Source organism: Oscillospiraceae bacterium, from assembly GCA_025758045.1.
Taxonomy (GTDB): Bacteria; Bacillota; Clostridia; order Oscillospirales; family Ruminococcaceae; genus Gemmiger.
Genome location: CP107208.1, coordinates 2,530,875 through 2,588,545 on the forward strand (window position 1 = coordinate 2,530,875; position 57,671 = coordinate 2,588,545).

Consider the following 57,671-nt stretch of genomic DNA (forward strand, 5'->3'; position numbering starts at 1 on the left):
GACATATTCTGCCCCTGCGCGATCAAGCAGGCCGAATTTTCCGCTGCGGCTCACGGGGGTATAGCCGTTCAGCAGCGGTGCGGCACGCCGGAAAAGGAAGGAGCCATCCCCAGAAGTGTTGGTATAATACACACTATCGTAACAAACCGGCGTCACTTCCTCGCCCATCGTGCCCAGGTACACCCACTTGCCTTCCCGCTCTGCGGGGGCAAGCGTGGCATCAAAAAAGTAGTCGGCAAGAGTGTAGTGGTAGATGTTTGCCGCACTGCCATTGCGGCGGCGGTAAATGTATTGTCCATCACTGATAATACTGACGTGGTCGTCGCCCTCGTCTTCCGTTACGCCAGTCTGGACCGGCACATAGCCGTCCACCCGGCCGCTGTACAGCAGCATGTCTTCGTCTGTCGGCGCGGCCAATTCTCCCGGGCCCATTGAGCCGCTGTATATATATACTTTGTAATCCGTCAGGTAGACAAACTCCAGATAGGTGCCGCCATCGTGGGCCGCGCAGAGCATGCCGTCGCCGCTTTCCCGCAGCAAAACGTTGATCCGCTTTTCTTCGGCTAGCATCTCATCCCAAGGTAAATTATCCTGATAACCGTGCCAGCGGCGGCCTTCAATAAAACATTCAACCAACGGCTGCGGTGCGCGGCAGGGCAGTACCTCGGTACCATCGCTGCGCATCAGGCCCCACAGGCCGTCTTTGCACATCGTGTAATAGTCGGTCTCCGGGTACGGTTGAAAGGCACGCTCGTAGCCAATGAGCCGAATATCATCATAATCCAGCACATCCGCATCCGTCGACACAAGCCCCTGCGGCGGAGCAGTAGTCGGCGCAGGGGTGGCGGCACTTTCGGATGTCTCCGCCGTGGCGGCGGTTTCGGGGGTAGCCGCAGGCTGACCATCCGTAACAGGCGCACTGGACCGTACTTGCCCAGCAGCGCACCCTGTCAGCAACAGCGCTATGACAGCACAAACCATCCGTTTCATCGCTTTCACTCCCTGCTTTCTTTTATTTATAAGGAAACGTCTTTTCCTTATTGCGTTACTTCTTCCAGGTATTCCATGCTTACCCAGCCATACCACCCGGCATATTTGCTCAGCATCCAGGTGTTATCCTCGTTATGGCCCAAGTCCTGCAGGCAGGTATGCGCGGGCACCAACTGCCATTTATTGTAGTTGGTCCCCGGACCTACGCGCATGTTCAGCCCCACATCCGAGGTGACGCGCCAGTAATGGTCGGTGGCTTTCAGCTCTTTCGGGTAGGTCCAGATGTTCATCTTCGTGTCTGTCCAATCCTCAGGCACACCGGGGATGCGTTGACTCTGCCATTCGCCGTTCTGCTTCAGCCACAGCACATGCCCGTTCCAGGCGGCATACTCATACTCGCAGGGAATGTATTCCTTCCCAGTGGAATCCAGCACGCCCCACTTGCCATCTCGGCAGACAGCCGCGTAGCCGTTCAGCAGCGGCGAAGCATACCGCAGTGCATAGTTATTCGCGTAGTCCATACCATAAACCGGCTCGTACACGGTATCTGTTACCAGCTCTCCCTGCAAATTGATATAGCCCCACTTGCCGTTCAGCTTCACGGGGGCTAGGTTCTGGTCATAGAAGCACCCGGCATCCTCGTAGACGGTATCGTTCAGCAGTTCACCGTCTGCATTGGCAAGCACATAACCGCCGGCCTCGGCTATTTCATAATAATAATAATAATTGGTGTCGCCGTTGCCGTCCATCCATTCGCAGCGTTGGCAGGGGAGATACTCGCCGTATATTTTATCTGTGTCGGTCAATGGCTCGTCATCGCCCATCATGCCGGCACTTTTACAGACTTTGCCGCTGTCAATATCATAGGTCCAGGCCAAAAGCAGACCGTCATGCTCGCCGCTGCAAAGCGTCCCGGCATTGGCTGCGGCCAGCGTATCGTTATAGGTCTTCCAATCCTCGCTGCTGGCGCTTACGACGTAATGCCATTTCAAAGTGCTGCTTGCACAACGTCTTACGGGATTATCCGCCCGGCAGGGCAGCAGCACGGAACCGTCGCTTTCCATCAGGCCCCACTTGCCGTCCCGGCACATGGTATAATATCCGTCCGAAACCAGATCATCCTCGGCCAGCATGACAGGCGGGTAGGTGTCGCGCATCGGCAGCATGATTGCGGTATAGCTGGTGCTCTCTGCCGTGGGTGTTTCCGTTGCTTCAGTTTCGGATGCAGCAGGTGCTTTGGTCGCTTCCGGTGCAGGCATCACCGCCGCTTCTGGCGTCTGCGTGACCGCAGGTGTACTTACTATATCCGTAGGATCTGCCTGCTTTGTTACACATCCTGCCAAAATCAGCATCATAGCTGCACAAAGTATCCGTTTCATCGCTTTTCCTCCTTGCCATGTCTTTTTTTATATTAGTATAGCATAAAAGCCGTATCCTGCCCATACAGGATACGGCTTTCGACACGAATTTTACATGGATTGCAAAGTTATTACAAGAGGGTGGGCTTATTCGTACATCCTTCGCCCGGCAAATATACACAAGGGGCGCTTGGCCTTGCTCATCTCCATCAACTGTACGGCCGCGGCCAGGGTCGCGCCGCCGCTGGTGCAGGCAGGGATGCCGTCGCACAGCAGCACTTCCTTCGAGGCCCGCTCCGCATCGGCGGTGGTCACGGTCAGCACCGTATCCACCACATAGGGGTTGTAGTTTTCCGGCACAAAGCCGGGGCCAATGCCCGCAATGCCGTGCTGGCCGATGAACCCGCCCGAAATGGCGGCGCACTCGGCAGGTTCCACCGCCACAATGCGGATCATGCTGTTCCACGCCTTGATGTACTCGGCCACGCCGGTCACGGTGCCGCCGCTGCCCACACCGATGACGATGGCGTCAATGCTGTCCCCGGCGGCCTTCAAGATCTGCGGCCCGGTCACCCGGCGGTGATACTCCGGGTTGTCATCGTTGGCAAAGTAGTGGGTAAAGTAGCCGTGGTAGCGCTCGGCTGTCTCCTGGGCGATGCGATCCATCACCCGGCGGCCGCCGCTGCTACACACCACGATTTTCGCGCCCAGTTCCTGCAGCCGCTGGCGGCGGGCAATAGGCAGGTTGCTGGGCACTACCAAAATGCAGGGGTGCCCCGTGGTGGCACAGCTTACCGCCAGCGCCGCGCCAAAGCTGCCGGAACTGGCTTCCACCACCGGCATACCGGGCTGCAAAGCACCGCGCTCGGTAGCAAAGGCCAGCATCGTCTCAGCCAGGCCATCTTTGGAGGTCCCGGTAGCGCCGCCAAAGTCCAGATACGCCAAAATGCTGGATGTCAGCCCGTGGCGGCCGGAGTATCCGTCCAGCCGCACAACAGGGGAACGGTATACATCCTGATAATAACTGCGCAGGATCGGCATGAACAAAATACTCCTTTCGACAAAGTGAATTTAATTATAGCATACTTCCTGCCATTTTGCATCCTTTCGGGCATAAATATTTTTATACAAAGAAGTTGCCTGAATCGGCAAAAATCTATCGCAAAATTACCTGAATGTGTAAAAAAAGCCGCAAAACCTCTTGACTTCCGCGTTCCCAACTGTTATAATTCATAGGCTGATGTAAAGAAAAACGCTTTACACAGTGCAAGCACAGCAAAGGAGGGCACAGGTCATGGCGGGAAAACCGCAGAAAAACCTGGCGTATTCGGTGCTGCTGGACTTCTACGGCCCGGCCCTTACCGAAAAGCAGCGTGCCATCCTTACCGAATATTATGACGAGGATCTTTCCCTTGCAGAGATTGCCGAGAATTTCGGCATTACCCGCCAGGGTGTGCGGGACGCCATCAAGCATGGCGAAGCCGCCCTGGATGAGCTGGAAGCGCAGCTGGGTAACGCCCGCCGCCACGCACAGATGCAGGAAGACCTCGCCCGGCTGCACCAGCTGGTCATGGAGATCCGGTGTTGCAATTCGGGGCTGTTCAACCCGGTACCGCGCATCCGCACGGATACCGACGAAATGCTGAAGATCATAGAGCGTCTCGACGCGCAGGAGGAACCAGATGGCGTTTGAGTCTTTAACAGATCGCCTGAATGGCGTATTCAAAAAACTGCGCGGCAAAGGCAAACTCACCGAGGCGGACATCAAAGCTGCCATGCGCGAAGTCCGCATGGCGCTGCTGGAAGCCGATGTCAACTACAAAGTTGCCAAAGACTTCTGCGCTCAGGTCTCTGAGCGTGCCATGGGGCAGGAGGTCATGGAAAGCCTGACCCCCGCCCAGCAGGTCGTCAAGATCGTCAACGAGGAACTGACCAAGTTGATGGGCGGCGATGAGCCCCAGTATCTGCGCATCAAAAACAAAGGCCAGACCGTGCTGATGATGTGCGGCCTGCAAGGTAACGGTAAAACCACCCACGCCGCCAAGCTGGGCCGGTACTACCGCAGCCAGGGCCGCCGCCCGTTGCTGGTCGCCTGTGACGTCTACCGTCCCGCCGCTATCGAGCAGTTGAAGATCGTTGGTGAGCAGGTCAACGTGCCCGTCTTTTCGATGGGCACCGAGAAGCCCGAGCTCATCGCCGAAAAGGCCATGGCTTATGCCAGGGACCACGGCAATGACATCGTGATCCTTGATACCGCAGGCCGTCTGCAGATTGACGATGCCCTGATGGACGAGCTGGTCCGCATCAAGCAGCATGTCGAAGTCGACGAAACGCTGCTGGTTGTGGATGCCATGTCCGGCCAGGAGGCCGTCAATGTGGCCAAGACCTTCAACGAGAAGATCGGCATCACCGGTGTCATCCTGACCAAGACCGACGGCGACACCCGCGGCGGCGCAGCGCTTTCCGTCCTGGCCGTCACCGGCAAGCCCATCTACTTCCAGGGCACCGGCGAAAAGCTGGAGGACCTCGAGCCGTTCTATCCGTCCCGCATGTCCAGCCGAATCCTGGGCATGGGCGATGTGCTCTCCCTAATCGAAAAGGCACAGAGCGTTCAGTCTGACAAGGAAGCTGAGGACGCTGCCAAGCGCCTGATGGAAAACAAGTTCGACATGAACGACCTGCTGGCCCAGTTCAAACAGATCAAAAAGATGGGCGGAGCTTCGGCTCTGCTGGCCATGATGCCCGGCGGCAATCAGATCGACGCTGATGCTCTGGACGAAAAGGCCCTGCCCCACATCGAGGCCATCATCTACTCGATGACCCCCGAAGAACGCGCCAAACCTTCCATCATCAACCCCAAGCGCAAGCGCCGCATCGCCGCAGGCTGCGGCCTGACGGTCGAGGATGTCAACAAGCTGCTGAAGCAGTACGACATGATGCAGAAGATGATGAAAAAGGTCAAGCGCAATCCCAAAGGTTTCATGCGCGGCCTGGGCAACCTTGGCGGCATGGGCGGCTTTAAAGGCTTCGGCCGGTAAAGCCCACTATAAATCCGGTATGACCCGCTCGGCTTTACGGCCCACGGGATGTACAATATAAACAGTAGCCCCGCAAGGGCCGTAAAACAATTTTTGGAGGAATATTACTATGGTTAAGATTCGTCTGCGCCGCATGGGCGCCAAGAAGGCTCCTTTCTACCGCGTTGTTGTCGCTGACAGCCGTTTTGCTCGTGACGGCCGTTTCATCGAGGAGATCGGCTACTACGATCCCACCAAGAACCCCAGCGTTGTCAGCATCGACGCCGATAAGGCCAAGCAGTGGCTGTCCAACGGCGCTCAGCCCACCGATACCGTTCGTGAGCTGCTGAAGAAAGCTTCCGTTCTGTAATCTGTTCGCCTTGTTATAAGGGAGGGAACGCCACATGCAGGAACTCTTATTAGCCGTTGCCCGCGGCCTTGTCGAAGGCAAGGAGGCTGTGCAGGTGACCGTTGACCCCGTGCGTGATGACGGCACTACCGTCTATCACCTCAAAGTGGCTGAGTCCGATATGGGCCGCGTCATCGGCAAGCAGGGACGTATCGCAAAGGCAATCCGCGTTGTTATGCGTGCCGCTGCTGTCCGCCAGGGCGAAAAAGTCATCGTTGAGATTGACTAAAACCTTTAAAGCACTTTGCCGTCTGGTAAAGTGCTTTTTTATTCTAGTAAGGAGGATCATTCCATGCAAAGCTATCTTCCCGCCTGCAAGATCGTATCCACCCACGGCGTGCGTGGCGAAATGAAAGCCCTGCCGCTGTGTGACGGCGCAGAATTCCTGGCCAAGTTCAAGCGACTGTACGCTACCGCCGACGGCACAGGGGAGTGCCGCGTCCTCGGCGTGCGCACCCAGGGCAATGTCATCCTGCTGCGCCTGGCTGATGTAACCGATATGGACGCTGCACGCGCTCAGGTGGGCCGCACCTACTACTTTGCCAAGGCCGACGCCCGTCTGCCCAAGGGCCGTTATTTTATCGATGACCTGTTGGGCTGTGAGGTCAGGGATGCCGACACCGGCGCTGTCTACGGCATCCTGACCGAGGTGGACCACCCCGCCGCCCAGGACATCTACACCGTCACCGATGCTGCAGGCGAGAAGCACATGCTGCCCGCCGTGCCAGAGTTTGTCAAGACCATCGACATCGACGCCCGCACGATCCTGGTCACCCCCATCGACGGCATGTTCAACGATGCTGTCAACGGTGACAAGGAGTAAGGCATGCGTATCGATATTGTGACCCTCTTCCCGGAGCTGTGCGACGGTTTCCTCTCGGCCAGCATCCTGGGCCGTGCCCGGGCCAAGAACCTGTTCGAAGCCCACTGTCATCAGATTCGTGACTACACCAAAAACAAGCAGAAGCAGACCGACGACTATCCCTACGGCGGCGGCTGCGGCATGGTACTGTATGCCCAGCCCATCGCCGACTGCCTGCGCGCCGTGCAGGACCAGTGCGCCGCCCAAGGCCGCACCAAGCCGCATGTTGTCTTTCTGACCGCTGCCGGCCAGCAGTACAATGAGGAGACCGCCAAGCGGCTGGCCTCCTACGATTCGCTGGCGCTGGTCTGCGGCCATTACGAGGGCATCGACCAGCGCGTCATTGATGCCTTCGGCGACGAGGAGATTTCTATCGGCGACTACGTGCTGACCGGCGGCGAACTGGCCAGCCTGGTGGTGGCCGACAGCGTCCTGCGCCTGCAGCCCGGCGTTTTGGCCGAGGAAAAAGGCTACCAGGACGAAAGTTACTGGGACGGCCTGCTGGAATATCCCCAGTTTACCCGCCCCGAAGTGTGGGAGGGCCGCGCCGTGCCGCCTGTGCTGCTGACCGGTGACCACAAGAAGATCGACGCCTGGCGCGGCGACCAGAGCCGTCAGCGCACCCGGGAGCGCCGCCCTGACCTGTACGACCGGTGGTGCGAGACTCACCCCCTCACCGAACCGCCCAAGTGGAAGCGCGGCGAGAACATGCGCCTGGTCAAGACCGAGGAGCAGATGGCCCGTGCCGCTGAACTGATGGCCGAGGGCCGTCGTACCGTCTGTGCCCCTGTCTGCACAGAGGAACAGCTGGCTGCCATGACGCCGGAGCACTGGCGCCCCGACCTGGACGCAGAGCGAAAAAACGGCTGGGCCTTCTACCTTCACTACAATAAGGTAGGGGAGACCGATGCCATGGTAGGCGTCTGCCATAAAACCGGCATGATCGGCCATCTGTTTGTCACCGAGTCCGCCCGCGGGCAGGGCATCGGTGCCAAAGTGCTGGATTTTGCCCGCAAAAAACTGCAGGAACACGAGCACCCCACGTTAGGCGTGCTCAGCACCAACACCCGCGCCATCAGCCTATACAAGCGCATGGGATGGCGGCTGAATGGCGTGCTGACCGTCCATGACCCCGCCCAGGGCGCCCCTTTTGCCGTGTATTGCGAGGAACTGCGCATGCGTTTTCACGGTTAAGATTGCGGTTTTAGTATCAATCGACAACAATGTTGAAAACAAACTAGTAAACTTGCACAAACGGCAGTGCCGAGATTTGGCGGAATTACAGAATCCTGCCGATTTTGTAAAAATACACTGTACAAAATCGACCAAATAGGATAAAATAGAGACAATCAAGGCGGCGTATTATGCGCAATAGACCGCCTGGAAGTAGCCCACGGTATAAATACAAGGGCATATTATTTTCAAAAGTAGGAGAGAATAACTATGTACGTCAAAGAAGTTACCGTTGAGAATCAGGTTGGTCTGCACGCCCGTCCGGCTACCTTCTTCATCCAGAAGGCGAACGAGTACAAGTCCTCCATTTGGGTCGAGAAAGAGGAGCGCCGCGTCAACGCTAAGTCCCTGCTGGGTGTCTTGAGCCTGGGCATCGTTGGCGGCACCACCATCCGCATCATTGCCGATGGCGCCGATGAGCAGGCTGCTGTTGATGGCCTGGTCAAGCTGGTCAGCTCCGGCTTTGCTGAGTGATCCATTCTCAAAAAATTAGCGGTGGGGCGACCCGCCGCTTTTTTTGTAATTTCTTATAAGCATTCCCACGAAAGAGGCGTCCATGACAAAAGCTGAACTCTACAAAAAAGCCTGTATGCTGCCGCTGCTGCCCGGGGTGTATATCATCCGGGATAAAACCGATACCATCATCTACATCGGCAAGGCCAAGCGGCTCAAGATCCGCGTGTCGCAGTATTTCCGCGAGGGTGTGCCCCACGATGCCAAAGTCACCCAGATGATCAACCATGCTTTCACCTTTGATGTGATTGTCTGCCAGTCAGAGTTTGAGGCCCTCGTCCTCGAGGCCAGCCAGATCAAGGCCCACACGCCCAAGTACAACATCCTGCTCAAGGATGACAAAGGCTACAGCTATGTCAAGATCACCCGCGGCCCCTGGCCCCGTGTTTCGGCGGTTTTGCAGAAAGATGACGACGATGCCGACTACATCGGCCCGTTCACATCCTCCTTCGCCGTGCGGGAGATGGTGGAGATGGCGCAGGATTGCTTTTTGCTGCCCCGCTGCAGCAAGGAGTTCCCGCGTGACTTCGGCAAAGGCCGCCCCTGCTTAAATGCCCACATCGGCAAGTGCATGGCCGTTTGCAGCGGAAAGATTACTTGCGAGGCCTACAACGATGCCGTGCAGGGTGCGTTGCGAATGGTCCGCTACGGCAAAAAGGATATCGTCAAGCAGCTGCGGGAGAAGATGGAAGCCGCCTCCGATCGTTTGGACTTCGAGACCGCCGCCCTGCTGCGCGACCAGATCCAGGCCATTGAACGCGTGGCCGCCGGCCAGAAAGTCGTGATGGATGCTGACACCGAGATGGATATCATCGCCCTGGCGGGCACCACGCGGGCCGTCTGCGCCGCTGTGCTGCGCTACCGCGACGGCCGACTGACCGACAAGCGGGAGTTCATGTTCCACGACACCACCAACATTGATGCCGTGCGGGAGGAATTCCTGCCCCAGTATTATCTGAACGGCGAGACTGTCCCTAAAACGATTGCTGTCGACGCTCTGCCGCCGGATGCCGAGGCGCTGAACGAAGCGCTGGCCCAGGCCCGCGGCACCAAGGTGGAGCTGTACGTGCCCCAGCGCGGCGATGTAGCCAAACTGGTGACAATGGCCTACACGAACGCGGTAGAGCGCCTGGGCCGCGAGAGCGGCCGCTACACCCGCGAGCAAAAGCTGCTGGAAGAAGCCGCCCAGGTGCTGGGCCTGAAAGCCCCGCCGCGGGTCATCGAAAGCTACGATATTTCCAACTGGGGCGATGGCTCCAGCGTCTGCGGCATGGTCGTATTTATGGACGGCAAGCCCCACCGCTCCGGCTACCGCCGCTTTAAGATGAAGACCGTTGCAGGCACCGACGACTACGCATCGCTGGCCGAGACGCTTTCCCGCCGCGCCGCCGAATACGAAGCGGCCCGCCGCGGCGAAAAGCCGGACGGCCCCCAAAATCAGTTTGCCACCCTGCCGGACTTGCTGCTGATCGATGGCGGTAAGGGACAGGTGGGCGCGGTCAAACAGGCTTTGCGCGGCACCGCGCTGGAGCATGTGCCCACCTTTGGCATGGTCAAGGACGACCACCACCGCACCCGTGCCATCGTGGACGACGAGGGCGGCGAAATTGCCATCAACCGCAACCGCAACATCTTTACCTTCGTCACCAACATTCAGGACGAGACCCACCGCTACGCTAACGACTACCGTAAGCGCGCGATGAAGAAAAAGTCCTACGCTGCCACCCTCACGGCCATTCCCGGCGTGGGCGAAAAGACCAGCGCCGCGCTGCTGGCCCACTTCAAGACCGTGGCCGCCGTCAAGGCCGCCAGCATCTCCGATTTGGAGGAAGTCAAGGGCATCAGCCACGCCAAGGCGGAAATGCTGTACAACGCCCTGCGTAATGGTGTATAATGATTTTATCTCGGGCGGTGCTGCCGTCCAATAAACAGTAACAGAACGGAAATTTGCTTTATGCTGATTTTGGCTATTCTATTCACGCTGGTGCTGGCCGCCGCCTTTGCGGTGGTGCCCGCCCGCCTTGGCCGCCGAAAGCCCACCCGTGCCGATGGATGCTGCGCCTTGCTGCCCGCCGTACTTGTCTGGCTTTGGGCCGCCTGCATCTGGTCCAAGCCGGGGCTGACCATCGGGTTTGACGCCTTCCGCTGCCTTGGCATCACGGCCATGGTGCTGTGGGCTTGCGGCCTTGCGGCGGGGTTCCGCCATGCCTCGGTGCGCAAATGGACCGCGGCGGCACTGCTGCTGGCAGCGTCTCTCGGGGCCGAGGTATTTATCGGTAACCTCAACTTCTGGGCCACCCACAGCTATGAGCCTGTCGACCTGCGGGCCTACCTGCAGGAGGCCGAGGACGACCATAACGCCCTGACGCTGGACGACGAGCATACCACCTTAACGTTCACCGGCCTGGACCGGGAGCTGTACAATCTGCAGCTTTCGGGACTGGAATATGTCTACAATGGCCCCCATTCGGAAGTGCAGAACCCGCTGTTTATCCTCAACGTCGCCGCCACGGACGAAGCCACATCAGCCTCCCGCCAGAGCTGGAACTGGGAAGTTGCCGCCAACGCCCCCCGCAGCCAGGTGCGCAGCCTGGACCTTTCCGGCAAGGCGTCCACCCTCACGCTGACGGCCTACCCCTATAACGGCGAGTACCGCCAGTACCCAATCAGCTACACCTTGCAGACCATCTACGCCAACGTGCCCCGCGCCTTTGATTTTTCGCTGGTGCGCTGGGCAGCAGTTTTGGCGCTGCTGTCCGCCGTCTATGCACTGCGCCCGGTTTCTGCTGCCTGGCGGGATGCCTACCTTACGCACCGCAAAAAGTACCGCCCCGTTGTCCTGCTGGTAGCGGTCATATTGGGTGCGGCGGCGTTCTTTGCGCCGTTTGCCGACCGCTTCAACGCCGGTGTCTCCACCAGCTTTTACAACACGGCCGATTGGGACGGCGGCAGCCGCATCAACTTCACCTTACATATCGACGATTGGGCCAGCGATGCCGCCGCCCAGTACGGTGCCCTGGCCCACAGCCTGCTGAACGGCCGCCTGGACCTGGAGCAAAACCCGCCCGCCGCCATGCAGGAGATGGCCAACCCCTACGACACTGCTGCCCGCCAGCAGGCTGCGCCGGACGCCCTGTGGGATGTTGCCTACTATCAGGGCCGTTACTACGTCTATTTTGGCGTCATCCCGTGCCTGCTGTTCCAGCTGCCCTTTGAGGCATTGACCGGCGTGCGGGATCTGCCGCCCAGCCTGCCGATGATCTTGCTTAGCTGGCTGTTCCTGCTGGCGGCGTTCGGCTGCATCAAACAGGCCGCCCGCCGCTGGTTCCCGGACATGAGCGCTGCTGTCTACCTGCTGCTCTGCGCAGGCATCGGCACCGGCAGCCAAATTTACTATTTGCTGCTGCGCCCCTCTATCTATGAGTACGCTATCCTGTCCGGCGCTGCCTTCGTCATGCTGGCGCTGTGGCAATGGCTGCTGGCCGCCAACCAGCCCGCCGAAAAGCACGGCTGCATCCTCTTTCATCTCGCGTTGGGCAGCTTGTGCATGGCCTTCGTGGCTGGCTGTCGCCCTCAGATGGTGCTGTTTGCTGCCCTCTGCCTGCCCATCTTCTGGCAGCGCTACCTGCGGGAAAAGCGCCTGTTCGCCAAGCAGGGCATCACCGAGGCCGTTGCCTTTGTGCTGCCCGTAGTGCTGGTCGCCATCGGACTGATGTGGTACAACGCCGCCCGGTTCGGTTCGCCTTTTGATTTTGGTGCTAACTACAATCTGACCAGCAACGATATGACCCGCCGCGGCTTCTCGGTGGGCCGCACTGCCCCCGCCGTGCTTACTTTCCTCTTCGGCATCCCCGGCGTGCAGGCGGTGTTCCCGTACCTGACCGCCACCAAAATGCAGACCAACTATATGGGCCTGACCATCACCGAGCTGTTCTACGGCGGCGCCTTTGCCTGCCTGCCTCTGCTGTGGGGGCTGGCCAGCCTGCCGCTTGCCCGCCGCCGTCTGGCTGCCAAGCGTGATCTGCGCACTTTTGTAGTTGTGGTACTGGCTGCCATGTTGGTGCTGGCCGTGCTGGATTGCCAGATGGCCGGTATGCTCTACCGTTATCAATCCGATTGGCTTGGTCCGCTGCTGTTGGCCGCCGCGCTGGCCTGGGCATTGGCCGAGCAGGTACTGCAAGCCCACGCCGCTCAGTCCGGCATCGATGTATTGCAGCGTGCATTCTGCACCATCCTGCCGCTGGCTGTGCTGGCCGGTGCCTGCTACAGTTTCTGCGTCTACTTCACTGCCGAGCCCGGCCTGATTGGCCAGAACCCTGCCCTCTACCAAAACGTCAGCCGCCTAGTCCAGTTCTGGCTGTAACCCCCGAAATAAAAAAGAAAGAAAAGAGAAGGAGCCATTCTATGGCAGAAAAGAACCTCTACACCGTTATCGTAGCCGATGACGAGGACGAGCTGCGGGAAGCCGTCTGCACAATGATCCCCTGGGAAGCCCTCGGTTTCCACCTGGTGGGCAGTGCCAGCAACGGCCTGGACGCCCTCGAACTTGTCGAACAGCTGGAACCCGACCTGCTGCTCACCGACATCCGCATGCCCTTCATCACCGGCATTGAGCTGGCCCGCCAGGTCCGCGAGATCCGCCCCGCCATGCACATTGCCTTTTTAAGCGGCTACGATGATTTCGAGTACGCCAAGCAGGCCATCCAGTACAACATCATCAGCTACATGCTCAAACCTCTCACCATGGACGGCCTGGCCGCCGAGCTGAAATCCATCCATGAGCGCATCGACCACCAGTATGCTAGCCTGCGCCGCAGCGGCATCGTGCAGGAGGACCGCTCGTCCTTCCTGATCCCGCTGGTGCTGGAACACTGCGATAATACCTCCGACGCCGTCGAAGCCGCCCTGCGCACCTCGGCTGCCGCCTGCGGCCTGCTGCGCGGCACCGATGACCGCAGCCAGCTGGTGGTGTTGACCGCCCAACCTGACGACAATAGCGAGAACGCTGCCGGTTTCGTCCGGATGGTGGACCAGCTGGCCAACAAATATCTGCGCCACTATGCGTTTTTCTGCAACGACCATGTGGTGGCTGTGCTGTTCGGAAACCCTTCGGATTTCGACGAGTACCTGCACATTCTGGCCGACGAGATCTGCCAGCTGACCGAGCGTGCCCTGGGCAGCATTGCGTCGTCGGTGTCAGCCGCGCCGCTGCCCGCTTCTGCGAGCTGAACGCCGGATACCGCCAGTCCATGGAGGCCCTGGCCGCCGCAAAAGAGACCGAGGGCGGCGTCAGTTTCACCCCCGATGTGCGCAAGGGCGGCAGCCTGTGTGAGCGCGCACTGGAGATCATCGAGCAGCATTACTCTGACGAGGACCTCTCGCTGGCATCCTTAAGCGCCATGCTGGACGTCAGCCCCAACCACCTGAGCGCCTGCATCAAGAAAACGGCAGGGGAGACCTTCATCAACATTCTGGTGCGCCGCCGCATGGAGACCGCCCAGCAATTGCTGCTGACCACCGACCTGCAGATTCAGGAGATCGCCCGCCGCTGCGGCTACAGCGACCAGCACTATTTCAGTTATTGCTTTAAAAAGTACAGCGGCACCTCGCCGGGTGCCCTGCGCCGCAGCCATACCGCAGGAGCCCAGGCATGAAGCCCCGCCACGCACCGCGCACCGCCCCGCTGATAGCCTCCCTGGTGGTGGCCATCGCAGCAGTTACGCTGATTTTATCTACCGCCACATTTTTGCGCAGCTACCGTCAGGCTATCGTGGAGGGGGCCCGCACCAGCAGTTCTCAGGCGGTCAGCCAGGTGGTGGGGTCTGTCGGCAATTATGTCGATAATATCGATGAGATCATGGATCTTGTCATGGACTCCATGAACCAATCGCCGGAGGAGCGCAATGCTTTGCTGGATGCACTGCAGACCACCCGCAGCGAGGTGATTGCTATAACCACCTATGATGCCGACGGCGTTTTGCAGGACTGCTGGGCCAAGGACCACACCCCACGCCAGAACATCCTGCGCAACAGTTCCTTCGACCTGGTTACGGCTAAGCGCCGCGGCCGCGGTTACGTCAGCATCCCCCATGTCGAGACTATTTTCGAGGGCTACTACCCCTGGGTCGTCAGCGTCGTGCACCGCATGCCGGAGAATTCGCCACGGCAATGGATTTCGATGGACATCCGCTTCTCGGCCCTGGCCGCCACCATCAATAACGTGGGCATCGGCCAGCACGGCTACTGCTATTTGATGGACGAACGCGGCAACATGGTCTACCACCCCCAGCAACAGCTGCTCTACGCAGGGCTGAAAAAGGAGGAGGCCGGACGGCTGGCATGTCTGGGTGACGGCACCTATGTGGAGGATACCGTCATCTACACCACGCAGAAAGTCCCCAACAGCACATGGCGCGTGGTCGGTGTCAGCTACATTGACGAGACCGTCAACGAAAGCTTCTGGCAGATGACCCGTGTCGTCCTCCTCGCCTCCGCGCTGATTTTGGTGGCCGCCTTCGTGGTCGCCTATGTGCTGTCCCGCAGCCTCAGCCGCCCCCTGCAGCAACTGGAAAATGCCATGGAAGCCTTCGAGCAGAACGCCGACGGCTTTGTGTTCAATGCTATCACCGGCACCCGCGAGGTCGAGGAGCTGTCCGATTCGTTCCACCACATGGTGGGCCGCATCCAGCGGTTGATGACCGCCGTGCGCGAGGAGGAAGTCGCCCTGCGCAAAACCGAGCTGAAAGCCCTGCAGGCGCAGATCAACCCGCATTTTCTCTACAACACGCTGGACTCCATCGCCTGGATGTGTGAGCGCGGCAAAAACGCTGACGCCGTCCAGATGGTGCATGCTCTGGCGCGGCTGTTCCGCATCAGCATCAGCCGCGGACACGAGCTGATCCCAATTGAGAAAGAGTTGCAGCACGCCGAGGCCTACCTGCAAATTCAAAAATACCGCTACAAAAACCAGTTTACCTACCATTTCACAGTGGATGAAAGCTGCACGCAGTACCTCTGCAACAAGATCACCCTGCAGCCCATCATCGAAAACGCCATCGTTCATGGTCTGGACCTGATGGTCGAGGACGGCCACATTGAGATCTCCGTCTGCCCTGACGGCGGCGATGTGCTGCTGAAAGTCAGCGATGACGGCATCGGCATGGCACCGGAGCAGGTAGCCGCACTGCTGCAAAACGAACCCAGCGACCGCACCGGCATCGGCATCAAAAACGTCAACGACCGTCTGCGCATCTATTTTGGCCCCGGCTACGGGCTTTCCATCGACAGTGTGCCCGACGAGGGTACCACCGTCACCATCCGCATGCCGCAGGTCCCAGCCGACCGGGAGGGCGATTATGATAAAACACGTTAAAACGCTTGCCGCCTGTCTGTCGGCCTTGCTTCTGGCAGGCTGTGCGGCTTCGCCCACCCCCGCGCCCACCACGACCCGCTACCATGTCGCCATGATTGCCAAATCCACCAGCACCGAGTTCTGGAGTGCGGTCTTTGCCGGGGCCGAGGCCGCCGCCACTGAGTACAACATGGATCTGACCATCACCGGCTCCGAGAGTGAGGAGGACTATTCCTCCCAGAACGACCTGATTGAAAAGGCCGTCGAGGAGGGTGCCCAGGCCATCATCTTCTCGGCGTCAGACTACCAGAAGAATGCCGCCGCCATCGATGCCGCCGCCGACAAAGGCGTGTGCATCGTCGTGGTGGATTCGGCGGTCAACTCCAGCAATGTTTCTGCCTATGTCGGTGCCGATAACTACGGTGCCGGGCAGATGGCCGCCAAGTCAGCGCTGGAAAACGTCGAAGGTCCGCTGCACGTCGGCCTGGTCAACTACAATGTCAACAGTCCCAACGCGCAGGAACGCGAAAAAGGCGTCGTTGATACCCTTGCAGACAGCGGCCGTGCCGAGGTTGCCGCCACCGTCTACAGCGTGGCCACCCCGGAAAATGCCCGCGCCGAGACGCTGACCATGCTGGCCCGCCACCCTGAGATCAACGTGCTGATTTCATTTAACGAAGCCGTCAGTGTCGGTGCCGCGCAGGCTGTCTCTGACCTTGGCCGTGCCGAGGACCTCTGGATGGTTGCATTCGACTCCAACATCAAAACGGTCGATGCCCTGCACACCGGCGCGGTAGATGCCATGGTCGTGCAGAACACCTACGACATGGGCTATTTCAGCGTCGAGAGTGCCTACAAGCTGTTGGCCGGGCAGGGGAACGATGTTGCCCGCGAGACCCAAACCACCACCCGCATCATTGACCGCAGTAACATTTTCGCCCTCGACGGCCAAAAAGCCGTTTTCCCGTTTGAATAACCGTATAAATTCATCCTATCCCGCAGGTTTCTGCGGGATATTTTTTCTTCAATTTTATTACAGCAATAACTTTTTCGTCACTTTTGCTGTGCATTCTGCACAAAACATATTGTCCGTAAATGTAGAAACCGTCCAATAGGGTGAAAAAATTACATCTTTATCGGTGAAATTTCTCCTTGTTTTTTCATCTTCTATCAGGTAACATAATAACTGTCAACAGGGTCTGCCTCCTCTACAGGCAACCCACAAAAATCCACTGCAAAAAGAAGGAGAAAACAATTATGAAAAAGTTACTCGCACTCGCTGTTGCAGGCACTATGGCCGTTTCTCTGGCCGCTTGCGGTTCTTCCGCGTCCAGCGCTCCCGCTTCTTCCGAAGCTACCTCTGAGGCTGCTACCTCCGCTGCCGAGAGCGCAGCTGAGAGCGTTACCGAGACCACTCAGGGCGGCAAGGTTGGCGTCTGCATCTACAAGTTCGATGATGCTTTCATGACCACCTACCGTAATGCTCTGCAGGAAATCCTCGAGGGCAAGGGCTACGAGGTCACCATCGTTGACGGCAACAACGACCAGGCTAAGCAGAACGAGCAGATCAACACCTTCATCACGCAGGGTGTCGATGCACTGATCATCAACCCCGTTATGACTTCTGCTGCTGACCAGATCATCTCCACCGTTAAGGATGCCGATGTTCCCACCGTCCTGATCAACCGTGAGCCCACCGCCGATCAGATGTCCGCTTACGACAAGCTGGTCTACGTTGGCTGCGACGCCGCTCAGTCCGGCACCTTCCAGGGCGAGCTGATCCTCGACACCGAGAACAAGGGCGACATCAACGGCGACGGCAAGGTTTCCTACATCATGATCCAGGGTGACCCCGAGAACATCGACGCCCAGCTGCGTACTGAGTACTCCGTCAAGGCTCTGACCGATGCCGGTGTCGAAGTTGAACAGCTCGACCTGCAGCGCGGTGACTGGGACCGTAACAAGGGCCAGGAAATCTGCCAGAACGACCTCGCTAAGTACGGCGACCAGATCGAGGTTGTCTTCTGCAACAACGACGACATGGCTATCGGCGCTCTGCAGGCTATTCAGGCTGCCGGCCGTACCGTCAACAAGGACATCTACCTCGTTGGTGTCGACGCTCTGGACGCTGCCAAGAACGAAGTTGCTAACGGCAACATGACCGGCACTGTTCTGAACGATGCTAAGGGCCAGGCTACCCAGGCTGTTGAGTGCATGGAAGAGTTGCTGGGCGGCAAGACCTACGCTGCTGGTGAGCAGAGTGTCTACGTTGACTACGTCAAGGTCACTCCTGACAACGTTAAGGACTTCCAGTAATCAGCTTACTTAAAACCGAAATCCGGGGTGCGTGTGCACAGGCGCACGCACTCCTTTTTTATCAGAAAATGGTTACAAAAGATTTAAAGGTTAAAGGGGGCCAGCGAATTGTCAGAGTACCGCTTGGAGATGTGTGATGTCGTCAAGACGTTCCCCGGCGTCAAGGCACTGAATCACGCACAGCTGAAATTGAAACCCGGCACCGTCCATGCACTGATGGGCGAGAACGGCGCGGGCAAGTCCACCTTGATGAAGTGTATGTTCGGTATCTACCACATGGACGAAGGCAAGGTTATTTATGAGGGGCAGGAGGTTCAGATCAAGGGACCTCTGGATGCACTGAATCGCGGCATTGCGATGGTGCACCAGGAATTGCAGCCCATCCCGGAGCGTTCCATCGGCGAGAATATCTACGTCGGGCGCTACCCAACCAAGAAATACGGACCCGTCACCGTCATCGACCACGACAAGATGTATGAGGATGCGGCCAAGGTCCTGAAGGAAGTCCATCTGAATTATGATCCGCACGCAAAGCTCGGAACCTTGAGTGTTTCCCAGATGCAGCTGGTTGAGATCGCCAAGGCGGTCTCCGCAGACTGCAAGGTACTGATCCTCGACGAGCCGACCTCCTCGCTGACGGCGGCCGAGGTCGAGGCGTTGTTCACCATCGTGGACGAGCTGCGCGCCAAGGGCGTTTCCATCGTCTACATCAGCCACAAGATGGACGAAATTCTTCGCATCAGCGATGAAGTCACCATCATGCGTGACGGCCAGTACATCGGTACTTGGGAGGCCAAGGAACTGACCACCGATATGATCATCACCAAGATGGTCGGACGTGAGCTGTCGAACCTCTACCCGCCGCGCTCGAATACGCCCGGTGAGGTCGTGTTTGAGGTCAAGGACTTCACGTCCATCAACCCCAAGAGCTTCCGTCACGTCAACTTCAACGTCCGCAAGGGCGAGATCCTCGGCGTTGCGGGTCTGGTCGGTGCCCAGCGCACCGAGCTGATGGAGGGTCTGTTCGGTCTGCGCTGCCACACGTCGGGCACCATCACCTATAAGGGCAAGGAACTGACCATCAACCAGCCGCAGGACGCCATCAAAAACGGTATCGCCATGCTGACAGAGGACCGCCGCGCCACCGGTATTCTGGGTGTGCTTTCCATTGCGGATAACGTCTCCATTGCATCGCTGAACAAGTATCTGATCGGCGGCATCATGCTGGACGACAACAAAATCGAAAAGCTCGTGCAAGATAATGTCGCCAAGCTGTCTATCAAGACGCCGTCCTCCAAAACGCAGATTCAATCGCTGTCCGGCGGTAACCAGCAGAAGGTGCTGATTGCCCGCTGGCTGGCCAACGACCCCGATGTTTTCATCATGGACGAGCCGACCCGCGGCATCGACGTCGGTGCAAAGTATGAAATTTACTGCATCATCGCCGAGATGGCCAAACAGGGCAAGAGCATCATCATGATCTCCTCGGAAATGAGCGAGCTGATCGGCATGTCTGACCGCATCATGGTCATGTGCGATGGCCGCTGCACCGGCTTTATCGATGGTGATAAGGCAAATCAGGAGAACATCATGACGCTGGCTACCCAGTTTGAATAAGGAGGAGATCCGAAAATGGAGAAAAAATTCGATGTAAAAAAGTTCCTTTCCAATAACGCCATCATCATCCTGATCGCTCTGCTGGCGTTGTTTGTAGGTTCTACTACCCAGAACTTCTTTACCGTTACCAACGGCAAAAACCTGCTGCTGAACGTTGCCCCGCGTTTCATCATCGCCTGCGGCGTTTCCGGCTGCTTGATCACCAAGGGCACGGACCTGTCCGCAGGCCGCCAGGTCGGCCTGGCCGCCTGCTTCTCCGCCATGCTGCTGCAGAGTGTTGACTACTCTGCCCGCATGCTGCCCTGGCTGCCCGATATTCCGTGGCCCGTGGCCCTGCTAATCGTCATAGCGATCATGGCCTGCTTTGGTGCCATCAACGGCTGCATTATCGCATTCCTGAAGGTTCCTCCTTTCATCGCTACGCTGGGCATGCAGACCATCGTTTACGGCCTGTGCTCCGTCATCACCAACAACCAGCCCATGGGCGGTTACAAGCAGAGCTACCTGACGGTTGCCAGCGGCACGCTGGGCCCCATCCCGTTCCTGGCCATCTTTGCACTGATCGTCGGCATCTTCTTCTGGTTCCTGTACAATAAGACCCGTCACGGCAAGTACATGTACGCCATCGGCGGCAACGAGAATGCTGCCCAGGTCGCCGGTGTTAACGTCACTGCTTCTCTGATCCGTATCTACATCCTGGCATCCTGCATGTATGCTCTCGGTGGTTTCCTCGTCGGCGCAAAGGCCGGCGGCGCTTCCACCAACACCGGCAACGGCTATGAGCTGGAAGCTATCGCAGCCTGCACCATCGGCGGCGTTTCCACCAACGGCGGCGTCGGCAAGGTCTCCGGCGTTCTGGTCGGTGTTTTGGTCTTTGAAGTCCTGAAGATCTGCCTGCAGTTCCTGGGCGTCGACCCCGCTTACACCTACATTGCACAGGGCCTTGTCATCGTCATCGCCGTTGCCCTTGACCTGCGCAAGTACCTGGCCAAGAAGTAATCCGCTATGGCAGACGAAATCAAAAACGAGACCCCGCAGACTGCCCCTGAAGGGACTGAACAGAAATCGGATCGTCCCGACCGCAGCCAGCTGAACGCCTTTGAGAATTTCTATGAGAACTTCTCCAAAGTTCCGCTGAAATACATTGATGCGTTCATCGTCGTATGCGCTATCGCTCTTGTCGCAGTAGTCGGCATCGGCATACTGAAAAGCAAGGGCATCCTTTAACCGGGAACACCCCCGAAGTTTCACCGCTTCGGGGGTGTTTCTTTTTGCCTATAATAAAAGCGGCAGGGAAGTGCACATCACTTTGCGCTCCCTGCCGCTTTATTTACAGCAAAATTACTTTTTAATCGGCTTTTTCTTTTTGCGCACGCTGTAGCCAAAGCTGCCCAGCTTGCGGCCCAGTGCCAGATAGTCCCCATGGGAGTAGACGATCAGCTTTGCCTTGTTCAGGCAGAGTTTTCCGTTTTCGTCCAGCAGCTTTTCGTCCACATCCACGGCTACGCACTCAGCCAAAAACAGATCGTGGCTGCCCAGCGGGATGACCTGCGTCACCTTGCACTCCAAATTGACCGGGCTTTCTTCCAGCAGCACCGTGCCCAACTTGGCGGCGGGGGCAGCGGTCAGATGCATGGCGGCAAACTTGTCCACATCGCGGCCGCTTTTCACGCCGCACCAATCGATAGCCTTTACCAGGCTCTCGGTGGGCAGGTTTACCACGAACTCGCCGCTTTCCTTGATAAGCTTATGGCTGTATCGCTCTGGCCGCACGCTGATGGACAGCATCGGCGGCTGGGTGCAGATGGTACCGCACCAGCCTACGGTGATAAGATTCGGCTTTTCCGGGCTGCCGCAGCTCACCAGCACCGGCGGCTCCGGGTTCAGCAGGGTAGAACCTTTCCAGACCTGACGGCTCATGCGTTGTCCTCCTTGGTTTCGCCAAAGTTCGGCGTCGTCTCGCTGATAATATAGCGCGGGCGATGCTTGGTCTCCATGTAGATTTTGCCGATGTACTCGCCAATCACGCCCAGGCAGATCAGCTGCACGCCGGACACAAAGCAGATAATGCTGGTCATGCTGGCCCAGCCGGAGACCGTCAGCCCCAGGATGGCCTCCACCATGGCCCAGATCACACCAATAAAGCTGATAAGTGCCACGATCACTCCGAACCCGGTAATAAAGCGGATGGGTTTGATGGACAGGCTGGTGATACCGTCAAAGGCCAGCGACAGCATCTTGGACAGGGGATAGTGGCTCTCACCTGCAATGCGCTCGTGGCGCTCGTAGGCTACGCTGGTCGACTTAAAGCCAACCAGCGGCACCATGCCGCGCAGGAAGAGGTTTACCTCTTTGAACTTGGCAAACTCCTGCAGTACACGGGCGCTCATCAGGCGGTAGTCAGCGTGGTTGTACACCACCTCAGCCCCCATGGCGTTCAGCAGTTTATAAAAACTTTCGGCGGTAAAACGCTTAAAGAAAGTATCGGTATCGCGCTTGCTGCGCACACCGTACACCACATCGCAGCCGTCCCGATAAGCATCCACCATGCCGTCCATGGCGTTGATGTCGTCCTGGCCGTCGCAATCGATGGAAATCGTGATGTCGCAGCGGTCTTTTGCCTCCATCAGGCCCGCCAGCACAGCGTTCTGGTGCCCACGGTTGCGGCTCTGACAGATACCGACATAGTGTTCATCACTGGCCGCCAGCTCGTTGATGATCTCCCAGGTGCGATCCCTAGAGCCATCATTCACAAACAGCACCCGGCTGTCGGGGCTGATCTTCCCAGCCGCCGCCAGGTCGTTGATTTTCTGCAAAAACAGTGGTGCCGTAATCGGCAGCACCTCCTGCTCATTATAGCAGGGGATGACGATGTAAAGGATCGGGTCTTTGCGGTCATTCATAGTTGAATCCTCACTTAATCAAAAAAGTCAGCACGCATTTCATCGTAGCTGGGATAGCCGTAGGCGATATAATTCTCGTTTTCAAACTCCACAGTGCCTTTATCCAGGGTGTGTTCCCCCAGAATATCCTGCAGTTCGTGGCGCTCCAGAAACACAAACACCGGGCCTTCCGGGTGGGTATCCATATGGTCGGTCTCCTGCAGCCACTGGTACACATTATTCCAGCGGGCTTGCACTGCAGTTTTAAATGGCATGGTAAGCTCCTTACATTTCATTTGCCAACCTTTCCGGGTCAAGCAGTTTGAAGGTACTGCGGAACAGTTCGATCAGGCCGTCTTCCTGCATGCGGCTCAGTTCGCGGCTTAAAGCGCTGCGGTCACAGTTCAGGTAGGCGGCCAGTTCCGCGCGGGTCATTGTGATAGTAAAGGTGTCGCTGCCGGTCTGGTCGCGCTGTTCCAGCAGCCACAGGCAGATGCGCCCGCGCAGGCTCTTGCAGCACAGTAATTCCAGGCGGCAGTCCAGCGAAAAATATTTCCCGCTGATCGTCTCCAGCCAGTTCTGCAGCAGCTTCCAGTGGGCAGCGCTCAACTCTCCGCTTGGCCGCAGCATACCATCGTAGGGCAGGTACAGCACCAGGCAGGGAACAGCCGCCGTCACGTTGACCGGGCTTTTGCTGCGGCCGCCTGCCAGCACATCGGCAAACACGCCGCCCGGCCCCATGCGGGCCATCGTGATGGGCGTACCGTCAGGCATCGGCTTGGTGGCTGTGATCTCGCCTTCCAAAATGATGCCCACGTCTTTTGTCTCGTATCCGGCCATCAGCAGCAGTTCGCCTTTATCGTACCGGCGCACCCGCGGGGCCAGGCTTTCCGTCAGCAGGGTCAGCTCCGCATCCGTCATGCCGCGCAGCAGACGGGTCTTGCGCAATGTATCAAAATAAGGGGTGTACTCCATGCAGGGGTCCTCTCTCAAGAATGTTGCACAGGCAACAGACATTTTCTATTTATTATAGTATAGTGGGGCAGCAAAAGCAAGAGATGTTTCTATCAGCATCCCAAAAAGAGAGGAACAGAAAAATCATGAAACTGAAACGTATTCTTTCTGCTGTTGCCGCCTTTGCGCTCTGCGCATCTCTGGCCGGCTGCGGCGCATCCGCATCTTCTGTGGCTGAATCCACCGCCGAGTCCGCTTCTACCGAAGCCGTCTCCACCGTGGAGGAGGAAGCCAGCCCCGAAACCTCTGCCGAGACCACTGCCCTGCGCGTGGCTGGCCTGAAAGGCCCCACCACCATGGGCCTGGTCAACATGCTGACAGCTGACGATGCCGCCGACCTGGTCGACTTCAACATGTACGGTGCTGCCGACGAGGTCGTGCCCCTGCTGGTCAAGGGTGACATCGACGCCGCCGCTGTGCCCGCTAACCTAGCTGCTACCCTGTACCAGAAGACCAACGGTGCCGTTGAGGTTGCCTGCGTCAACACGCTGGGCGTGCTGTACATCGTCGAAAATGGCGAGACCATAAACAGCGTCGCTGATCTCAAGGGCCAGACCCTCGTCACCACCGGCAAGGGCACCACGCCGGAGTATGTCCTGCGCTATGTCCTGTCCGAGAACGGCATCGACCCCGACAACGATGTCACCATCGAGTACTGCAGCGAAGCCACCGAGGCTCTGAGCAAGGTCCAGGCTGGCGAGGCCACCATCGCCATGCTGCCCCAGCCTTTCGTGACCAGCGCTCTGTCCCAGGTCGAGGGCCTGCGCGTTGCCCTGGATATGAACGAGGAATGGCAGAAGGTCGCCGGTTCCAAGCTGGTCACCGGCGTTCTGGTCGTCCGCAAGGACGCCGTTGAGGCCGATGCCGACCGCTTCACCGCTTTCATGGACGCTTACCAGGCCAGCGTGGACACCGCCAACACCGATCTGGAAGGCACTGCCGCCCTGTGCGAGGAGTACGGCATCGTTGCCAAGGCTGCCCTGGCCCAGAAGGCCCTGCCCCAGTGCAATATCGTGTTCGAGACCGGCGACCAGATGAAAACCGACCTGACCACCTACTATCAGGTCCTGTTCGACGCTGACCCCACCAGTGTGGGTGGCAGCATGCCGGCTGACGACTTCTACTATGCCGGTTAAATTCTGGCAGCGAGCCGCCGCCCTGGCCGCATGGATCGTGGTCTGGCAGTTGGCGGCTGTCTCTCTGGGGCACGGCGGGCTATTTCTCGCCACACCGATGCAAACACTGCAGGCGCTGGCTCAGCTGGCGCCTACAGCTGGTTTCTGGCAGCGCATCGTGTTCAGTGCTCTGCGCATATTGGCCGGGTTCCTGCTGGCGGTCGTCGGTGGGCTGGTGCTGGGTGCGTTGGGTGCTCGCTGGCGCTGGGTGCGCATTTTTATTGAGCCTGCCATGCAGCTTATCCGCGCCATGCCAGTAGCCAGCTTTGTCATCCTGGCTTTGCTGTGGGTGCGCAGTGCTAACCTTTCGGTGGTAGTCAGCTTTACCCATGTGCTGCCGGTGGTCTACGCCGGGGTGCAGGGCGGCATTGCTGATACGGACTCTCAACTGTTGGAGATGGCCCATGTCTACCGCCTGCCGCTCATCACTAGGCTGCGGTATATCTGGCTGCCCGGCATTTTCCCGTCGTTTTGTGAAAGCTGCATTGCCGCCATGGGTATGTGCTGGAAAAGCGGCGTCTCGGCCGAGGTCATCGGCCTGCCGGACCATTCGGTCGGCGACGCGCTCTACCGCGCCAAAATCACCCTGTCCACGCCCGATGTGTTCGCCTGGACGCTGGTCATCGTGCTGCTTTCGGCGCTGCTGTCCACCGTGGCCGCCCGGCTGTTGCGGGCCGTAAAAGCCCGTCTTTGCGGGGAGGTGCAGGCATGAGCATCGTTATCGAAAACCTCTGCAAAAGCTTCGGCACCCACGCCGTGCTGCAAAATTTCAATTGGACGGTAGACCGCCCCATGGTACTGATGGGCGCTTCCGGCTGTGGAAAAACCACGATGCTGCGCATCCTGTCAGGGCTGGAGACCGCCGACAGCGGCACCGTCACCGGCGTGGTGACCCCTGCCGTCGTCTTTCAGGAGGACCGTCTTTGCCCTCAGCTGACTGCCGTAGACAACCTTGTGCTGACAGGCCACGGTCTGACCGCCGCCCAGGCCCGCAGCGACTTGCAATCCCTTGGCTTTACCGAGGCTGACCTGCGCCTGCCTGCCGTGCGGCTTTCCGGCGGACAAAAGCGCCGCGCCGCCCTGCTGCGCGCCTTGCTGTGCCAGGATGCACAAACGCTGCTGATGGACGAACCCTTCACCGGCATGGATGCCGACCTGGTGCGCGATGCCGCCGCCGTTACCCGCCGCCTGGCAGGGGAGCGGCCCACGATTTTGGTCACCCATGATCGCACCGCAGCCGAGCTGCTCGGCTGGCCTATCCGCGAAATTTAAACGCATACAAATACCGCCCCTGCCCTCAAAAAAGGCAGAGGCGGCATTTTATATTTCACATCAATTCGGTCAAAATAGAGTTCTGTACCACCATACCGGCGGGAGTAAGGCGAAGCGTTTTCTCGTCAAACTCGGCGTAGCCGTGGGCCACGCACTGGCGGATAAACTGTTTCTGCGCCGAGGTAAAGCTGCCGCCCCAGCGGCCATATTCGGCTAAGCTTAATCCTCTGCGCAGGCGAAGCTGCATCAGCAAAAAATCCTCGGCCGTGCAATCGTCCTCCATCGCTTCGGCGGCGGTGCCCTCAATAAACGCCTGCACATCGTCCGGCCAGTATTTCCGTACACGGCCCACACAACTGTGGGCCGCAGGGCCGTAGCCCTGGTAGTCGCAGCAATCCCAGTACAGCAGGTTGTGCCGTCCCTCATGGCCGGGGCGGCAGAAGTTACTGATCTCATACTGCTGGTACCCGGCCTTTTCCAGCTGGGCCACCGCATATAAATAAAAGTCCGCCGCCGCGTCGCCGTCCGGCAGGCCCGCGGGCGGGTTGCGGTAAAACGCCGTGCCCGGCTCTACCTTTAATAGGTAAGCCGAAATATGCGTACAGCCGCCGTCCCGCAACAAGGCAAGCGTAGCATCAAACTCGGCGTTGCTGTACTCCGGCAATGCCAGCATAATGTCGCCGCAGATTTCCTCAAAACCCGCCGCCCGCGCCCAGGCCAGTGCCTGTGCGGCCCTTTCGGCGGTGTGGGTGCGCCCCAGCCGCCGCAACTGGGCGTTGCTGGCGCTCTGCACGCCAAAGCTGATGCGCGTCACCCCTGCCGCGCGGAAGCCTGCCAAGCTTTCCTGCATCACCACATCGGGGTTGGCCTCCAGCGTTATCTCCGCCCCCGGCAAAGGATTCGCCGCCGTAATCAGGCTTTCTACCTGGGCAGGCGAAAGCAGGGCAGGCGTCCCGCCGCCAAAGTAGAGCGTATCCGGGCGGCGGTCGTTCTTTGCAAGCTCTCGCAGCAGCGCACTCACATAGGCCTGCGGCACTCCCCGCGCACCGGGAGCCGAGTAGAAATCACAATACCGGCATTTGGCCCGGCAGTAGGGAATATGCAGATAAATTCCGTACAAATCAGACATTTTTCACCTTTTATCCATGGTTCTTAATAGTTTTGTGATGAATTGACATCCTAATAACAGTATAATACTTCATACAGAAAGGGGATTTCAACCATGTATCAGAATTACAATGATATTTCTTATGCTGAAAGTCCGTTTGGAACCTTAAATCAATATATGACCAAGACCTTCGGCTGGATGTTTGCCGGTCTGCTGGTCACCTTCGCCGTGGCCATCGGTGCTATTTCCACCGGTTTGGTCTATGCTTTCATCAACAGCGGCGTCTTCTTCATCACCTGCATTGCAGAGCTGATTTTGGTCGGTGTACTGTCCGCCCGTGTCACCAGCCTGCAGCCAGGCACCGCTACTGGCATCTTCTTTGCCTATGCGGCGCTCAACGGCCTGAACCTCTGCTCCATCTTCCTGATCTATGATCTGGGCAGCTTGGTGCTGGCCTTCCTGGTGGGCGCTGTCTACTTCGGCGTTATGGCCGTGTACGGTGCTACCACCAACCGCAGCCTGGTCGGCTGGGGCCCCAAATTGATGGGCGGTTTGATTGCCATTATCATCTGCTCCCTGGTTGGCAGCCTGTTCAGCCTGTTTGGCTTCAGCTTTGGCATTGGTGATCTGCTGCTCTGCGCCGTTGGTCTGTTCCTGTTCATGGGTCTGACCGCCTATGATACCCAGATGCTCAAGCATCACTACGCCTATTTCGGCGGTGATGCAGCCATGCTGCACAAGGCTTCCATTATCGGTGCACTGAACCTCTACCTCGACTTCATCAACATCTTCCTGTACGTGGTGCGTCTGCTTGGCCGCCGCCGCGACAGCTAAACCGCCCTTGACAAATCCTGCCGAAACCGCTATACTAAATCCGTATTCGTTAAAACACATTGACGGAGAAAGTACGCGCGGTTCGTTTCGGACCAGAGAGAGCGGTCACCGGCTGCAAGCCGCCCCCAAGCCCCCGCGCCGAAGTTCACTCCTGAGTGGTGCGCGTGAACGGCATACCCGCTTAGTAGTACGCAACGGCTCTGCACCGTTACCGGCAGTTAAAGAGTGCCGCGCCTTTTTTGCGCGGAACACGGGTGGTACCGCGGAGTTTTGATGTGCAAGGCTTCGTCCCTGACAAGCACAGGGACGAGGCCTTTTTGTTTTGTCCCGCAAGACCCATAAACAGAGGTGTACTATGGAAGAGAAAATCAAAGAGCTGCGCGCGGCGATTGAAGAAGCTGCCGCCGCTGTCACCGATCAGGCACAGCTGTCGGACTTCTGGCAGAAATTCCTGAGCAAAAACGGCGCTGTTGCCGGGCTGACCAAGTCCCTGCGCGATGTGCCCAAAGAGGATCGCCCTGCCGTTGGCAAGACCATCAACGAGTTCAAGCAGTGGGCCGAGGGCCAGTATCAGGCCCTGTCCGTCCAGGTGGAGCAGGCTGCCCTGGCTGCCCGCAACGCCGCCGAAACCGTGGACATCACCATGCCCCCGAAGGTTCGCCTGAACGGCAGCCTGCATCCCATCACTCTCGTCAAGAACGAGATCGTTGACGTTTTCGCCGGCATGGGCTTTGAGATCTACGAAGGTCCCGAGATCGAGGATGACGACCACAACTTCACCCGCCTGAATGTACCCAAGAATCACCCCGCCCGCGATATGCAGGACACCTTCTATGTGGCCGATGACATCGTGCTGCGCACCCAGACCAGCGGCGGCCAGATCCGCGTGATGGATATGGAAAAGCCCCCCATCAAAGTGCTGGTCCCAGGCCGCGTCTTCCGCTCTGACTCCGATGCCACCCACTCCCCGATGTTCCATCAGATGGAGGGTCTGGTCGTGGACAAAGGCATCACCCTGTGCGACCTGCAGGGCATGCTGGACAAGTTCGTCCAGGCTTTGTTCGGCGCTGACGTCAAGACCCGTCTGCGCCCGTCCTACTTCCCGTTCACCGAGCCCAGCGTCGAGGTCGACGTTTCCTGCTTCGAGTGCGGCGGCAAGGGCTGCCCGCTGTGCAAGCACACCGGCTGGATCGAGGTCCTGGGTGCCGGTGTTGTGCACCACAGCGTGCTGGAGAACTGCGGCATTGACCCCAACGTCTATTCCGGCTTTGCCTTTGGCATCGGCATCGAGCGTATCGCCATGCTCAAATACGGCATCAACAACATCGGCCTGATGTTTGAAAACGATCTGCGCTTCTTGAAGCAGTTCGAGGATTGATGGGGGAGGAGTACAGATTATGAAAGTACCGTTCAGCTGGTTAAAACAGTATGTTGATATTGACGTCACCGCACAGGAGTTGGAAGATAAGCTCTTTGGCTGCGGCTTTGAGGTCGAAGAACTCATTGATCTCGGCGGCGAGATCAGCAAAGTCGTTGTCGGCGTTGTCACCGAGTGCGTTCCTCAGGAGGGCACCCACCTGCATATCTGCAAAGTAGACTGCGGCGAGTACGGCCACGACATCCAGATCTCCACCGGCGCTTCTAACGTTTACGAGGGCATGCACACCCCCGCCGCTCTGGACGGCTCCACGCTGCCCGGCGGCATCAAGATCAAGGCCAAGCCCCTGATGGGTGTTGAGTCCAACGGCATGCTCTGCAGCGGTGAGGAACTGGGCCTGAACGACGACCTGTATCCCGGCGCTGAGGTCTACGGCCTGCTCGACCTGCCCAAGGATACCGTTCCCGGCACCCCCATTCAGGAAGTTGTCGGCCTGGATGATTACATTTTTGACATCTCCGTCACCGCCAACCGTGCCGATTGCCAGAGCGTCCTCGGCATCGCCCGCGAAGTTGCCGCCGTGCTGGGCAAGCCCCTCAAGATGCCCGCCATCGACTATACCGTCTCCGACACCACCGACGACCGTCTGTCCATCACCGTCGAGGCCCCGGACCTCTGCCCGCGCTACATCGGCCACTATGTCCGCAACATCACCCCCGGCCCCTCTCCGCGCTGGATGAAGCGCCAGCTGGCCCTGTGCGGCCTGCGCAGCATCTCCAACGTCGTTGACATCACCAACTACGTCATGCTGGAGATCGGCCAGCCGATGCACGCCTTCGATATGGACACGCTGGAAAGCTGCCAGATCATCGTCCGCCGCGCCAAGGATGGTGAGGAGATCACCACCCTGGACGAGAAGAACTTCAAGCTGACCCCCAATAACCTGGTCATCTGCGATGGTTCCAAGCCCGTTGCCCTGGCCGGCGTTATGGGCGGCCTGAACAGCGAGATCAAAGACAGCACCACCCAGCTGCTCTTCGAGAGCGCCAAGTTCGCCCGCGACAACATCCGCAAGACCGCCCGCGGCCTGGGCCAGAACACCGATGCCTCCAGCCATTATGAAAAGGGTATTTCTGAGTACACCACCGAGCTGGGCATGGCCCGCGCCCTGCACCTCATTCAGGAATTGGGCTGCGGCGAAGTCACCGCTGCACACTTCGATTGCTCCGCCGGTGCCCCGCGTGAGGGTAAGCACTTCACCGCCACCATCAGCGGCATCAACGCCATCCTGGGCATCACCGTGCCCACCGATGCCATCCTCGACATCCTGCACCGTCTGCAGTTCGAGGTCACCCTCGAAGCCGACGGCAACACCATGCAGGTCGTCGCGCCCCGCTGGCGTGAGGACATCGAGGTCGGCGAGCCTGACCTGGCCGAGGAAGTCATCCGCGAGTACGGCTATGACCACATCGTACCTACTTTCCTGAAGGCTGCCCAGGTCACCACCGGCGGCTTGACCGCTGAGCAGAAGGCCCGCGCCAAGGCCAAGCGCACCATGTGCGCCCAGGGCTTCTACGAGGCCGAGACCCTCGCGTTCTACGCCGATGCCGACCTGGATATGCTGCATATCGCTGCCGACGCCCCGGAGCGCAAGGTTATCCGCATCCTGAACCCCATTTCCTCTCATCTGACCATCATGCGCCCGCTGCTGGCTCCGTCCCTGCTGAACGTTGTCGTTGACAACCTGCGCAAGGGCAACGGCGAGGGCCGCCTGTTCGAGATGTCCAACATCTACATCCCGAAGCAGCTGCCTGTCACCGAACTGCCGGAAGAGCGCCTGCACCTGGGCTTCGCCGCCTGGGGCAGTGACGAGGATTTCTTTACCGTCAAGGGCGCTGTCGCCGCTTTGGGCGATGCTTTCGGCGTGGAGCTGACCGTGGAGCGTGCCGCCGATGTTGCCTGGCTGCACCCCGGCATTGCCGCTTACATCCTGTGCAAGGGCGAGCGCGTCGGCGTCTTCGGCAAGCTGGCCAATGATGTCACCGCTGAGCTGAAGCTGCCCAAGGACAGCCGCTCCAACCTGAACATCTACCTGGGCGAGATCGATTGGGTCGCTTTCCACGCTCTGGTCCCCACCAGCCTGCACTACACCCCGATCCCGGAGTTTGCCCCGGTCCAACGCGATCTGGCCCTGGTTGCTCCCGAAAGCATGGAGTGCGGCACCCTCATCACCGAGATGCAGCGCGCCTGCAAGCAGCTGACCAGGGTGGAGCTGTTCGACATCTACCGCGGCGAAAAGCTGGGCGCTGACAAGAAGAGTATGGCTTTCAGCCTGTACTTCCAGCCCGGCGAGAAGCCCTTCGCTGCCGATGAGGTCGATCGCTTCGTCAAGAAGATCCTCGGCAACCTGAAGTTCAAGCTTGGCATCGAGATCCGCGAGTAATTTTATAATTTCTAAGCCGCTGTGCGCTTTTTGCTGCACGACGGCTTTTTCTTTGCAAAAGTTTTCAAATCGGACACATTCTGCAGTACAATAGAGGCAAAGGAGGTTTTTGCCATGCATCCGATTTTAGTTGTAGACGACGAACAGGCTATCGCCATGCTGATACGCCGCATCCTGACCGACGCAGGCTACCGCTGCGAGGCCGTGACCGACAGCATCAAAGCCGCCGATCTGCTGGAGAAAAAACAGTACGACCTGGTGCTGCTTGATATTATGATGCCCCAAATCGACGGCTACGACCTGCTGAACTATATCCGCCCCACCGGCACACCCTGCATCTTCATCACGGCCAAGGCGGCGGTAGAGGACCGCGTGCGCGGCCTGCACAGCGGGGCCGATGATTATATCGTCAAGCCCTTTGCCCCGGCCGAATTAGTAGCCCGGGTAGAAAGCGTTCTGCGCCGCGCGGGCCGCAGCATGGTAGTCTACCACCTGTGGGATCTGACCGTAGACACCGCTGCCTGCCGCATCCAGCGCGGGGACGAGGAGATACGCCTGACGCCCAAAGAGTACGAACTACTGCTGCTTTTCCTGCGTAACCGCGGTCGCGCACTCTACCGGGACTATCTGTACGAAACCGTCTGGGGCGAGGATGACATTGCCGACAGCACCCGCACGCTGGATACCCATGTCACCCGGCTGCGCCGCAAACTGCATCTGGGCGACCGCCTGCGTACCGTGCGCAATGTGGGTTATATGCTGGAAAAAGAGTAAAGGCAACACCGCACAATTCCCGCCTAACGGCTTAAGCACCGCTCCGGCGGCTGCGGCACGGCATCTGCGTTGCCAAAATGCTCGATAATACACAAAGTATTATCTGCGCTTTTGGCTTAGCAGCTGCCGCACCTCGCTCGCCGTATCGGCACTTAGAATTATGCGGTATTGCCTAAAATCGTCGCAAAAGTTTGCATCCCGGACGCCTGCCGGAAACAAAACCGTGACATTGCCGCCGTACACTAAGGCCAGAACATAACAAAGGAGATGCTTTCTATGAAATACCGCACAGCTTTTGCCATGGCTCTGGCCGCCATGATACTCACCGCCTGCGCTGCTGAACCTGCCGCAGGCATCACGCCATCGGCGGAATCCGCCGCGCTCGCTGTCACCACGCAGGAGCCTCCCGCCGCAGCAGTTGCCAGCGGTAAGCCGCTGTACATCCTCAACAGTGGCGGCACAGCCCCACAGTTTACTATAACGGACACCGCCGCCTATCTGCCTATGAAATTCGGCGCCACACTGCTGGCTACCAAAATTGATTTTGCCACCGCACAGCAGCAGGTGCTTTGCAGCGTAGACGGCTGCTCCCACGCTGATGCAGGCTGCCCGGCCTTTATGGCCGCTGACGATGATGCTTTGTCGCAGTACTACACCGGCGGGTTAGTTGCCGCAGGGGACAGGCTCTACTGGTTTATCAATGGTGGGGCCTCGCCCGTCAATGTCCGGGTCGATGTCAGCGCACTGGACGGCAGTAATCGTCACACGATTGTTGAGAACAGCAGTATATTCCAGCTGGATTGCACGATGTCCATGTGCTTTACCGATGGTGATGCTTTGTATCTTGCCACCGCCGCCAGCAGCCTTGTCCGGCTGGATGATACCGGCCTGACCTCGGTTTTCCCGCTGAACGATGGGCATCCCACGCCAGAAAACCCGCTTTATACGCAGGACAACACGCCCCGCTGCACCATCCTTGGCTGCTGGCAGGATATGGCCGTCTTTGCCTGCACACCGTCCCTCAGCGGCAGCGGCACAGGCCTGATAGGCGTGCATGCCGACGGCTCCGTTACGGATTTGGGCAGCTACAGCATCGACTTTGGCAGCCCTACCGATTGGATTTCCACCCTGCATGACGGCAAGCTTTATTACGTTCCCGGCAGCGGCGACCAGGCCGAAACCATCGAGGTCACCGACCTTGCCGCCCAAACTACCGAGACGCTCCCGCTGCCTGCTGGCGGTGGCTGGAACAATTATTGCATCGCCTACGGCGATGGCACCATTGGCCTGATCAGCAACGAAATCAACTATGCCTGGACCCCCGGCAGCGATACCGCCATAGAATTGGCCCCCACCTGGTGCAAGGACACTGCTGTTGCCCGCTCTCTGGTCATCTATGCCGAGAATGGCACGATAGCACTGATCAAAGTCAGCGACCGCGCCATTTCTACGCCGCAGCTTACCCCGGAGGGTCTCCCGTACCAGCGCCAGCAAACCATCTGCGAACTAGCGCTGATCCCACTGCAAGACTTATTTTCCGGCGGCCAAAACTGGACGCCCGTCGCCATGCTGGACGGGGCACTTTTTGATTGAGCCCACAGGCCACTACATGAGGATTTTTCTATGAAATTTGCCACCAAACTCTCCCTTGGCTGCATCACGCTACTTTCCTGTGCGCTCTGCGCGGCGGGGTTGATCTTGACCGGCAAAAGCTTTTCCGGCAGTTTAGAGACCACCCGCGTCGCCATGCAGGCTCAGCAGGCCAAAGAAAAATACACACTCGAGCGCTGCATTTTTACCGCTGCCGAAACCAACACCTTGTTCTCGACCAACACTATGGTCGAGAACTACACCCTGGCCACCGCCGCCCAGCAGTATGCCGAGCAAACGGCCGATGCCAACAGCGGCCTTGCTCTATGGGTCAACGGTGCATATACGCTGTATTCCAACCTGCCCACGGCATTGCCGCGTGCTGTGCAAATGCAGGCCGTTTCCAATGGAGCTGACCACTGGCAGCTGGCTCACTGCGCGGGGCACTGGTATCTGCTGTTGTCCCAGCCGTTGGATATTCCCGGCGTGCAGGCAGACATACTCTGCTCCTACGATGTCACCAGCGTGTTTGCCACGCGCAACGCCCAGCTGCGGGCCTGGCTGGCGGCTTCAACCGCTTTGCTGGCGCTGGGCGGCGCGGCGGCAGTTCTCTTCAGCCGCCTCGTCACCCGGCCGCTGACCACCCTGCAATCTGCCAGTGAGAAGATTGCTGCCGGCCAGTATACCGAGCGCACCCAGGTGCAGACCAACGATGAGATCGGTGTACTGAGCCGCAGTTTTGACGCTATGGCTGCTGCGGTAGAGACTAAAATTGGCGAGATGGACGAAACGCTGCAAAGCCAGAAAGACTTCATTGCAGCCTTTACTCATGAGGTCAAGACCCCCATGACTGCCATGCTTGGTTATGCCGACCTGATGCGTGCCGCGCCTGACGACGCAGACTTGCAGCGGGAATCTGCCAACTACATCTACCACGAGACCCGCCGGTTGGAGGAGCTCAGCCGCCGTCTGCTGGCCCTGATGGGCTTAGACGCCGCTGACCGCCTGACGCCGGAACCTGTCAGCGACCGCAGCCTGCTGAATCAAGTAGTGCGCAGCCTGCCCCAGGGCAGCACACCTGTGCCGCGCATCATCGCCTGCGATTGCGCCGTGCAGGTGGACCGCGCCCTCTGGGTGGATATGCTGCGCAATCTGACCATCAACGCCCAGCGTGCCTGCAAGGGCATTGCGGGGGCGGCCATCACACTGCGCTGCCAGCAGCAGGGGAGCACCGTCGTTTTCACAGTGGCCGATACCGGCTGCGGCATCCCTGCCGCCGACCTGCCCCGCGTGACCGAAGCCTTTTATATGGTGGACAAGTCCCGCAGCCGTGCCGATGGTGGCAGCGGCATCGGGCTGGCGCTGTGCGCCCGAATCGCCCAGGCCCACGGCACCCAATTACAAATCGACAGTACCGAGGGTGTGGGTACGACCGTGACCGTATCCGTACCTATCCTTGGCCCTGATGATTTGCCTGCCGCCGATGCAGACGGAAAGGAGCAACCATGAAAAAATATCGCCTTCCACTGGCCTGTGCGCTGGTGGTCCTCCTCAGCCTGGCGCTGCCTTTCGCTGTTTTTTCGCTGTGGGACAAAGCACTTCTCTCCGCCCCGCACAGCCAGACGGCCGCCGAGGGCCTGTCCGCCGAAGCCCGCGCCAATTCCACTGCCTGCACGCTGTACGCCTGCAGCCATGTACTGAACGTCCCGCTGGGCTACAACAGCGGCAGCGAAAACCCCTGGGCGCAGACCGCCATCGATGACGCCACGCTGGACCGTGCTCGCAGTGCCCTGCGCGCCCTTCACGATGCCGGGCTGCTGACCGACGTCCAACTTGCCAAAGCCCTGGCCGTCTGCACCCAAAACGACAAAGCCACCAACTGGAACGCCGCCACCGCCCCCGGCGGCCTGACACAGGTAAGCTGCAATGTCATAGAAAATTTTGATGATGAATCGCCTGATTCTTACAGCAGCTTTGCATTGAACCTGATTCTGACAAGCGCTGACACCCCGGTCTATTTCAACTACCAGGACGGCCAGGATACCACCCACCTTATCGCGGACGCCACCTACCTGCAAAAGTACAGCACCCTTTTGGGACTGGATTCCTTTGCCGATTGGCAGTACCCGGATTGGAGAGCCGCCGTGCGGGATTTCGGCGTCGCCGCCTACAGCGAGACCGCACAGCTCTACCTCACCGCCAACTGCCGCTATGGCATCACCCTCTCCGCCGCCAGCATGACCCCGCAGGACTATGCTGATCTTGACGCCCTCTACGCTAAAGGAGACACCCCATGAAAAAGCTACTCCCCCTCGCCGCCGCACTGACCTTTACGTTAACCGCCTGTACCGCCCCTACATCTGATACTCTACCAGCCGCGCCGGAAGAATCTACCACCATCCAAGACGTCGGCAGTGGGGAAGTGCGCATGCTAAGCGCCGCGGACGGCGGGATCTACTATCAGACTTTTGCCGACAGTGAGGTCAACCACGAGGTCGACATTGGCCGCAATCTTGTCTATGCGGTCGAGGAAACCACTGGTCTGGCCCGCCCGGCCTGCAATGTACCCGGCTGCACCCACGACAGTGATGCCTGCCCAGCCTACATCCAAGGCTCGGCCACTTGTTATGCCGATGGCAGCGAGGTCTATCTCTACATCTGCCTATATAAAGAAGTGGAAAATACAACCGTTTTCCGCTTAGAGAAAATCAACGCGGACCATACCCAACGTACCTGCCTTGCAGATGATTTACCGTTTGGATGGGTACAGCCTATCGGCATGGCGGCGGATGACACGCACCTTTATTTCTTAACCACTGACAACTACAGCAACGCCACCATGTCCGCCATGCTGCTGGCCGTTTCTAAAGCAACCGGCGATATGCAGACGCTTTACCAGCTGGACGGTCTTGAAAACGGGCGCGGCAGCACGGGGCAAGTTACTTTCGTCAATCTGGTCGGCGCCAGCGGCTGCCAGCTGTATTTTACCCATTCCGAAAGGAACCCCGATCCTAATAACTATTATAATTCCGCCGTACAGGTCTGGTGTTATGACCTTACCGCCAACCAGTGCACCGCCGCCCAACGGTACGAGGTCGATGATGGCACCATCGTCACCCCGCCGCAGGAAGTCCACGATGATTACGGCAACACCTACACAAACAGCGGTGTCATCAGCCACAGCCGCCTCTATTACACCCTGACCGGCTACTACGGGTCTTTCAGCAGCGGCATTGCCGAATGCGACAACGAACACGGCACCGCCGCCGTGCGGGATGCAGCCACCGGGCAGCGCACCGTGCTTGCCGAAAACCTGCCCACTACCACCGCCGAGTACGAGGCAAACTACAGCATCGCTCGTTATCACGATGGCTGGCTGCTGACGGTGGACGAGTGGGGCCGCGGTTCTGACGGCATGGGCACCGGCGATGGCACCAGCGCACAATATTTCTGCGATGGCAGCGGCCAGATGACCCTCATCCCGCAAAAGCGTTATGCCGAGGGCAAGGGTGTACAGAACATCCAGATTTTGGACATCCAGAACGGCCAGGTGCTGGTCATCTACGATGAACAGATTGACACCCGACAGGGCATTGACAAATCCGGCACAGCCTACACCTACACGCCAGTCTGGCGCCTGTACGGCGTCATGCCGTTGGAAGACCTGCTTGCCGGCAGCATCGATTTCACTCCCCTGCAGTTCATTTCCTGAGCATTGACAGCATTGACGCAGACAACTCAACAAAATCCGCCGTCTTTTGCTTGCATATTTTCCCGTTTTGGCGTATAGTAAGGGCAGTATTCTGACAGGGAGAAGCAAACACTATGGCCAAAATTCACCGCAACGATATGCCCGTCCAGCACCCCACCCAAACCATCACCCTGCCCAAAGAGCCGGAACCTGCTGCCCCCAAGGCTACCGCACCCCAGTTCTACGACCAGGACAAGGACGCCGACTACGAGGCCCCGCACCCGGCCAAAGGCAAGGGAAGCGCCGCGAAAGCGGGCAAAGCCAAAAGTAAAAAGGATCTGGCCTACACCATCGCCATGGTGGTTTTTGCGGTCATCTTCCTGGTCAGCGGCGGGCTGCTGGTCAAGCGCTTTTTCGACGATAAAAAGACCGAGAACGAGTTTTCCGACCTGCAATCGATGATCGACGTTGCCGCTACACCCGCCCCGACCGAGGACAGCGAGCCTTCCAACGCCGCCAAATTCGCCGCCCTGAAAGACCAGAACAGCGATTTCATGGGCTGGATCTCCATCGAGGGCACCAGCCTGGACTTCCCGGTCATGTACGCGCCCAACAACAAAGACTACTACTTAAAACACGATTTCAAGCACCAGTACAGCGATTACGGCGTGCCGTACCTGGATGAAAAAACGACCATCGGTGCCAATGCCCAAAGCAATAACCTGATCGTCTACGGCCACAACATGAAGACCGGCACCATTTTCGGCTGCCTGACCGAGTATAAAAAAGCGGCCTATTATCAGGAACACCCCTACATCGAGTTCGACACCCTGTACGGCGACGCCAAGTACGAGGTCTTTGCCGCCTTTGCCATCGACGTGGTACAGGACACCAGCTTCGTCTATAACCAGTACGTTGATATGGACGAGGATACCTACAACGACTACGTGGCCGAGGTCATCCGCCGCAGCGATGTAGACAGCGGCATCCGCCCCGAGTATGGCGAGCAGCTGCTGACCCTTTCTACCTGCGAATATTCCTCGGCCAACGGGCGGTATGTGGTAGTCGCCCGCAAGGTAAGTTCCTAATTTATTTCGGTAATAGCATTACAAACTTTATTTCCTTTTGTAAATGCAAAATTTTATGCGCAAAATCAGCTTTTATACTTGCCTAAATTTTGCAGGCGTGGTAAACTGATAAATGCGCAAGAACTCGTGATGAGTCTTATGGTGTAAGAACTCGGAAGAGAAGAATATGCGCAGCGGGCGGCCGTAGCCCTTGACGGCCGCCCGCCTTTTTTTTGCAAAACAGTAGACATTTTTCGTAAAATAGAATATACTTATGTGCGTATATTGTTAAAAAGCAAGATCTATACCGTACTGAACATAAACAAGGAGGCGCAACTCTTATGTGTGGAATCGTCGGTTTTACCGGTGCCGCCCAGGCAGCACCGATCCTGTTAGATGGCCTGGCCAAGCTGGAATACCGCGGCTATGACTCGGCCGGTCTCGCCGTGCAGAACGCTGCCGGCAAGATCGAAGTCGTCAAAGCCAAAGGCCGCCTGAAAGTATTAAGTGAGATGACGGACGGCGGCAATACCCTTACAGGCACCTGCGGCATCGGCCATACCCGTTGGGCCACTCACGGCGAGCCTTCTGTGGTCAATGCGCACCCCCATTACTCCAACGATAAAAAAATTGCCATCGTGCATAACGGCATCATCGAGAACTACCTAGAGATCAAAGAGCGCCTGACCAACAAAGGCTTTACCTTTGTCTCCCAGACGGACACCGAGGTGCTGGCCCAGCTGCTGGACTACTATTACATGGGCGAGTCCGCCGGCGACCCGCTGGACGCCATCGCCCGCACCATGCTGCATGTGCGCGGCTCCTACGCGCTGGGCGTGCTGTTTGCCGACGAGCCGGGCACCATCTACGCCGCCCGCAAGGACAGCCCGCTGGTGGTCGGCAAGGCCGAGAACGGCACCCTGATTGCCTCTGACGTGCCCGCGCTGCTCAAGTACACCCGCACGGTCTACTACATCGACAACCTGGAGATTGCGCGGCTGACGCCTGATTCCATCGAGTTTTTCGATACTGACAAAGAGTCCGTCCAGCACGAGGCTTCCACCATCGAGTGGGACACTGAGGCTGCCGAAAAGGGCGGCTTCGAGCATTTCATGATGAAAGAGATCCACGAGCAGCCCGCCGCTGTCCGGGATACGCTTTCCCCGCGCCTGAAGGACGGCAAGATTGATCTGTCCGAGCTGGCTCTGGACGAGGACGCTATCCGCGGCATCCACCGCATCTACATCATCGGCTGCGGCTCCGCTTACCATGTGGGCATGGCCGCGCGCTATGTATTCGAAAGCCTGGCCCGCCTGCCGGTGGAGGTCGACGTCGCCAGCGAGTTCCGTTACCGCAACCCTGTGCTGGAGCCGGATTCTCTCGCGCTGGTCATCAGCCAGAGCGGCGAGACCGCCGACACCCTTGCCGCCCTGCGCCTGTGCAGGGACCGCGGTGTGCGCACAGTGGGCATCGTCAACGTGGTGGGGTCCAGCATTGCCCGCGAGGCTGACGCCACTATGTACACCTGGGCCGGGCCGGAGATCTCCGTGGCCACCACCAAAGCCTACAGCACCCAGCTGGCAGCCTGCTACCTGCTGGCCACCGAGTTTGCCCGCGTGCACGGCACCCTGGCTGACGGCCAGTACGAGAACCTTGTGGTCGAGCTGGAAGCCCTGCCCGAAAAGATTGAAAAGACGCTGGCCGACAAGGAGCGCATCCAGTGGTTTGCCAGCAAGTACGCCAACGCCAAAGACGCCTTCTTCATCGGCCGCGGGCTGGATTACGCCGTAGCGCTGGAAGGCAGTCTGAAATTCAAGGAGATCAGCTACATCCACTCCGAGGCCTTCGCCGCGGGCGAGATGAAACACGGCCCCATCTCTCTGGTGGAGAAGGGGACACTGGTTGTGGGTATCCTGACCCAGCCGGACCTGTTCGAAAAGAGCATCTCCAACATGGTCGAGGTCAAGAGCCGCGGCGCTTTCCTGATGGGCCTGACCACCTACGGCAACTACAGCATCGAGGACACCGCCGGTTTCACCGTCTACGTGCCCAAGACCGATCCCCACTTTGCCACCAGCCTGTCGGTCATTCCGCTGCAGCTGCTGGCCTATTACGTCAGCTGTGCCAAGGGCCTGGATGTCGACAAACCGCGCAACCTGGCAAAATCTGTCACGGTTGAGTAATTTTCACCAAAAAGCAAAGCCTATCTTTATAAAAACTGCCCGCTCCGTTTGTGCGCAGCATGCAACACGACGGAGCATTTTTGTGCTATAATGAGTGTAAGGCTAAATAGTCATACAAAAATGTCGAGCTGTCAGGGAAGTACTCTGTAAGGGCGAACATTGTTCGCCCGTGCCCGTTTGGCATAGCAGTTGCTTTCCCATAGTTCCGCACAATATTTCCATCCTATTAAGATTTTTTATAAATCCAAACCAAAAGGAAACAACATGCAACAGGATTCAAAACAAATCATCAAGGGTCTGCCGCGGCGCATTGCGCTGATGCTGCTGGACTGCGGGCTGATCGTGCTGTGCTACTGGCTGGCCGTCATGCTGCGGTTTGACAGCGGCGATGCCTACAAGCGGGTGCTGACCATCCGCGCTATGGCCCCCATGCTGGCCTACGTGCTGCCGATCTATATGATCGTGTTCTGGTTCGGCGGCCTGTACGAGATCATGTGGGAATACGCCGGCATGCGTGACCTGGCCCGCCTGACTTGTCTGTCGGGCCTGGCCACCGGCATCATCATGCTGTTCGACCTGTTCTATCACAGCCGCCCCATTTCCGGCGCTGTGCTGATCTTTGGTGCGGTGTTCAACACGGCGGCCATAGCGGGCGTGCGCTTCCTATGGCGGTTCAGCAGGACGCTGCACGATGCCTGTGTTAATAAACCCGAGGACGACACGCCGCTATTGATCGTAGGTGCGGGCAATGCCGGCGCCTGGGCCGTCAACCTCTGCAAAAACAAGAACCAGAGCTTCGGCAACCCGGTCTGCCTGGTGGACGACGACCTAACCAAAAAAGGCCTGCGCGTGCAGGGCGTGCCGGTGCGCGGCACCATTTCCGATATTCCCGAATTGGTGCGCAAGTACCACATCGTCGAGATTGTTATTGCCATCACCACGTTAAAAGGTGACCGCCTCACCGAGATCATCAACCTCTGCAACTCCACCCACTGCCGGGTGCGCATGCTGTCTGACCCCCAGGCCGTGGACGAGAACGGCAACCCCGTAGCCGCCGGTTTCCGTGAGCTGAACACCGCCGACTTCCTTTCCCGCGACGAGATCCAGCTGAACAACGCCCAGATCTCCGAGTACCTGCACGATAAGGTCGTGCTGGTTACCGGCGGCGGCGGTTCCATCGGCAGCGAGCTGTGCCGCCAGATCATGCGCTACCAGCCCCGCCGTCTGCTCATCTTTGACATTTATGAGAACTGCGCCTACGAGCTGGAGACCGAGCTGCGCAACAAGTACGGTGCCGAGGCCCCCGTCATCACGCTCATCGGCTCCATCCGCGATAAAGCCCGCCTGGATGAGGTGTTCGAGACCTATCATCCATCGGTCGTCTTCCATGCGGCCGCCCACAAGCATGTGCCGCTAATGGAGATCAGCCCCGCCGAAGCCGTCAAAAACAACGTATTCGGCACCAAGAATCTGCTGACTTCCGCCGCCGAGCATGGTGTCGAGCGCTTTGTCCAGCTTTCTACCGACAAGGCTGTCAACCCCACCAACGTTATGGGCTGCACCAAACGCCTCTGCGAGATGCTGATTCAATCCTTTGCCAGCGGCACCGACATGAAGTGCGTGGCCGTGCGCTTTGGCAACGTGCTGGGTAGCCACGGCAGCGTTATTCCGTTGTTTGAGGAGCAGATCAAGCGCGGCGGCCCCGTCACCATCACACACCCGGATATTGTGCGCTACTTTATGACCATCACCGAGGCCGCGCAGCTGGTGCTGCAGGCCGGCGGCCTGGCCAAGGGCGGCAGCATCTACGTGCTGGATATGGGCGAGCCCGTCAAGATCATGGACCTGGCCACCCGGCTGATCCGCTTCTACGGCTACGAGCCGGGTGTAAATATGCAGGTCAAGATTACCGGCCTGCGTCCCGGCGAAAAGCTGTACGAGGAGCTGCTGATGGACGCTGAGCAGGACAAGATGCTCAAGACCGCCCACAACAAGATCTTCATCGCACCGCCCATGGACATCGACCTGGAAAAATTCTACACCCAGCTGCAGGAGCTGAAAGTTTCGGCCCACCACAACGATGACGCCGTAGTCGAATGCCTGCAGGAGATGGTGCCCAGCTACCATCCCAACCGCCGCGTGCGCGCCGACCACACCGTCGTTGCTGCCAGCGGCAACACTATGATCCTTTCCCGCGAGGAGCTGGACAAAGCCCGCAAACTGCATGGCGCAAAGGGGGAATGATGCCATGTACCAACGCTATGTAAAACGCATCCTGGATTTTATCCTGTCCCTGGCCGCCACCATCGTGCTGGCCATTCCCATGGGTATTATTGCCCTGTGGATCAAAGCTGATTCTCCCGGCCCGGTATTTTTCAAGCAGCGGCGCGTCGGCAAGGGCAAGACCCACTTTAACATTTTAAAGTTCCGCACCATGCGCGGCGATACTCCCCACGATGTGCCCACGCATCTTTTAAAAAATGCTGACAGTTACATCACCAAAAGCGGCGCGTTCCTGCGCAAGACCAGCCTGGACGAACTGCCTCAGATCTACAACATCCTGGCAGGGCAGATGAGCATCATCGGCCCGCGCCCCGCGCTGTATAACCAGTACGACCTGATCGATGCGCGCGATAAAGCACATGCCAACGACATTCGTCCAGGCCTGACCGGCTTGGCGCAGATCAACGGCCGCGACGAGCTGCCTATCGATGTAAAGGCCAAATATGACGGGGAATACGCCACTCACCTGACCTTCGGCATGGACCTGAAGATCTTCTTCCACAGCTTTTCCTACGTGTTCCAGCGCCGCGGTGTCGTCGAGGGTGGAACTGGTTCTATACAAGAGCCAAATGAACAGAAACCGTCAAATTGACGGATGAATTCCCCACTGTTTTACTGGGCAGTGGGGTTTATTTTGCTCAAATTTAAAAAATATACAAGAAAATCTCGCTTTTTTCGTTAAAATATGTTGCAAAAGTCAAGCTAATTGTGTAAAATATACATCAAGAGCTTTTGATTTTCGGGCAAGATGGCCAACGGCAATTTGCCCACAAATATCTGAAGGGGAGCACATACTATGGCGAACAGGGTCTTCCAGAACGTGGTGTACCAGATGAAGGACGCCGTCGACCGCGTGGTCGGCGTTGTTGATGAAACGGGCACCGTGATTTCCTGCTCAGAGCTGGGGCAGATCGGTGAGGTGCGAGAAGGCGTAGCTGCTGCCCACCAGACCGCCGGTGATGCTTTTGTGCGCGACGGCTACTCCTACCATCAGTTCTCCAATGCCAAGCATAACGATTATGCTGCATTTGTGGAGGGCACTGATGAAACGGCCGAGCAGTTTTCTGCCATGCTGTCGATCAGCCTGCAGTGCATCAAACAGTATCACGACGAAAAATTTGACAAGACAAACTTTATCAAAAACGTCGTGCTGGACAACATCCTGCCCGGCGACATCTACGCCAAAGCGCGGGAGCTGCACTTCGTCTCCGACGTGCAGCGCGTTGTCCTGCTTGTCCGCGTGACCTCCGGCAACGATATTTCCGCTTACGATGTTGTCAGTGGTCTGTTCCCGGACAAGCAGAAGGACTTTGTCTTTAACATCAGCGAGACGGACACCGTGCTGGTCAAGGAGATCAAGCCCGACAACAACACCCGCGATATGGAAAAGCTGGCCGCATCCATCGTGGACACCCTGCAGGGCGACCACTACATCAAAGCGGTCGTCGGCATCGGCACCCCCATCGGCAACATCAAAGATCTGGCCTCCAGCTTCAAAGAGGCCCAGATTGCTATGGAAGTCGGCAAGGTGTTCGACACCGAGCGTCAGGTCATCAGCTACGATCACCTGGGCATCGCCCGCCTGATCTACCAGCTGCCCACTACATTGTGCGAGGCCTTCCTGCGCGAGGTCTTCAAGCAGGAGAGCATCGACTCTCTCGACGCTGAGACGCTGTTCACCATCCAGCGCTTCTTCGAGAACAACCTGAACGTTTCCGAAACGAGCCGCGGCCTGTTCGTACACCGTAACACGCTGGTCTACCGCCTGGAGAAGATCCGCAAGCTGACCGGCCTGGATCTGCGCAACTTCGATGACGCCATCGTCTTTAAGGTAGCGCTGATGGTCAAAAAGTACCTCTCCGCCAACCCGGCCAAGTATTGATTTCCATAAATTCACAAAGATTTCAAAAAGTCCTGCTGCTACGCACAACAGCAGGACTTTTTTAGCATTTTGCATACAGAAAAGTGCTTGACCGTAACACCCCGGCATGGTATCCTATTATATGTATGACTGTAACCATCCACAAGAAGTCACAAGGGCATGGGAGTTAAAACCAATGATCGAATTTGAACACGTTTCAAAAACTTACGAGACGCACAACGACGAAAACGTAGCGCTCGATGACATCAATATCCAAATCGAGGACGGCGAGTTCGTCTTTATCCTGGGCCATTCCGGTGCGGGCAAATCCACCTTCCTCAAACTGATCCAGATGGAAGAAAAGCCCACCGAGGGCCGCGTCATCATCAACGGTCAGGACCTTACCAAGATGAAGCGCCGCAAGGTGCCGTATCTGCGCCGCCAGATGGGTGTCGTCTTTCAGGATTTCCGCCTGATCCCCACCATGACAGTGTACGAGAATGTGGCTTTCGCCATGCGCGTGACCAACATTCCTACCAAAAAGATCAAATCCCGCATCCCATATGTTCTGTCCCTGGTCGGTCTGGAGGATAAGATGGACCGCCTGCCGGACGAACTTTCCGGCGGCGAACAACAGCGTGTGGCGGTAGCCCGCGCCCTGGCCCACGGCCCCAAGCTCATCATTGCCGATGAGCCCACCGGCAACATCGACCCCGAGATGTCCATGGACATCATGCAGCTGTTTGAGGCCATCAACAAGGTCAACATCACGGTGGTGGTTGTCACCCACGAGCACGAGCTGGTACATAAGCTGGCCCGCAAATACAACAACCGCGTCATCGAGCTGGCCAACGGCATGGTCGCCTCGGACACTTCGCACCCCGAAGTTGCCCGCCGCTACGCTGCCCACATGGCCGAGCGTGAGAACGGCTACGATGAGTACGAAGATTACGATGATGAGGAATAAATAAGAGGGGATACCATGCGTTTTTCCAGCTTTACTTATCTGGTCGGCCAGGGCCTGCACAACCTGCGGGCCAACCGGCTTATGACCTTTGCTTCCATGGGCGTACTGACCGTCTGCATGCTGCTGATCGGCGCCGCCTACCTGCTGGGTGTCAACATCGACGCCATGGTCGAGTATATCGGCGACCAGAACGAGACCGTTGTCTACATGGACCAGGGGGCCAGCGATGACCAGATTGCCGCCGCTGACACCGCCATCCGCAGCACTGAGCACGTGGTGGGCGTCACCTACATGTCGCCCCAGGACGTGCTGGCAGTTTACAGCGACATGCTGTCCTCCTACACCAACCTGCAGGATGCTTTCGCTAACGATAACCCGTTCTACCCCAACTACCGCGTTGTGGTGGACAGCCCTGATAACATCGAGGCTGTTTCCCAGCAGCTGCGCCAGATCGATGGTGTTTACCAGGTCAACGCCCCGCTGGAGATGTCCAAGGTCTTCGTCTCGCTGCAAAAGGTCGTTTCCTACGCCTGCTACGGCATCGTGCTGGTGCTGGCCATTGTCAGCATCGTGGTCATCAACAACACCATCAAGATCACCGTCTTTAACCGCCGCAAGGAGATCAACATCATGAAGCTGGTCGGTGCCACCAACGGCTTCATCCGCTTCCCGTTCTTTGTCGAAGGCGTCACCTCCGGCCTGATTTCCGCGGCACTGGCCTCCGGCATCATCTGCGGCGCTTACTATGCCCTGACCCGCTGGTATGCCGAGAACCCTTCCAATCTGTCCCAGATGTTTGGCGGCCAACTGGTGCCGCTGGCTGACGTCTGGTACTATCTTGTCGGCGGCTTTGCGCTGCTGGGCTTCGTGCTCTGCGGCATCGGTACCGCCACCAGCATCCGTAAACATCTGAACGTCTGATTTACGATTTACTGAAAGAGAAAACAGAGGAACAGAAAAGCCAATGAGAATTTCCCGTCGTTTCAAACGGATCGTTTCCGCTATGCTGGCCACCGCCCTGGCCTTTACCATGACCTTCTCCACTGATGTCATGCCGCTGGCTGACTCCAAGCAGGACCAGCTGAAGGCTGAGGTCTCCGCCAAGCAGGCTGAGCTGGACAAGGTCAACGCCGCGCTGAAAGAAGCGCAGAGCAACAAGGAAAACGCCGAGGCCATCAAGAGCCAGCTGGAAGAACAGAAGAACCTGATTTTAAGCCAGATCTCGCTGCTCAGCGACCAGATCACCGACCTGCAGGAGCAGATCTACCTCAAGCAGACCGAGATCGACGATAAGCAGATCGAGGTCGACAACAAACAGGCCGAGTATGACCAGCGCTGGTCCGATTTCAAACAACGCATGGGCGCTATGCAGATGCTCAACGACGGTGGTTCCATCGCACTGCTGTCCAGCGCCACCAACCTGTACCAGCTGCTAACCTTTGCTCAGACGCTGGAACAGATCAGCAGCAAGGATCAATCCATCTGCCAGGATTTGGAGAACCAGCGCGCCGATTTGGAGAACCAGCGCACCGAGCTGGAAAATGCCAAGGCCGAGATGGAAGCAACCCAGGCCAGCCTGGAGGAGCAGACCACCCAGCTGAACAGCAAGCAGGATGAACTGGCCGTCAATATCGCCCAGGCCAACGAGGATCTGGACGAAGCCTCTGCCCAGCAGGAGGCCGCCGAAGCGGCCGCAGCCGAAGCCCGCAAAAAGCTGGACGAAGCCACCGCCGCCCTGGACTCCTATCTGGAAGCCCAGAACAAGAAGTATGGCAACGCCTCCATTACCTGCTCACTGGACTTCGGCCGCCCGCTGGCCACCTTTAAGTACATTTCCTGCTACTTCGGCGGCGGCGGTCACCGCGGCACTGACTATGCAGCCCCCGGCGGCACCGAGATCTACACCATCGCTGATGGCGTCGTCACCGCCGCCACCTACCATTACAGCTGGGGCTACTATGTGCAGGTCTACCATGGTACCGATTCCAACGGCAATACCTATTCGACCCTGTATGCTCACATGAACAGCGCCCCCGTGGTCAGCGTCGGCCAACCTGTCTCCAAGGGCCAGCTGCTGGGCTATGTCGGTACCACAGGCAATTCTACCGGCAACCATCTGCACCTGGAAATGAAGGTCAACGGTGTGTTGACCAGCGTCACCAACTACATCTCGTAAGGGGAGGGAAGTCCTGATGAAACCCCAAAAACATAAGCCAGCCGTGCGCATTTTCTGTCTTGTTATTGCGGTCGTTATGATTATCAGCCTTTTCTCCAGCGTTCTTTTCAGTCTGGCCTATGCTCTGTAAAAGACCGCACTATTTTGTAAGGAGCCATCTGAACCCATGAGCAAAAAAATTAGTCTCGGCGTTACCATCACCATTGCCTTGATCGCTATGGCGGTCACTTTTTCTCTGACGATGGTTGTCTCGATGAATATGTTCAACTCCACCGTGTCCAGCGTCAAAAGCAAGGAGCGCCAGTACAACAAGCTGGCCGAGATCGACCGTTTTGTCCGCTCCAACGAGTATTTCACTATCAACGAGGACACGCTGAACGACACCTTGGCCGCCGGTTACATGTTGGGCATCAACGATAAATACGCCCGCTACTACACCGCCAAAGCTTACAGCGAGCGCCTGGCTGTTGAGTCCGGCAAGCTGACCGGCATCGGCGTGGCCGTCGTCAACGACCCGTCCTCCGGCTACGGCCGCATCACCCGCGTCTACGGCAACTCGCCCGCCAGCGAGGCCGGTCTGCAGGTCGGCGGTTACATCACTGCCATCGGCGATATGTCCACCAAGTCCATGACCGACACTGCCTCCCTGACCTCGGCCCTGCTGGGCGAAGAGGGGACCACCACCACCATCACCTACCTGACGCCCGACCGACAGGAGCAGACCGTCGACCTGGTGCACAGCAACTACCGCACCACCACCGTTTCCAGCCAGATGATTGGCGACACCTGCGGCTATGTCCGCATCGACGCTTTCTCCTCCGGCACGGCCAGCGAGTTCCGTTCTGCTGTGGACAACCTGCTGAACCAGGGCGCTGCCAGCTTCATCTTCGACGTGCGCGACAATATCGGTGAGAACCTGAACGCCGCGCTGGTCTGCGCCGACTACTGCGTGCCTTCCGGCGTCATCGCCCAACAGGAGGACAAGGACGGCAGCATCACCTTGCTGCGCATGTCCGATGAAAACGAGGTCACCGTGCCCATGGTCGTCCTCGTCAACGGCAGCACCTCCGATGGTGCCGAGCTGTTTGCCAATGCCCTGCGCAAGATGAACAGCGCCACCATCGTAGGCACCCGCACCGCCGGTAAGGGTGTTGTGATGAGCGACGCCCAGAGCTTTTCCGATGGCTCCGCCGCCTACATCACTATCGGTCTGCTACTGGACAACGAGGGCCAATCCTGGAACGACCTGGGCCTGACCCCTGATGTGGACGCTGCGCTGTCCTCCGACGAACAGAATGCCTATTACGATTACACCGTCGACACCGACCCCCAGATCAGCAAGGCCCTGAACACCGCCAAGATGCTGTCTGGCCAGAACTGATTTTCCCGAATTTTCCTGTGCTGAGAGGAGTCCGCTTTGCCTACCCTGACCGATTTGTCTACCATCCGCGACCTTTGCGCACGGTATGATTTTGCCCTGTCCAAAGGCTTTGGCCAGAATTTTATCATCAACCCCGGCATCTGCCCTCGCATTGCCGATGAGGCCGGTATCGGCCCCGGCTGGGGTGCGCTGGAAGTCGGCCCCGGCATCGGCGTGCTGACCGAGCAGCTTTGCAAACGCGCCGATAAGGTCGTTTCCATCGAGGTGGACAAGCGCCTGCCGCCGCTGTTGAAAGAAACGATGGCCGATTATGACAACTTCAAGCTGGTGCTGAACGATGTCCTCAAGGTCGACCTCAAAGCCCTGCTGGCCGAGGAATTCGGCGATAAGCCGGTGGCTGTCTGCGCCAACCTGCCGTACTACATCACCAGCCCGATTCTGATGCGCCTGTTAGAAGAGAAACTCCCCATCGAGAATATTACCGTCATGGTCCAGAAAGAGGCCGCACAGCGCCTTTGCGCTGCTCCTGGTACCCGTGACGCTGGTGCCATCAGCTATGCGGTGGCTTATTATGCCGAGCCAAAGTTGCTTTTTACCGTACAGCCCGGCAGTTTTTACCCGGCCCCCAAGGTCACTAGCGCGGTCATCCGCTTGAACGTCCGCAAAACACCTGCGGTTGAAGTGCCGGGCGGAGATGAGAAAGCTTTCTTCTCCCTGATCCGCGCCGCCTTCTCTCAGCGCCGCAAGACCGCCGCCAACGCCATCTCCAACGGTCTGCAGCTGCCAAAAGCCACCGTCCTCTCCGCCCTGGAAGCTGCTCACCTGGACCCCCGCTCCCGCCCGGAACAGCTGACTCTGCAAGACTACTGCGCCCTGCAAGCTGCTCTTCAGGCTGGGAAATAATCTACTTTTCCAAAAAATCGCAAACAAAACGCCCCGGAACACAAACCGTGTTCCGGGGCGTTTGGAGCTAGTAACAGGAATCGAACCTGCAACCTGCTGATTACAAATCAGCTGCACTGCCAATTGTGCTATACTAGCGGGTACTAGATAATAATAACACAATTGGCTGTTGTTTGTCAATGCTAAACTTACAGCAGCGCGATGCCCGCCTTCTCGCAGGCGGCTACGGTGTCGTCGTCCCACAGGCTGACCTGCACCTCGCCTACGTGTACCTTACCCAACAGCAGCATGCACAGGCGGCTCTGGCCGATGCCGCCGCCCATGGTCAGGGGCAAGGTGCCGTCCAGCAGCATCTTGTGGAAGGGCAGTTCCGCACGCTGCGGGCAGCCGGCTTCTTCCAACTGGCGGCGCAGAGATTCCGCATTGACACGGATACCCATGCTGGAAAGCTCCAGCGCACAGCCCAAGGGCACATGCCAGAAGAGGATGTCGCAGTTCAGCGCCCAATCATCGTAGTCCGGGGCGCGGCCGTCGTGGGGCTTGCCGCTCTTGAGCTTGCCGCCGATCTTCATGATACAGATGGTGCCATGCTCCTTGGCAAAGGCGTTCTCGCGCTGTTTGGGGGTGTAGTCCGGATACATGTCCTCCAGTTCCTGGGTGGTGATAAAGGTCACATCGCGGTCCAGGTGGATATTTTTCAGCTCTGGGAACTTCCAGCGCAGCTCATCCGAGGTCGCGCAGACAGCATCCACAATATCCCGTACAGTGTCCTGCAAAAAGTCCAGCGTGCGCTGGTCGGCGGTGATGACCTTCTCCCAGTCCCACTGGTCGACATAGATGCTGTGCAGGTTGTCCAGTTCCTCGTCGCGGCGGATGGCGTTCATGTCAGTCACCAGGCCCTGGCCGGGGCGGAAGCCGTACTTGTACAGGGCGTAACGTTTCCATTTAGCCAGGCTGTGCACCACCTCAGCCTCCTGGTTCAGGCAGGGGACATCAAAGGCGACTGGGCGCTCCACACCGTTCAGGTCGTCGTTCAGGCCGCTGCCCTGCATGACGAACAGGGGAGCGGTCACGCGCTTCAGGTGCAGGGCCATGCAGATCTTTTCCTGAAAGATGGTCTTGATCAGGCCGATGGCTTTCTGTGTGTCATACAGGCCCAACAGGCTTTGGTAGTTTTCCGGCAGAGTGATCTTGCTCATAGTTCATTTCTCCTTTAGCGTATTTACTTTCCCTATAACTTAAGCCTTGGCAAACTGGCTTTCGTACAGCTTGGCGTAGAAGCCTCCGCGGTCCAGCAGTTCGTCGTGGGTGCCGCGCTCAATGATATTGCCGTCCTTCATCACCAAAATCTGGTCGGCATTTTTAATTGTGGACAGGCGGTGGGCCACGATAAAGCTCGTGCGGCCCTTCATTAGTTCCTCAAAAGCATCCTGTACCAATACCTCGGTACGGGTATCGATGCTGGACGTTGCTTCGTCCAAAATCAGGATCGGCGGGCGGCGTAGCATCACGCGGGCAATACAAAGCAGCTGGCGCTGGCCCTGGCTGATATTGCCTCCGTCCTCGGCCACCTCGGTATCATAGCCGTTGGGCAGGCGGCAGATAAAGCTGTGGGCACGTGCCTTTTTGGCTGCTGCGATGATTTCTTCCCGCGTGGCATCGGGCTTGCCGTAGGCGATATTCTCGGCAATGGTCCCGGCTTTCAGCCAGGTCTCCTGCAGCACCATGCCTAGGTTGCCGCGCAGGCTGTCCCGCGTCACGGTGTCGATGGGATGGCCGTCCAACCGCAGGGTACCGCCGTTGATCTCGTAGAACCGCATCAGCAGGTTGACCAACGTGGTCTTTCCGCAGCCGGTGGGGCCAACCAGAGCAATACGCTGGCCGGGCTCCACTTTCAGGTTCATATCCTCGATCAAGGGCACATCCGGCACATAGCGGAACTTCACATGCTCAAACTCGACCGCACCGGCACCGTGGGGCAGTTCCACCGCATCCGGGGCATCTGGCAGGATGGGCGTTTCATCGATAAAGTCAAACACACGCTGGGCGCAGGCCAAAGCGTTCTGGAACTCGGTCATGACATCCGAAATATCGTTGAACGGCTTGGTGTACTGGTTGGCGTAGTTCAAAAACACGGACAAATCGCCGACCGTGATGCCACCTGCGATGGCCGCAAACGCGCCCAGCACGCCGACCGCGGCATATACCAGCGCATTGACAAAGCGGGTGCAGGGGTTGGTCATTGATGAGAAGAACACCGCCCGCACGCCGCAGCTTTGCAGGTCCAGGTTGATCTTATCAAAGCGTTCTTCGGCGCGGCTCTCGTAGCCAAAGGCACGCACCAAATGCTCGTTGCCGACCAGCTCATCCACCAGGCTTGTCAGCTCGGCGCGGGTCTCGCTTTGCACCTTAAACATCGAGTAGGTGTGGGTCGCAATAAAGCGCGCCACAAAAATCGACAGCGGCGTCAGCGCCACGACCACCAGCGCGATGCGCCATTCAATGAACAGCATCACGCCCAGCGTACCGCAGATGGTCAGGATGCCGGTAAACAGCTGGGTGAAGCCCAGCAGCAGGCCGTCGCTGAACTGCTCCACGTCGGTGGTGATGCGGCTAATGGCATCGCCGGGACGGTGGGCGTCCATATATTTCAGGGGCAGCTGTTCCAGCTGCTCAAAGGCGCGCACACGCATATCGCGCACGACGTGGAAGGTAATACGGTTGTTGACCACGTTCATCAACCACTGCGAGACAGCCGTGCAGGCTACTGTGCCCGCCATGGCAATGGCCAGCTTGCCCACGCCGCCAAAGTCTACCTGGCCGGGGCCGATAATATGGTCTACCGCCTTGCCGGAGATGACCGGAGCCAGCAGGGTAGTGACCACAGTAACCACGGCCAGCACCAGCGTCAGCACCACCAGCCCGGCATAGGGGCGGATCAGCTCCAGCACACGGCGGAGCGTGCCCTTATTCACTTTCTGTTTCCGCTTACTCATAAGGTCTTCTCCACCTCCTCTTTGCTCAGCTGGCTCAGGCAGATTTCTTTGTAGACCTCGCAAGTCTTCAGCAAATGGCTGTGCGTGGCGTCGCCGGTCAGCACGCCGTCATCCAGCACCAGGATGTGGTCGGCGTGCTGCACGCCGGCTGCACGTTGGGAGACGATGAATACCGTCATTCCTTCGGTCTTTTCTTTAATAGCCTTGCGCAGGGCAGCGTCGGTGGCAAAGTCCAGTGCCGAGGCACTGTCGTCCAGAATCAAAACCTTCGGCTTCGGCACCAGCGCGCGGGCAATCGTCAAACGCTGGCGCTGGCCGCCGGAAAAGTTGCGGCCTGCAGTCTCCACGGGCGCATCCAGCATACCGGGCTTGGTGCGCACAAAGTCTGCTGCCTGGGCAATTTCCAGTGCCTGCCAAATTTCTTCGTCGGTGGCATCGGGGGCAGCCCAGCGCATGTTATCGCGGATGGTACCGGTAAACAGCACGGCCTGCTGGGGCACAATGCCCACCATGCGGCGCAGCTGGGTAAAGCCGTACTCTTTTACATTGTGGCCAAACAGCGACACCGTGCCGGTCGTTGCATCATAGAAGCGGCACACCAGGTCGATCAAGGTCGATTTACCGCTGCCGGTACCGCCGATAACGCCAATGGTCTCGCCAGGCTTAGCCGTAAAGCTTACATTGGTCAGGCTGGGCGCACCGGCGCCGTTGTAGGCGAAAGTCACGTCGTCAAACGCCACAGCCGGGGCAGCGGGTTCTGCATCCAGCTCTGCGGCAGCAGGATCAGGCATCGTGGTGTGCGTGTTCAAGATCTCGTTCACGCGCATACCGCTGGCCAGGGCGCGGGTCACCGAGATGACCAGATCAGCCAGGCGCAGCAGGCTGACCAGAATTTGGTTCATATAATTGATGAGCGCGATGATCTCGCCCTGGGTCAGTGCGCCATTATTGACCTCGTGGCTGCCGCGCATCAGCAGGGCAATGATGGCCAGGTTGATGACCAGGTAGGTCAGCGGGTTCATCAGGGCCGAGATGCGGCCTGCCATCGTCTGGATGCTGCGCAGGTGGTCGTTGGTCTCTACAAAGGCGGCCAATTCGTCCGCCTGGCGTGAGAAGGCACGCACCACACGGGCACCCACGTAGTTTTCACGGGTCAGCAGGGTGACCTTGTCCAAGCCGTTCTGGGCCTCATGATAGATGGGCACCGTGGCGCGCATAATGAGATAAATAATCAGCGAAATAACGACCGTTGCCGCAATAAACAGCAGGGTTAACCGTGAGCTGATGGTGTAGGCCATGATCAGCGCGCCAATGACAATGAACGGGCTGCGCAGCAGCAGGCGCAGCGTCAGGTTTACGCCGTTCTGCACCTGGTTGATGTCGCTGGTCATGCGGGTGACCAATGTCGGGGTGCCGATGCCGTCCAGCTCGCTGTAGCTCAGCGTGTTGATATGGCGGAACAGGTCCCTGCGCAGCGCGGTACTGAAGCCCAGCGCCGCTTTAGCGGAGAAGTACTGGGCCGTCAGGCTGCAGGTCAGGCCGATAGCTGCCAGCAGAATCAGCAGACCGCAGCGTTGCCAGATGAACACGGCATCGCCATTTTTGATACCGGTGTCGATAATGCTCGCCACCACCAGCGGCACAAAAAGTTCAAAGGTTGCTTCCAGCATTTTAAACAGGGGTGCCAGAACAGCCTGCTTTTCGTAGCCCTTGATGTAGCGCATCAGTTTGTGCATGTTGGTATCACCTCATACTCGGATTTTGCAGACTTTTTTATTATAACACATCGTGAAGCGTTTGTCATTCCATGTTTTCCCTTGTTTCGAGGATTATTTATGCGTCGAACGTCTATACTGACTATAGGAAAAATTTAGGAGGCGCCAGAATGCTATTTCGTTCTTATAAAGGGCTGTCCCGCGGGGCCTCGCGCACGGTGCGCACGGCGCTGCGCCTAGCCGGGCAGCAGGGCTGCGCCACGGCTGATACCGGGCACCTGCTACTGGCCATGCTGCAGACAGCCCAGGGTCCTGCAGCGGATTTTCTACGCCGCAAGCGCGTTACCACTGCCTCCTTGACAGAGGCCGCCCCCAAACGCAGCGGCACCGGCCAGCCCCACCGCCTGCGCAAAAACGACCTTTCCTCGGACAGCCGCAAGGCCATCGAGTTTGCCATTTTGGGTGCCCATGCATCCAGCGCCGCCAAAGCCGAAAACGAGCACCTGCTCTGCGCCATGCTGGAGGACACTGCCTGCACGGCCAGTATCTGGCTGGCGGCCGCAGGCATCGAGGTGCCCCAGGCCGCGCGGGAGTGCCGCCAGCTTTCCGGCCAGATGACACTGCCCGTACAGCCCCGGATGAGCACCGCCCGCAGCGGCCGCCCCAGTGAAAAGTACGGCCGCGATCTGACCCGCCTGGCGCAGGAGGGCCGCCTGGACCCGGTGCTGTGCCGGGAGGAAGAGCTGGAACGCATGGTAGAAATTCTGTGCCGACGCCAGAAGAACAATCCCTGCCTGCTGGGCGAGCCGGGCGTTGGCAAAAGTGCCCTGGCTGAAGCGCTGGCCCAGGCGATTGCATCCGGCCAAATCACCCCGGCACTGCGCGGCAAGCGGGTGCTGGCACTGGACATGGCCTCGATGGTAGCGGGCACCAAGTACCGCGGCGATTTTGAGGAGCGGTTCAAGAACCTGCTGGAAGAACTCTACCGTGACCGCAGCACCATCCTTTTTATTGATGAGATCCATCTTATCGCCGGGGCCGGTGCGGCCGAGGGGGCCATCGATGCCGCCAGCATCCTGAAGCCGATGCTGGCCCGGGGCGAGATCCAGCTCATCGGTGCCACCACGCCGGAGGAATACCGCAAGACCATCCAGAAAGATTCCGCGCTGGAGCGCCGCTTTGGGAAAGTAATGGTAGAAGAGCCCACCCCCGAAAACGCTGAAAAGATTTTGCTGGGCCTGATGCCCCGTTACGAGCGTTACCACTGTGTCGCCATCCCACCCGAGACGATTCACGCCGCCGTGGAGTTAAGCGTGCGCTACCTGCCGGGGCGTTTTTTGCCGGATAAGGCCATCGACCTGCTGGACGAAGCAGCCGCCGCACTTCGCATAACCGACAAGGAATCCTCCGGCCGCAGGGTGCTGACGCCGCGTCATATTGCCCGGGTCGTCAGCAAGGCCAGCGGCGTCCCGGCCGAGCGGGTAGGGGAAGCCGAGCGGGAGCGGCTGAACCAGCTGGAAGCCCGCCTCAGTGCCGAGGTCATCGGCCAGCCCGCTGCTGTTTCTGCTGTGGCCGCTGCCATCCGCCGCAGCCGCACCGGCCTGCGGGAGAACGGACGTCCCATCGGTGCCATGCTGTTTTTAGGTCCCACCGGCGTGGGCAAAACGCAGCTGGCCCGCACACTGGCCAAATGCTGGTTCGGCAGTGAGAAATCCCTGCTGCGCTTTGACATGTCCGAATATATGGAGAAGCACACTGTCGCCCGCCTGCTGGGCGCGCCGCCCGGCTATGTCGGCCACGAGGAAGGCGGCCAATTGACCGAGGCCGTGCGCCGCCGCCCCTACAGCGTGGTGCTGTTTGACGAGATTGAAAAAGCGCACAGCGACATTCAAAATCTGTTGCTGCAAATCTTGGAGGGTGGCTCTTTGACAGATGCCCAGGGGCGGCGGGCGGATTTTTCCAACACTATTATCCTGCTTACTTCCAATCTGGGTGCCCGCTGCCTGTCCGGGCAGACAGCCCCGCTGGGTTTTGGTACTGCGCAGACCGAGCGCTCCCGCCGCAGCAAACAGGCGATACAGGAAGCCAAGGATTATTTCCGGCCCGAACTGATGGGCCGCCTGGATGAAGTCGTCGTCTTTGATCCACTCGGTCCCGAACAACTGGCTGGTATTGCCGACCGCCTGTTGCGTGAACTGGAAGTCCGCGCTGCCGGGCAAGGGTATCTGCTTACCCATACTGCGTCCGCCGCCAAAGTGCTGGCAGGGGACACTGTGCCGCCCTACGGTGCCCGCGAACTGCGCCGCAAGGTC

50 protein-coding genes and 1 tRNA gene (2 of these 51 cut by a window edge) are annotated in these 57,671 nt (G+C 58.4%); 39 read left to right on the forward strand and 12 right to left on the reverse strand.

The window, feature by feature from the left end; translation table 11 throughout:
- From OGM81_11795 to OGM81_11805, 3 genes are all read right to left on the reverse strand, one after another.
- Positions 1 to 990, reverse strand: partial view of an SH3 domain-containing protein gene (locus OGM81_11795; protein UYJ43004.1) — the 5' portion only. Its footprint begins 357 nt before the window's first position; only the first 990 of its 1,347 coding nucleotides appear in the window; the start codon lies at positions 988 to 990; its stop codon lies off the left edge, out of view.
- A gap of 47 nt (positions 991 to 1,037) precedes the next feature.
- Positions 1,038 to 2,369 (reverse strand): WG repeat-containing protein, encoded by a 1,332-nt coding sequence (locus OGM81_11800; protein UYJ43005.1) that lies wholly within the window; start codon positions 2,367 to 2,369, stop codon positions 1,038 to 1,040.
- Positions 2,370 to 2,495: 126 nt separating this feature from the next.
- Complete coding sequence (locus OGM81_11805; GenBank protein ID UYJ43006.1) at positions 2,496 to 3,389, reverse strand: pyridoxal-phosphate dependent enzyme; 894 nt, start codon at positions 3,387 to 3,389, stop codon at positions 2,496 to 2,498.
- A gap of 253 nt (positions 3,390 to 3,642) precedes the next feature.
- Here OGM81_11805 and OGM81_11810 point away from each other — a divergent pair, with 253 nt between their 5' ends.
- From OGM81_11810 to OGM81_11890, 17 genes are all read left to right on the forward strand, one after another.
- Complete coding sequence (locus OGM81_11810) at positions 3,643 to 4,041, forward strand: DNA-binding protein (protein UYJ43007.1); 399 nt, start codon at positions 3,643 to 3,645, stop codon at positions 4,039 to 4,041.
- Positions 4,031 to 5,386, forward strand: a complete 1,356-nt coding sequence (gene ffh / locus OGM81_11815) for a signal recognition particle protein (GenBank protein UYJ43008.1) — start codon at positions 4,031 to 4,033, stop codon at positions 5,384 to 5,386. Before OGM81_11810 ends, ffh begins: the two co-directional genes overlap by 11 nt.
- A 109-nt stretch (positions 5,387 to 5,495) precedes the next feature.
- Positions 5,496 to 5,735: a 30S ribosomal protein S16 gene (gene rpsP / locus OGM81_11820; GenBank protein UYJ43009.1), complete on the forward strand. Its 240-nt coding sequence runs from the start codon at positions 5,496 to 5,498 to the stop codon at positions 5,733 to 5,735.
- Positions 5,736 to 5,769: 34 nt separating this feature from the next.
- Positions 5,770 to 6,003: a KH domain-containing protein gene (locus OGM81_11825; protein UYJ43010.1), complete on the forward strand. Its 234-nt coding sequence runs from the start codon at positions 5,770 to 5,772 to the stop codon at positions 6,001 to 6,003.
- A 63-nt stretch (positions 6,004 to 6,066) separates the two neighbouring features.
- Positions 6,067 to 6,597: a ribosome maturation factor RimM gene (gene rimM / locus OGM81_11830; protein ID UYJ43011.1), complete on the forward strand. Its 531-nt coding sequence runs from the start codon at positions 6,067 to 6,069 to the stop codon at positions 6,595 to 6,597.
- A 3-nt stretch (positions 6,598 to 6,600) separates the two neighbouring features.
- Entirely contained in the window at positions 6,601 to 7,830 is a 1,230-nt protein-coding gene (trmD, locus tag OGM81_11835) for a tRNA (guanosine(37)-N1)-methyltransferase TrmD (GenBank protein UYJ43012.1), read from the forward strand.
- Between the two features lie 249 nt (positions 7,831 to 8,079).
- The gene (locus OGM81_11840) at positions 8,080 to 8,343 is read left to right on the forward strand and encodes an HPr family phosphocarrier protein (protein ID UYJ43013.1); all 264 of its coding nucleotides are present in this window, start codon (positions 8,080 to 8,082) and stop codon (positions 8,341 to 8,343) included.
- Between the two features lie 82 nt (positions 8,344 to 8,425).
- Positions 8,426 to 10,276, forward strand: a complete 1,851-nt coding sequence (gene uvrC, locus OGM81_11845; GenBank protein UYJ43014.1) for an excinuclease ABC subunit UvrC — start codon at positions 8,426 to 8,428, stop codon at positions 10,274 to 10,276.
- Positions 10,277 to 10,336: 60 nt separating this feature from the next.
- The gene (locus tag OGM81_11850; GenBank protein ID UYJ43015.1) at positions 10,337 to 12,745 is read left to right on the forward strand and encodes a hypothetical protein; all 2,409 of its coding nucleotides are present in this window, start codon (positions 10,337 to 10,339) and stop codon (positions 12,743 to 12,745) included.
- A gap of 41 nt (positions 12,746 to 12,786) precedes the next feature.
- The gene (locus tag OGM81_11855; protein ID UYJ43016.1) at positions 12,787 to 13,611 is read left to right on the forward strand and encodes a response regulator; all 825 of its coding nucleotides are present in this window, start codon (positions 12,787 to 12,789) and stop codon (positions 13,609 to 13,611) included.
- 20 nt (positions 13,612 to 13,631) lie between these two features.
- Positions 13,632 to 14,036, forward strand: a complete 405-nt coding sequence (locus tag OGM81_11860; GenBank protein UYJ43017.1) for a helix-turn-helix domain-containing protein — start codon at positions 13,632 to 13,634, stop codon at positions 14,034 to 14,036.
- Positions 14,033 to 15,754 (forward strand): sensor histidine kinase, encoded by a 1,722-nt coding sequence (locus tag OGM81_11865; protein UYJ43018.1) that lies wholly within the window; start codon positions 14,033 to 14,035, stop codon positions 15,752 to 15,754. The genes OGM81_11860 and OGM81_11865 overlap by 4 nt, the downstream gene beginning before the upstream one ends.
- On the forward strand, positions 15,738 to 16,709 hold the full coding sequence (locus tag OGM81_11870) for a substrate-binding domain-containing protein (GenBank protein ID UYJ43019.1): 972 nt from the start codon (positions 15,738 to 15,740) through the stop codon (positions 16,707 to 16,709). Before OGM81_11865 ends, OGM81_11870 begins: the two co-directional genes overlap by 17 nt.
- Before the next feature lie 281 nt (positions 16,710 to 16,990).
- Positions 16,991 to 18,049 (forward strand): galactose ABC transporter substrate-binding protein, encoded by a 1,059-nt coding sequence (locus OGM81_11875; GenBank protein UYJ43020.1) that lies wholly within the window; start codon positions 16,991 to 16,993, stop codon positions 18,047 to 18,049.
- Between the two features lie 108 nt (positions 18,050 to 18,157).
- On the forward strand, positions 18,158 to 19,666 hold the full coding sequence (locus OGM81_11880) for a sugar ABC transporter ATP-binding protein (protein ID UYJ43021.1): 1,509 nt from the start codon (positions 18,158 to 18,160) through the stop codon (positions 19,664 to 19,666).
- A 15-nt stretch (positions 19,667 to 19,681) separates the two neighbouring features.
- Positions 19,682 to 20,665 (forward strand): beta-methylgalactoside transporter, encoded by a 984-nt coding sequence (locus OGM81_11885; GenBank protein ID UYJ43022.1) that lies wholly within the window; start codon positions 19,682 to 19,684, stop codon positions 20,663 to 20,665.
- Positions 20,666 to 20,671: 6 nt separating this feature from the next.
- Positions 20,672 to 20,893 (forward strand): hypothetical protein, encoded by a 222-nt coding sequence (locus tag OGM81_11890; GenBank protein ID UYJ43023.1) that lies wholly within the window; start codon positions 20,672 to 20,674, stop codon positions 20,891 to 20,893.
- A gap of 114 nt (positions 20,894 to 21,007) precedes the next feature.
- On the opposite strand, the gene OGM81_11895 is transcribed toward OGM81_11890, so the two are convergent.
- Genes OGM81_11895 through OGM81_11910 form a run of 4 tightly spaced genes read right to left on the reverse strand, consistent with a single transcriptional unit; the run spans position 21,008 to position 23,523 of the window.
- A complete protein-coding gene (locus OGM81_11895) occupies positions 21,008 to 21,586 on the reverse strand; it encodes a flavin reductase family protein (protein ID UYJ43024.1) in 579 nt (192 codons plus the stop codon).
- Positions 21,583 to 22,569, reverse strand: a complete 987-nt coding sequence (locus OGM81_11900; GenBank protein ID UYJ43025.1) for a glycosyltransferase family 2 protein — start codon at positions 22,567 to 22,569, stop codon at positions 21,583 to 21,585. The genes OGM81_11895 and OGM81_11900 overlap by 4 nt, the downstream gene beginning before the upstream one ends.
- 14 nt (positions 22,570 to 22,583) lie before the next feature.
- On the reverse strand, positions 22,584 to 22,823 hold the full coding sequence (locus OGM81_11905; GenBank protein UYJ43026.1) for a hypothetical protein: 240 nt from the start codon (positions 22,821 to 22,823) through the stop codon (positions 22,584 to 22,586).
- Between the two features lie 10 nt (positions 22,824 to 22,833).
- Positions 22,834 to 23,523: a Crp/Fnr family transcriptional regulator gene (locus tag OGM81_11910; protein UYJ43027.1), complete on the reverse strand. Its 690-nt coding sequence runs from the start codon at positions 23,521 to 23,523 to the stop codon at positions 22,834 to 22,836.
- A gap of 125 nt (positions 23,524 to 23,648) precedes the next feature.
- Between OGM81_11910 and OGM81_11915 the strand changes: the two genes are divergently transcribed.
- Genes OGM81_11915 through OGM81_11925 form a run of 3 tightly spaced genes read left to right on the forward strand, consistent with a single transcriptional unit; the run spans position 23,649 to position 26,009 of the window.
- On the forward strand, positions 23,649 to 24,698 hold the full coding sequence (locus tag OGM81_11915) for an ABC transporter substrate-binding protein (GenBank protein UYJ43028.1): 1,050 nt from the start codon (positions 23,649 to 23,651) through the stop codon (positions 24,696 to 24,698).
- Complete coding sequence (locus OGM81_11920; GenBank protein ID UYJ43029.1) at positions 24,688 to 25,449, forward strand: ABC transporter permease subunit; 762 nt, start codon at positions 24,688 to 24,690, stop codon at positions 25,447 to 25,449. Before OGM81_11915 ends, OGM81_11920 begins: the two co-directional genes overlap by 11 nt.
- Positions 25,446 to 26,009 carry an ATP-binding cassette domain-containing protein gene (locus tag OGM81_11925; protein UYJ43030.1) on the forward strand — a complete coding sequence of 188 codons (564 nt, stop codon included), beginning with the start codon at positions 25,446 to 25,448 and terminating at the stop codon, positions 26,007 to 26,009. Before OGM81_11920 ends, OGM81_11925 begins: the two co-directional genes overlap by 4 nt.
- Before the next feature lie 55 nt (positions 26,010 to 26,064).
- Here the strand turns inward: OGM81_11925 and hemW are convergent, their stop codons facing one another.
- Positions 26,065 to 27,138 (reverse strand): radical SAM family heme chaperone HemW, encoded by a 1,074-nt coding sequence (hemW, locus tag OGM81_11930; GenBank protein ID UYJ43031.1) that lies wholly within the window; start codon positions 27,136 to 27,138, stop codon positions 26,065 to 26,067.
- A 93-nt stretch (positions 27,139 to 27,231) separates the two neighbouring features.
- On the opposite strand from hemW, the gene OGM81_11935 reads away from it, so the two are divergent.
- The 18 genes from OGM81_11935 (at position 27,232) to rsmA (ending at position 50,648) form a co-directional block, all read left to right on the forward strand.
- Positions 27,232 to 27,951, forward strand: coding sequence for a Bax inhibitor-1/YccA family protein (locus OGM81_11935; protein UYJ43032.1), 720 nt, complete (start codon positions 27,232 to 27,234; stop codon positions 27,949 to 27,951).
- A gap of 355 nt (positions 27,952 to 28,306) precedes the next feature.
- Positions 28,307 to 29,329, forward strand: a complete 1,023-nt coding sequence (gene pheS, locus OGM81_11940; GenBank protein ID UYJ43033.1) for a phenylalanine--tRNA ligase subunit alpha — start codon at positions 28,307 to 28,309, stop codon at positions 29,327 to 29,329.
- A gap of 19 nt (positions 29,330 to 29,348) precedes the next feature.
- On the forward strand, positions 29,349 to 31,772 hold the full coding sequence (gene pheT, locus OGM81_11945; GenBank protein ID UYJ43034.1) for a phenylalanine--tRNA ligase subunit beta: 2,424 nt from the start codon (positions 29,349 to 29,351) through the stop codon (positions 31,770 to 31,772).
- 114 nt (positions 31,773 to 31,886) lie between these two features.
- Positions 31,887 to 32,546, forward strand: coding sequence for a response regulator transcription factor (locus OGM81_11950; protein UYJ43035.1), 660 nt, complete (start codon positions 31,887 to 31,889; stop codon positions 32,544 to 32,546).
- 276 nt (positions 32,547 to 32,822) lie between these two features.
- Positions 32,823 to 34,139, forward strand: coding sequence for a hypothetical protein (locus OGM81_11955; GenBank protein ID UYJ43036.1), 1,317 nt, complete (start codon positions 32,823 to 32,825; stop codon positions 34,137 to 34,139).
- Between the two features lie 30 nt (positions 34,140 to 34,169).
- Positions 34,170 to 35,645 (forward strand): HAMP domain-containing histidine kinase, encoded by a 1,476-nt coding sequence (locus OGM81_11960; protein ID UYJ43037.1) that lies wholly within the window; start codon positions 34,170 to 34,172, stop codon positions 35,643 to 35,645.
- Positions 35,642 to 36,433, forward strand: coding sequence for a hypothetical protein (locus OGM81_11965; protein UYJ43038.1), 792 nt, complete (start codon positions 35,642 to 35,644; stop codon positions 36,431 to 36,433). Before OGM81_11960 ends, OGM81_11965 begins: the two co-directional genes overlap by 4 nt.
- Positions 36,430 to 37,848: a hypothetical protein gene (locus tag OGM81_11970; GenBank protein UYJ43039.1), complete on the forward strand. Its 1,419-nt coding sequence runs from the start codon at positions 36,430 to 36,432 to the stop codon at positions 37,846 to 37,848. The genes OGM81_11965 and OGM81_11970 overlap by 4 nt, the downstream gene beginning before the upstream one ends.
- A gap of 113 nt (positions 37,849 to 37,961) precedes the next feature.
- Complete coding sequence (gene srtB, locus OGM81_11975) at positions 37,962 to 38,915, forward strand: class B sortase (GenBank protein UYJ43040.1); 954 nt, start codon at positions 37,962 to 37,964, stop codon at positions 38,913 to 38,915.
- 320 nt (positions 38,916 to 39,235) lie between these two features.
- Positions 39,236 to 41,077 (forward strand): glutamine--fructose-6-phosphate transaminase (isomerizing), encoded by a 1,842-nt coding sequence (gene glmS, locus OGM81_11980; GenBank protein ID UYJ43041.1) that lies wholly within the window; start codon positions 39,236 to 39,238, stop codon positions 41,075 to 41,077.
- Positions 41,078 to 41,341: 264 nt separating this feature from the next.
- Complete coding sequence (locus OGM81_11985; GenBank protein UYJ43042.1) at positions 41,342 to 43,321, forward strand: polysaccharide biosynthesis protein; 1,980 nt, start codon at positions 41,342 to 41,344, stop codon at positions 43,319 to 43,321.
- A gap of 4 nt (positions 43,322 to 43,325) precedes the next feature.
- A complete protein-coding gene (locus tag OGM81_11990) occupies positions 43,326 to 43,952 on the forward strand; it encodes a sugar transferase (GenBank protein ID UYJ43043.1) in 627 nt (208 codons plus the stop codon).
- A 204-nt stretch (positions 43,953 to 44,156) separates the two neighbouring features.
- Positions 44,157 to 45,242 carry a helix-turn-helix domain-containing protein gene (locus OGM81_11995; protein UYJ43044.1) on the forward strand — a complete coding sequence of 362 codons (1,086 nt, stop codon included), beginning with the start codon at positions 44,157 to 44,159 and terminating at the stop codon, positions 45,240 to 45,242.
- 175 nt (positions 45,243 to 45,417) lie between these two features.
- Positions 45,418 to 46,188, forward strand: coding sequence for a cell division ATP-binding protein FtsE (gene ftsE / locus OGM81_12000; protein ID UYJ43045.1), 771 nt, complete (start codon positions 45,418 to 45,420; stop codon positions 46,186 to 46,188).
- Between the two features lie 15 nt (positions 46,189 to 46,203).
- Positions 46,204 to 47,109 carry a permease-like cell division protein FtsX gene (gene ftsX / locus OGM81_12005; GenBank protein UYJ43046.1) on the forward strand — a complete coding sequence of 302 codons (906 nt, stop codon included), beginning with the start codon at positions 46,204 to 46,206 and terminating at the stop codon, positions 47,107 to 47,109.
- Between the two features lie 43 nt (positions 47,110 to 47,152).
- Positions 47,153 to 48,364 carry a peptidoglycan DD-metalloendopeptidase family protein gene (locus OGM81_12010; protein ID UYJ43047.1) on the forward strand — a complete coding sequence of 404 codons (1,212 nt, stop codon included), beginning with the start codon at positions 47,153 to 47,155 and terminating at the stop codon, positions 48,362 to 48,364.
- A gap of 166 nt (positions 48,365 to 48,530) precedes the next feature.
- A complete protein-coding gene (locus OGM81_12015) occupies positions 48,531 to 49,745 on the forward strand; it encodes a S41 family peptidase (protein UYJ43048.1) in 1,215 nt (404 codons plus the stop codon).
- Between the two features lie 36 nt (positions 49,746 to 49,781).
- Positions 49,782 to 50,648, forward strand: a complete 867-nt coding sequence (rsmA, locus tag OGM81_12020; protein ID UYJ43049.1) for a 16S rRNA (adenine(1518)-N(6)/adenine(1519)-N(6))-dimethyltransferase RsmA — start codon at positions 49,782 to 49,784, stop codon at positions 50,646 to 50,648.
- Between the two features lie 62 nt (positions 50,649 to 50,710).
- Here the strand turns inward: rsmA and OGM81_12025 are convergent.
- The 4 genes from OGM81_12025 to OGM81_12040 all read right to left on the reverse strand — a co-directional run bounded on the left by OGM81_12025 (position 50,711) and on the right by OGM81_12040 (position 55,380).
- A tRNA-Thr gene (locus tag OGM81_12025) sits at positions 50,711 to 50,786 on the reverse strand.
- 50 nt (positions 50,787 to 50,836) lie between these two features.
- Entirely contained in the window at positions 50,837 to 51,847 is a 1,011-nt protein-coding gene (gene asnA / locus OGM81_12030) for an aspartate--ammonia ligase (protein UYJ43050.1), read from the reverse strand.
- A gap of 39 nt (positions 51,848 to 51,886) precedes the next feature.
- Positions 51,887 to 53,644, reverse strand: coding sequence for an ABC transporter ATP-binding protein/permease (locus OGM81_12035; GenBank protein UYJ43051.1), 1,758 nt, complete (start codon positions 53,642 to 53,644; stop codon positions 51,887 to 51,889).
- Complete coding sequence (locus OGM81_12040; GenBank protein UYJ43052.1) at positions 53,641 to 55,380, reverse strand: ABC transporter ATP-binding protein/permease; 1,740 nt, start codon at positions 55,378 to 55,380, stop codon at positions 53,641 to 53,643. Before OGM81_12040 ends, OGM81_12035 begins: the two co-directional genes overlap by 4 nt.
- 149 nt (positions 55,381 to 55,529) lie before the next feature.
- Between OGM81_12040 and OGM81_12045 the strand changes: the two genes are divergently transcribed.
- Positions 55,530 to 57,671, forward strand: partial view of an ATP-dependent Clp protease ATP-binding subunit gene (locus OGM81_12045; GenBank protein ID UYJ43053.1) — the 5' portion only. 135 nt of this gene lie beyond the right edge of the window; only the first 2,142 of its 2,277 coding nucleotides appear in the window; it begins with the start codon at positions 55,530 to 55,532; its stop codon lies beyond the right edge, outside the window.

Excerpts from the sequence above, each read along its gene's own strand:
- OGM81_11800 (UYJ43005.1), bottom strand. The coding sequence starts at position 2,369 with ATGAAACGGATACTTTGTGCAGCTATGATGCTGATTTTGGCAGGATGT.
- OGM81_11805 (UYJ43006.1), bottom strand. The coding sequence starts at position 3,389 with ATGCCGATCCTGCGCAGTTATTATCAGGATGTATACCGTTCCCCTGTT.
- OGM81_11810 (UYJ43007.1), top strand. The coding sequence starts at position 3,643 with ATGGCGGGAAAACCGCAGAAAAACCTGGCGTATTCGGTGCTGCTGGAC.
- ffh (UYJ43008.1), top strand. The coding sequence starts at position 4,031 with ATGGCGTTTGAGTCTTTAACAGATCGCCTGAATGGCGTATTCAAAAAA.
- rpsP (UYJ43009.1), top strand. The coding sequence starts at position 5,496 with ATGGTTAAGATTCGTCTGCGCCGCATGGGCGCCAAGAAGGCTCCTTTC.
- OGM81_11825 (UYJ43010.1), top strand. The coding sequence starts at position 5,770 with ATGCAGGAACTCTTATTAGCCGTTGCCCGCGGCCTTGTCGAAGGCAAG.
- rimM (UYJ43011.1), top strand. The coding sequence starts at position 6,067 with ATGCAAAGCTATCTTCCCGCCTGCAAGATCGTATCCACCCACGGCGTG.
- trmD (UYJ43012.1), top strand. The coding sequence starts at position 6,601 with ATGCGTATCGATATTGTGACCCTCTTCCCGGAGCTGTGCGACGGTTTC.
- OGM81_11840 (UYJ43013.1), top strand. The coding sequence starts at position 8,080 with ATGTACGTCAAAGAAGTTACCGTTGAGAATCAGGTTGGTCTGCACGCC.
- uvrC (UYJ43014.1), top strand. The coding sequence starts at position 8,426 with ATGACAAAAGCTGAACTCTACAAAAAAGCCTGTATGCTGCCGCTGCTG.
- OGM81_11850 (UYJ43015.1), top strand. The coding sequence starts at position 10,337 with ATGCTGATTTTGGCTATTCTATTCACGCTGGTGCTGGCCGCCGCCTTT.
- OGM81_11855 (UYJ43016.1), top strand. The coding sequence starts at position 12,787 with ATGGCAGAAAAGAACCTCTACACCGTTATCGTAGCCGATGACGAGGAC.
- OGM81_11860 (UYJ43017.1), top strand. The coding sequence starts at position 13,632 with ATGGAGGCCCTGGCCGCCGCAAAAGAGACCGAGGGCGGCGTCAGTTTC.
- OGM81_11865 (UYJ43018.1), top strand. The coding sequence starts at position 14,033 with ATGAAGCCCCGCCACGCACCGCGCACCGCCCCGCTGATAGCCTCCCTG.
- OGM81_11870 (UYJ43019.1), top strand. The coding sequence starts at position 15,738 with ATGATAAAACACGTTAAAACGCTTGCCGCCTGTCTGTCGGCCTTGCTT.
- OGM81_11875 (UYJ43020.1), top strand. The coding sequence starts at position 16,991 with ATGAAAAAGTTACTCGCACTCGCTGTTGCAGGCACTATGGCCGTTTCT.
- OGM81_11885 (UYJ43022.1), top strand. The coding sequence starts at position 19,682 with ATGGAGAAAAAATTCGATGTAAAAAAGTTCCTTTCCAATAACGCCATC.
- OGM81_11890 (UYJ43023.1), top strand. The coding sequence starts at position 20,672 with ATGGCAGACGAAATCAAAAACGAGACCCCGCAGACTGCCCCTGAAGGG.
- OGM81_11895 (UYJ43024.1), bottom strand. The coding sequence starts at position 21,586 with ATGAGCCGTCAGGTCTGGAAAGGTTCTACCCTGCTGAACCCGGAGCCG.
- OGM81_11900 (UYJ43025.1), bottom strand. The coding sequence starts at position 22,569 with ATGAATGACCGCAAAGACCCGATCCTTTACATCGTCATCCCCTGCTAT.
- OGM81_11905 (UYJ43026.1), bottom strand. The coding sequence starts at position 22,823 with ATGCCATTTAAAACTGCAGTGCAAGCCCGCTGGAATAATGTGTACCAG.
- OGM81_11910 (UYJ43027.1), bottom strand. The coding sequence starts at position 23,523 with ATGGAGTACACCCCTTATTTTGATACATTGCGCAAGACCCGTCTGCTG.
- OGM81_11915 (UYJ43028.1), top strand. The coding sequence starts at position 23,649 with ATGAAACTGAAACGTATTCTTTCTGCTGTTGCCGCCTTTGCGCTCTGC.
- OGM81_11920 (UYJ43029.1), top strand. The coding sequence starts at position 24,688 with ATGCCGGTTAAATTCTGGCAGCGAGCCGCCGCCCTGGCCGCATGGATC.
- OGM81_11925 (UYJ43030.1), top strand. The coding sequence starts at position 25,446 with ATGAGCATCGTTATCGAAAACCTCTGCAAAAGCTTCGGCACCCACGCC.
- hemW (UYJ43031.1), bottom strand. The coding sequence starts at position 27,138 with ATGTCTGATTTGTACGGAATTTATCTGCATATTCCCTACTGCCGGGCC.
- OGM81_11935 (UYJ43032.1), top strand. The coding sequence starts at position 27,232 with ATGTATCAGAATTACAATGATATTTCTTATGCTGAAAGTCCGTTTGGA.
- pheS (UYJ43033.1), top strand. The coding sequence starts at position 28,307 with ATGGAAGAGAAAATCAAAGAGCTGCGCGCGGCGATTGAAGAAGCTGCC.
- pheT (UYJ43034.1), top strand. The coding sequence starts at position 29,349 with ATGAAAGTACCGTTCAGCTGGTTAAAACAGTATGTTGATATTGACGTC.
- OGM81_11950 (UYJ43035.1), top strand. The coding sequence starts at position 31,887 with ATGCATCCGATTTTAGTTGTAGACGACGAACAGGCTATCGCCATGCTG.
- OGM81_11955 (UYJ43036.1), top strand. The coding sequence starts at position 32,823 with ATGAAATACCGCACAGCTTTTGCCATGGCTCTGGCCGCCATGATACTC.
- OGM81_11960 (UYJ43037.1), top strand. The coding sequence starts at position 34,170 with ATGAAATTTGCCACCAAACTCTCCCTTGGCTGCATCACGCTACTTTCC.
- OGM81_11965 (UYJ43038.1), top strand. The coding sequence starts at position 35,642 with ATGAAAAAATATCGCCTTCCACTGGCCTGTGCGCTGGTGGTCCTCCTC.
- OGM81_11970 (UYJ43039.1), top strand. The coding sequence starts at position 36,430 with ATGAAAAAGCTACTCCCCCTCGCCGCCGCACTGACCTTTACGTTAACC.
- srtB (UYJ43040.1), top strand. The coding sequence starts at position 37,962 with ATGGCCAAAATTCACCGCAACGATATGCCCGTCCAGCACCCCACCCAA.
- glmS (UYJ43041.1), top strand. The coding sequence starts at position 39,236 with ATGTGTGGAATCGTCGGTTTTACCGGTGCCGCCCAGGCAGCACCGATC.
- OGM81_11985 (UYJ43042.1), top strand. The coding sequence starts at position 41,342 with ATGCAACAGGATTCAAAACAAATCATCAAGGGTCTGCCGCGGCGCATT.
- OGM81_11990 (UYJ43043.1), top strand. The coding sequence starts at position 43,326 with ATGTACCAACGCTATGTAAAACGCATCCTGGATTTTATCCTGTCCCTG.
- OGM81_11995 (UYJ43044.1), top strand. The coding sequence starts at position 44,157 with ATGGCGAACAGGGTCTTCCAGAACGTGGTGTACCAGATGAAGGACGCC.
- ftsE (UYJ43045.1), top strand. The coding sequence starts at position 45,418 with ATGATCGAATTTGAACACGTTTCAAAAACTTACGAGACGCACAACGAC.
- ftsX (UYJ43046.1), top strand. The coding sequence starts at position 46,204 with ATGCGTTTTTCCAGCTTTACTTATCTGGTCGGCCAGGGCCTGCACAAC.
- OGM81_12010 (UYJ43047.1), top strand. The coding sequence starts at position 47,153 with ATGAGAATTTCCCGTCGTTTCAAACGGATCGTTTCCGCTATGCTGGCC.
- OGM81_12015 (UYJ43048.1), top strand. The coding sequence starts at position 48,531 with ATGAGCAAAAAAATTAGTCTCGGCGTTACCATCACCATTGCCTTGATC.
- asnA (UYJ43050.1), bottom strand. The coding sequence starts at position 51,847 with ATGAGCAAGATCACTCTGCCGGAAAACTACCAAAGCCTGTTGGGCCTG.
- OGM81_12035 (UYJ43051.1), bottom strand. The coding sequence starts at position 53,644 with ATGAGTAAGCGGAAACAGAAAGTGAATAAGGGCACGCTCCGCCGTGTG.
- OGM81_12040 (UYJ43052.1), bottom strand. The coding sequence starts at position 55,380 with ATGCACAAACTGATGCGCTACATCAAGGGCTACGAAAAGCAGGCTGTT.